This window comes from Streptomyces sp. NPDC053750 (genome assembly GCF_044544295.1).
Taxonomy (GTDB): Bacteria; Actinomycetota; Actinomycetes; order Streptomycetales; family Streptomycetaceae; genus Streptomyces.
Map to the genome: position 1 here is coordinate 1 of NZ_JBITXB010000014.1, position 57,671 is coordinate 57,671.

Genomic DNA, 57,671 nt, shown 5'->3' on the forward strand with positions numbered 1-57,671 from the left:
AAGGTGGTGTTGGGGAGGTATTGCGGGGTTGAGGATGTGGTGGTGGGTTCGCCGGTGGCGAATCGGCCGCGTCGTGAGTTGGAGGGTTTGGTTGGGTTCTTTGTGAATACGTTGGTGTTGCGGACGGATGTGTCGGGGGATCCGTCGTTCCGTGAGTTGGTGGGGCGGGTGCGGGAGACCGCGTTGGGGGCGTACGCGCATCAGGATCTGCCCTTCGAGTACCTGGTCGAGCGGCTCCAGCCCGAACGCGACCTCTCACGCCACCCCCTCGTCCAGGTCATGTTCCAGATCGTCAACACGCCGTTCGAACGCGTGCCGTGGCCGGACGCCCAGGTGGAGCTGTTCGAGGGGGCCGACGTCACCACACGCGTCGACCTCGAAGTCCACCTCGTCGAGAACGAGGACGGCAGCGTCGCCGGCCCGGTCGTCTACAGCCGTGCGCTGTTCGACCAGAGCACCATCGAGCGGTTCGTCCGCCACCTCGACACCGCCTTGCGCCAGCTGCTGGCAGACCCCGACCGGCCCATCTCCCACGTGTCCCTCCTCGACGACGACGAGAGCGAACTCCTGCGCGCCGCACGGGACGCCGGCGAGGTCCCCGTCGACGTCCGTCCGCTGCCGCGGCTGCTGACCGAGCAGGCGGCCCGGACACCGGACCTCGTCGCCGTCGAGTACGAGGGCGAGACCATCACCTACGCCGAACTCATCGGCAGGGCGAACCAGTTGGCCCACCACCTGCGGTCCCTCGGGGTCGGGCCGGACAGCATGGTCGGCCTGTGCCTGCGACGCGGCATCGACATGTTCGTCGGTCTGGTCGGCATCCTCCAGGCAGGTGCGGCGTACGTACCCGTCAACCCGGACCACCCGGCCGACCGCATCCGCCGCATGGTCGACAACGCCCGGATGGCGACGGCCGTGACGGACCGGTCCGCCCGCCACCTGTTCCCGCACACGGTCGGCACCGTGCTCCTGCCCGACTCGGCGGAGGTCCTGTCCGCGCTGCCCACCACCACACCGGACACCGGCGTCACTCCCGACCACCTCGCCTACGTGGTCTATACCTCCGGTTCGACCGGTGAGCCGAAGGGCATCGCCATGTCCGGCCGCTGCGTCGTCAACATGCTCGCCTGGCAGAAGGTGGCCGTCCCCGGCGGCCCGGGCACCCGCACAGCCCAGTTCACCGAGCTCACCTTCGACGTCTCCGTGCAGGAGGTGCTCTCCGCCCTGCTCTACGGGGAGACGCTGGTCGTACCGCGAGCGGACACCCGCCGCGACCCGGCGGAGTTCGTCCGCTGGCTCGCGCACAAGGCGATCAACCAGGTGTTCGTGCCCAATGTGATGGTCCGGGCGATGTGCGCCCATGCCCGGCAGCAGGGTGCCGACCTCAGCGCCCTGCGCCACATCAGCCAGGCCGGAGAGCCCCTCGCCCTCGACGCGGATCTGCGCGCGCTGTTCGAGCGCTGTCCGGACCTGCGGATGCACAATCACTACGGGTCCACCGAAGTGCAGGTCGTCACCGCCTACACCCTGCCGGAGGACGTCACCGTCTGGCCCCGCAAGGCCCCTGTGGGCACGGCCACCTGGAACCACCGCATCTATGTGATGGACCAGCAGCGCCGCCTGGTCCCGGTCGGCGTCGCCGGCGAGATCTGCGTCGCAGGCCCCGGCCTGGCGCGTGGGTATGTGGGACGGCCGGGGCTGACGGCGGATCGTTTCGTCGCCGATCCGTTCGGTGAGCCGGGCTCGCGTATGTACCGCACCGGCGACGTGGGGCGCTGGATGCCGGACGGGAACCTGGAGTACCTGGGCCGTGTCGACGACCAGGTGAAGATCCGGGGCTTCCGCGTCGAGCCGGGCGAGGTCGAGACCGTACTCCGACAGCACCCGTCCGTCGCCCAGGCGGCCGTCGTGGCCAGGGAGGACCGGCCGGGCCACCGGCGACTCGTCGCCTACGTCATCCCCCACGACGACACACGACCCGACACCGGCGCCCTGCGCGCCCACCTGGCGAACGCCCTGCCCGACTACCTCGTGCCGTCCGCGTTCGTCACCCTGGCCGCGTTTCCGCTGACCTCCACCGGCAAGATCGACCGCCGCGCACTCCCGGCGCCCGAAAGCGAGACCACCACCGACGCGGACCACGCCGCCCCGGAAACGCCCGCGCAGCAGGCCGTGTGCGACGCCTTCGCCGAGGTCTTCGGCGTGGAGCGGATCGGCGTCGACGACGACTTCTTCGCACTCGGCGGGCACTCCCTGCTCGCCACCCAGGTGGCCGCCCGTATCGAAGCCGCGACCGGCGTCCCCGTACCGCTCGTGGACCTGTTCCGGCTGCGCACCCCGCGGAGCCTGGCGGCCGTACTGCACACGACCGGCGACAAGGCCGCCACGGCCCGGCCCCCGCTCGTGCCCGCCCAGCGGGACGTCGACCCCCCGTTGTCCTTCGCACAGGAGGGGTACCTGGCACTCGCGCGCGCCCACCCCGACAGCCACCTGTGGAACGTGCCGTTCGTCATGCGGGCCCGCGGACCGCTCGACCTCGACGCCCTGAGCAGGTCGGTCTCCTCGCTGATCAGCAGGCACGAAACACTGCGGACCACGGTCTCCCCGGACGGCGCCGAACCGGCCCAGCACGTCCGGCCCGCGGAGCCGGTGGTGCTCACCGCGGAGCCCGTGCCCGGCGCGACGCCCGCCGAACGGGAAGCGGCGGCGCGAGAGCTCGTCGCCGACGAGGCGCGCCGGCCCATCGACCTGGTCAACGGCCCCGTTCTGCGCGTCAGGGTCCTGCGCCTCGACCCGCTCGACCATGTCATCGCCGTGACCACGCACCACATGGCCACCGACGCCTGGTCGCAGGACGCCCTCTGGCACGAGGTCTCCAGCGTCTACGCGGCCGAGGTCACTGGCAGCGGCCAACCGCAGCTGCCCGAACTGCCGGTGCAGTATGCCGACTTCGCCGTATGGCAGCGCACATGGTTGACCGGGGAGGCCCTGCGCGACCAGTGGGACTACTGGAGCCGGCGACTGGAGGGCTGCCCGACGCCTCTCGCCCTGCCCACCGACCGGCCCCGCACCGATGTCCCCGACCCCGACGGCGGCTCGGTGAGCCTGGATCTCGGGCCGGACCTGGTCCGCGCGGCCCGGGAACGGGGCGCCGAGGCCGACGCCACGCTGTTCATCACCCTGCTCGCCGCCTTCACCGTCGTCCTGGCCGACGAGACGGGCCGGCACGATGTCGCGGTGGGCTCCCCGGTCGCCGGCCGGACCCGTGCCGAACTGGAGCACCTGATCGGCGGCTTCGCGAACATGCTCGTCCTGCGCACCGACGTATCCGGAGACCCCACGTTCCGCGAGGTGCTGGCACGGACACGGGAGACGGCGACCGGCGCGTTCGCCCGGCAGGACATGCCCTTCCACCTGCTCGCCGAGCGCTTCGGCGACGACCCGCACGGCCTGGTCCAGGTCATGTTCCAACTGGTCAACACCCCGCACGGCCCGCCGTCGCTGGCCGGTACCCGACTGGAGAGCTTCGACCACGGGCGGGTGTCGGTGCGGATGGACCTGGAAGTGACGCTCATGGAGGACGGCGACGACGTGACGGCCCATGCGCTGTTCCGGCGGTCGCTGTTCGACCGGCCCACGATCGAACGTCTGCTGCGCCGCCTGGTCACCGCGCTGGAAGTCCTGCTGGCCGACCCCGACCAGCGCGTCTCCACCGCAGTGCGGGAATCCGCGAGCGGCACACGATGAGGACGCCGAGGACGCCGAGGACGCGTACGCAGAGGACGCAGAGGACAGGGGGGACACACCCGACCATGCCGAGCCACGACCCCGCACAGGATGCCGTCGCCGTCATCGGTATCTCCTGCAGGCTGCCAGGAGCACGGGACCCCGAGGCCCTCTGGACGCTGCTGCGGGAGGGACGCAGCGGCATCGGTTCGTCGGACCGCTGGGGCACGCCCCGGCGGGGCGGTTTCCTCGACGCCGTCGACGAGTTCGACGCGTCGTACTTCGGCATCTCGCCCCGCGAGGCTGCCGCGATGGACCCCCGACAGCGGCTGATTCTGGAACTGAGCGTCGAGGCGGTGGAGGACGCGAACATCCTGCCCGCACGGCTGCGGGGCACCGACACCGGCGTCTTCGTGGGCGCGATCTGGGACGACTACACGACCCTCACCCACACGTCCGGCGACGACGCGATCACCCAGCACACCATGGCCGGGCTGCACCGCGGCATCATCGCCAACCGCGTCTCCTACGCCCTGGGCCTGCACGGCCCCAGTCTCACCGTCGACACCGGGCAGTCCTCGTCCCTGGTGGCGGTGCACCTTGCCTGCGAGAGCCTGCGCAAGGGCGAGTCGACCGTCGCACTGGCGGCCGGCGTCAACCTGATGCTCGTGCCGGACAGCACCCGCACGGCGGCCGCCTTCGGCGGGCTGTCACCGGACGGGGAGTGCTACGTCTTCGACGCGCGCGCCAACGGGTTCGTCCGTGGCGAGGGCGGCTGCGTCGTGCTGCTCAAGCCGCTGGCCGCGGCGATCGCCGACGACGACCCGGTCTACTGCGTGATTCGTGGCAGTGCCGTGAACAACGACGGAGCCACCGACGGTCTCACCGTACCGAGCGCGTCGGCCCAGGCCGACGTCGTGCGGGCCGCCCATCGCCGGGCCGGGGTGACCGCCGCGGAGGTCCAGTACGTCGAACTGCACGGCACCGGCACCGCCGTCGGCGACCCGATCGAGGCGTCCGGTCTCGGTGCGGCGATCGGCTCCGCACGCGACTCCGCACGACCGCTGGCCGTCGGCTCCGTGAAGACGAACATAGGCCACCTGGAGGGCGCTGCCGGCATCGCCGGGCTGGTGAAGACGGCCCTGGCGTTACGCCACCGGGAGATCCCGGCGAGCCTCAACTTCCACACGCCCAACCCCGCCATCCCGTTCGACGATCTCCGCCTCGACGTACGGCGGGACCTCGGCCCTTGGCCGGATCCCACGCGTCCCCTGTGCGCGGGAGTGAACTCCTTCGGCATGGGCGGGACCAACTGCCATGTGGTGGTGTCAGAGCCGCCCGCCCGGCCCATGTCGCCTCCGAGGGAGTCGGCCGACCACACCGCCGTACCGATCCTGATATCAGGGCGGACGGCGACGGCGCGAAGGGCCCAGGCCGAACGACTGCTGTCGTACCTGTCCGACCGACCCGACCTCCGTCCCCTCGACGTCGGCTTCTCCCTCGCCACCACCCGCACCTCGCACGAGCACCGCTGCTTCCTGCTCGCCGCCGGCCGGGACGAACTCCTCGACAGGCTCGAAGGCGTCGCGCACGACCGCATCGATCCTGCACTGATCGCAGGCACGGCGGGAGAACGCCGACCGCTCGCCTTCCTGTTCGCGGGGCAGGGTGCGCAGCGGGTGGGTATGGGGCGTGCGTTGTATGAGCGGTTCCCGGTGTTTGCGGGAGTGTTGGACGAGGTGCTGGAGCGTCTCGGTGTGCGGGACGAGTTCTTCGGTGCGGACGCGGCGGTGTTGGAGGCGACGGGTGTCGCGCAGCCGGTGCTGTTCGCGTTCGAGGTGGCGCTGTTCCGGTTGTGGGAGTCGTGGGGCGTCGTGCCCGACGCTGTTGCGGGGCATTCGGTCGGGGAGATAGCTGCCGCTCATGTGGCGGGTGTCTTCTCGCTGGAGGACGCGTGTGCCCTCGTGAGGGCTCGTGGCCGGCTGATGCAGGAGCTGCCGGCCGGTGGGGTGATGGTGGCGGTGGAGGCGTCCGAGGACGAGGTCACCCCGCTGCTGGACGGCGTCGAGGGTGTGTCGTTGGCGGCGGTGAACGGGCCGACGTCTGTTGTGGTCTCGGGTGCGGCGGACGCGGTGGAGCGGGTGGTTGCTGCTTTGTCGGGGCGGCGCTCGCGGCGGCTGAAGGTCAGCCATGCGTTCCATTCCCCCTTGATGGAGCCGATGCTGGACGACTTCCGTGAGGCGGTGGCCGGGTTGTCGTTCCGGGCTCCGGAGCGGCTGCGGTTTGTGTCGACGGTGACCGGTGGCCCGGTGGTGGAGGAGATCGCCACGGCGGAGTACTGGGTGGAGCATGCGCGCCGGACGGTGCGTTTCCATGATGCGGTGTCGTGTCTGCATGCCGATGGTGTGGAGACGTTCGTCGAAATCGGACCGGACGGGACGCTCGCCGGTCTGAGCCGCGAGGGGATTCCCTCGCGGGCGTTCCCGTCGCTGCGTCGAGGCTGGGACGAAACGGAGTCGCTCCTCAGCACGCTCGGCGAGTTGCACGTGCGTGGTGTGCCGGTCGACTGGGCGGCGCTGTACGAACCCTGGGAGCCGCGTCGACTGAGGCTGCCGACCTACGCCTTTCAGCGGGACCGGTACTGGATCACGAGCGTCAAGGGGACCATCGCCTCGGAGAAGACCGAGCCTGCCGACGAGCGCGTGCAGCTGCTGCGGCGGCCGGCCGGTACGGCCGGGCCGGCGCGCGGGCGCCAGGTGCTCGATCTCGTACGTGCCCAGGCCGCTCACGTCATGGGCGCCCGGGGCGCCCAGGCCGTCGACCCGGAGCTCACCTTCCACGCTCTCGGGCTCAACTCCCTGGCCGGCGTCGAGCTGCTCGATCGAGTCAACTCCCTCACCGGTCTCACCCTGTCCCCGGGCATCCTCTTCGAGCACCCGACCCCGGCGCGCCTGGCCGCGCACGTGCTCGGTCGGATGGACGCGGACCAGGACGCTGACGCGAACACCGCGTCAGGCGCCGTCGCTTCGGCGGTTCCGGCAGGCCCGGCCGACGATCCGATCGCCATCGTGGCCATGAGCTGCAGACTGCCCGGCGGTGTGGCCTCCCCCGAGGAGCTGTGGAACCTGGTCGCCGCCGGCACCGATGCCGCAGGGCCGTTCCCCGCCGACCGTGGCTGGAACCTCGACGAGCTGTATCACCCTGACCCCGACCACGAGGGCACGACCTATGTGCGCTCGGGCGGATTTCTGTACGACGCGGGGGCGTTCGACCCCGCGGCCTTCGGGATCACCCCGCGTGAGGCGCTGGCGATGGACCCGCAGCAGCGGCTGCTGTTGGAGACGTCCTGGGAGGTCTTCGAACGCGCGGGGATCGACGCGTCCACGCTGCGCGGCAAGCCGGTCGGCGTCTTCGTCGGGGCGACGCCGCAGGAGTACGGCCCGCGGCTGCACCAGGCGCGGAACGGGCTCGAAGGTCACGTCCTGACCGGTACCACGGGCAGCGTCGCGTCCGGCCGGATCGCCTACACCTTCGGTTTCGAGGGCCCGGCGATCACGGTCGACACCGCGTGCTCGTCGTCCCTGGTCGCGCTGCACCTGGCCTGCCAGGCGCTGCGGCAGGGCGAGTGTACGGCCGCGCTGGCCGGCGGGGTCAGTGTCATGGCCGGACCCGGCATGTTCGTCGAGTTCAGCCGACAGCGCGGACTCGCGCCCGACGGACGCTGCAAGCCGTTCGCGGCGGCTGCGGACGGCACGGCCTGGGCCGAGGGTGCCGGGGTGCTCCTTCTGGAGCGGCTGTCCGACGCCCGGCGGCACGGACACCCGGTGCTGGCCGTGGTGCGCGGTTCCGGCGTCAACTCCGACGGCGCCTCCAACGGCCTCACCGCGCCGAACGGCGCGTCGCAGCGCCGGGTGATCGAGCAGGCGCTGGCGAGCGCGAGGCTGGAGCCGTCCGAGGTGGACGTGGTGGAGGCCCACGGGACCGGCACCCGGCTGGGCGATCCGATCGAGGCCGAGGCCCTCCTTGCCACGTACGGCCGAGGCCGGGACGAGGACCGCCCGCTCTGGCTCGGATCGTTGAAGTCCAACATCGGACACACCCAGGCGGCCGCCGGTGTGGCGGGCGTCATCAAGATGGTGCTGGCGATGCGGCACGGCGCCCTGCCCCGCACGCTGCACGTGGACGAGCCGTCGCCGCACGTGGACTGGTCCGCCGGTGCGGTACGGCTGCTCACCGAGCCGCTGGTCTGGCCGGGACACGACCGTCCGCGGCGGGCCGCGGTGTCCTCGTTCGGGATCAGCGGAACGAACGCCCACGTGATCCTGGAGGACGCCACCGCCGCACCGGAACCGGTTGCCGAGCCGGCGGCCCCCCTCCCCGTGGTGCCGTGGGTGCTGTCGGCCAGGACGGCCACCGCCGTGCGCGCGCAGGCCGAACGGCTGGCCTCGGCCGTGACCGCCGCAGACGCCGACCCCGCCGACGTCGGCTACTCCCTTGCCACCGGACGCCAAGCGCTCGAACACCGCGCGGTGGTGATCGGCGCCGACCGCGCAGAACTGCTCGCGGGACTCTCCGACGGCGTCGTCGTGAGCCGTGCCGTGCCCGACGCGGCGGCTGCCTTCGTCTTCCCCGGCCAGGGCGCGCAATGGGTGGGCATGGCGACCGACCTGCTCGCGACCTCCCCGGTGTTCGCCGCCCGGATGGCCGAGTGCGCCGAGGCGCTGCGGCCCTACGTGGACTGGTCGCTGCCGGAGGCACTGTCGGACGCCGCCCTGCTGAAGCGGGTCGACGTCGTCCAACCGGTGCTGTGGGCCGTCATGGTGTCGCTGGCCGAGGTCTGGCGTTCGTACGGTGTCGAGCCCGCTGCCGTCGCGGGACACAGCCAGGGCGAGATCGCCGCCGCCTGTGTCGCGGGGGCGTTGTCCCTCGACGACGGCGCCCGCGTCGTCGCCCTGCGAAGCCGGGCGCTGCTGGCGCTGTCGGGACTAGGCGGCATGGTGGCCGTGCCGCGGCCCGTGCACGAGATCGACCTCGACGGGCTGTCGGTGGCGGCGCTCAACGGCCCGCGCTCGACGGTCGTCTCGGGCACCCCCGAGGCACTCGACGCCCTGCTGGAACGCGACGAGCGAGCCCGCCGTATCCCGGTGGACTACGCCTCGCACTCGCCGCAGGTCGAGGAGATCCGCGACCGGCTGCTGGCCGACCTCGCGCCGGTCGCCCCGAGGGCCGCCCAGGTGCCGTTCCACTCCACCACCACCGGCGGCCCCCTGGACACCACACTGCTCGACGCCGACTACTGGTACCGCAACCTGCGGGATCAGGTGCTCTTCGAACCGGTGGTGCGCGGGCTGCTCGACGCCGGGACGAGCTGCTTCGTCGAGGTCAGCCCGCATCCGGTGCTCTCACCGGCCATCCAGGAGACCGTCGACACGGCGGAGGCCGAGGCGGTCGCGGTCGGCACACTGCGCCGCGACCTCTCCGGCCCCCACCAGCTGCTGACCTCGATGGCCGAGGCGTTCGTCCACGGCCTGCCCGTGCGCTGGGACGCCGTGTTCGCCGCATCCGGCGCGCGCCGGGTCGACCTGCCGACCTATCCGTTCGAGCGTGACCGTTACTGGGTGGCGTCGACCGGTGGTGCCGAGGACGCGGCCCGCTTCGGCCTCGACACCGTGGACCACCCGCTGCTGGACGCCGCCGTGGACCTGGCGGACGACGACGCTGCGGTGTTCACCGGGCGGCTGTCCCTGCACTCCCAGCCCTGGCTGGCCGACCACGAGGTGGGAGGCGGGCCGCTGCTCGCGGGCACCGCTTACCTCGGCCTCGCCCTGTGGGCCGCGGCCCGCACCGGCAACGGCCAGGTCGCCGACCTCGCCATCGAGGCGCCGCTGCCGCTGCCCACCGACGGCGGGGTGACCGTGCGGATCGTCGTACGCCCGTCGGAGGACGCCACCGGCAGCTCCTTCCTCATGTCGGCGCGGCAGGACGGCGAACGGTCCTGGACCCGCCATGCCTCCGCGACCCTGACGCCCGCCGAGGAGACCGGGGCCGAACTCCCGGGTCCCGCGGACCCGCAGGTCCTCGCCGGCCTCGAGGACATCGACCTGACCGGGGCCTACGAGCGACTGGCCGACGGCGGGTTCGCGTACGGTCCCGCCTTCCAGGGGCTGCGCCGGCTGCGCAGGCGCGGCGAGGAGCTGTTCGCCGAGGTGAGCGTGAGCGACACGGCGGGGTTCGACCTGCACCCGGCGCTGCTGGACGCCGCGCTGCACGCCCTCGAACTGCGCGCCCTCGCCGACGGCGGGCCCGGCCTGCTGCCGTTCTCGTGGAGCGGCGTGCGGTTGCACCGTACCGGTGCCACCTCCCTGCACGTGCGGCTGTCCCCGGCGGGACCGTCCACGACGGCACTGACCGCCTACGACGACACCGGCGCCCTGGTGCTGACCGTTGACTCGCTGGTGATGCGGCCCGCCACCGCGGCGCGGGGGGATGCCCTGCTCCGGGTGGAGTGGGCGCCGCTGGCCGGGGCGGGCGCCCCGCGCGGCCGGTGGGCAGTCCTGGGCGCCGAGCACGCTGACCTCCCGGCCTACCCCGACCTGGCCGCCCTGACCGCGGAGCCCGTACTGCCCGACGTGGTGTTCGCACCGTGCCTCGCCGCGGCGACGGACGCCGCCGGGGCGGGCACCGCCGACATCGCGGACCAGGCCCATGCCGTCACCGGCCGGGTGCTCACCCTGCTCCGTGACTGGCTGGCCGACGACCGCCTGGCCGCGGTGCGGCTGGTCGTGCTGACCCACGACGCCGTCTCCACCGGCCCGGGCGACGCCGTCTCCCATGTCGCGGCGGCCCCCGTCTGGGGACTCGTACGAGCGGCACAGACCGAGAACCCCGACCGGGTCGTCCTCCTGGACACCGACGCCCCCGCCTCGTCCGCGCTGGGCACCTCCGCCGTCGCGGCCGCGGTCGCCTCCGGCGAGCCGCAGCTCGCGATCCGCGCGGACACCGTGCTCGTACCGCGGCTCGCCCGGGTCCGCAGCCACGCCGACCCGGCCGCCCAGGCCGATGCGGCCGACGCCGCCACCCGGACCCCGGCCCTCAGGACCCGGGGCACCGTCCTGGTCACGGGCGCGCCCGGAGCGCTCGGCAGCACGATCGCGCGGCATCTCGTCGCCCGGCACGGCGTACGCCGTCTGCTCCTGGCCTGCCGCAGCGGCGAACGCGCCGAAGGAGCCGCCGCCCTCGCCGCCGAACTGACCGGTCTGGGCGCCGACGTGACCATCGCCGCGTGCGACGTCGCCGACCGTGACGCGCTGGCGGCCCTGCTGGCCACCGTCCCGGAGGACCGCCCGCTCACCGCCGTCGTGCACGCGGCGGGTGTGCTCGACGACGGGACCATCCCCTCCCTGACCACTGACCGGCTCGACACCGTCCTCCGGCCGAAGGTCGACGCCGCCTGGCACCTGCACGAACTCACCGAAGACCTCGACGCGTTCGTTCTGTTCTCGTCGGTGATGGGCGTGCTCGGCAACGGGGGCCAGGGCAACTACGCGGGCGCCAACACGTTCCTCGACGCGCTCGCCGCGCACCGCACCCACCGGGGCCTGCCCGCCGTGTCGCTCGCCTGGGGGCTGTGGGCCGCGCCCAGCGGACTGACCGGCCACCTCGACGACCTCCGGCGGACCGCGCCGGGCGTCGTCGCGCTGGACACCGACGAGGCGCTGGCGCTGTTCGACGTGGCCTGGCGGGCCCACGAGCCGACGCTGGTACCCGCCCGGCTCGACACCTCCGCCTGGCGGACGTCCGCCGCCCCGGAAGCCGATCCCGGAGCCGTACCCGCGATGCTGCGCAACCTCGTCCGCGCGCCGCGCCGGCACGACCCGGCCCGCGCTGCCGAGCCGACCGCCGATCGCCTCGCCGCGCTGTCCGAGGCGGAACGGACCGACGCGCTGACGACACTCGTACGGCGCCACGCCGCGGCCGTGGTCGGGCACGACTCGCCCGACGCGATCGACCTCGACCGGACGTTCGCCGAGATCGGTTTCGACTCGCTCACCTCACTGGGCCTGCGCAACCGTCTCGCCCGGGCGACCGGACTGCGCCTGCCCGCCGCGCTGCTCTTCGACCACCCCACCCCGGCGGCCCTCGTCACCCACCTGCACACCGCGCTGTACGGCACGACGCACGCCACCGACCAACCACCGACCGCCACCGCACCGGCAGACGAACCCATCGCCATCATCGGCATGGCCTGCCGGTTCCCGGGCGGAGTACGGTCCCCCGAAGACCTCTGGCAACTGCTGCTCCACGGCGGCGACGCGATCTCCGAACTCCCCGCCGACCGCGGCTGGAACCTCGACGCGCTGTACGACCCCGACCCGGACCGCGCCGGTCACAGCTACACCAGAGCGGGCGGATTCCTCTACGACGCCGCCGACTTCGATGCGGAGTTCTTCGGCATCAGTCCCCGCGAGGCGCTCTCCATCGATCCGCAGCAACGGCTGCTTCTGGAGACCGCCTGGGAGGCGGTCGAACGGGCCGGAATCGACCCGCTGGCGCTGCGACACAGCCGCACGGGCGTCTTCACCGGCCTGATGTACAACGACTACGCGTCCCGCTTCCAGCAGTCACCGGAGGAGTTCGAGGCACACCTCGGCAACGGCAGCGCGGCGAGTGTCGCCTCCGGCCGGATCTCCTACACCCTCGGTCTGGAAGGCCCCGCGGTCAGCGTCGACACGGCGTGTTCGTCGTCGCTGGTGGCGCTGCACCTGGCCTGCCAGGCGCTGCGGCAGGGCGAGTGCTCGCTGGCGCTGGCGGGCGGCGTGACCGTCATGTCGACCCCGAAGCTCTTCATCGAGTTCAGCCGCCAGCGCGGCCTGGCTCCCGACGGCCGCAGCAAGGCGTTCGCCGCCACGGCGGACGGGATGGGTGCCGCCGAGGGCGCCGGAGTGCTCCTGGTCGAGCGGCTGTCCGACGCACGGCGCAACGGTCACCCGGTGCTCGCCGTGGTACGGGGTTCCGCCACCAACCAGGACGGCGCCTCCAACGGACTCACCGCGCCCAACGGCCCGGCGCAACAACGGGTGATCCGCGCCGCACTGACCGCCGCCGGGCTCAACCCGGTCGACGTCGACGCGATCGAGGCACACGGCACGGGCACGGCCCTGGGCGACCCGATCGAGGCGGAGGCGTTGCTCGCCACCTACGGCCGGGAGCGTGAACGGCCGCTGTGGCTGGGCTCGGTCAAATCCAACATCGGCCACACCCAGGCCGCAGCGGGCGTCGCCGGCGTCATCAAGATGGTGCTCGCCCTGCGCGCAGGAACGCTCCCGAAGACCCTGCACGCGGAGGAGCCGACCCCGCACGTGGACTGGTCGGCCGGGACGGTGCGGCTGCTGACCGAGACGACCCCGTGGCAGCCGGACGACGGTCCCCGGCGGGCCGGTATCTCCTCCTTCGGCATCAGCGGCACGAACGCGCACGTCGTGATCGAACAGGCCCCGGCAGACCCGGACGCCACCACGGTCGCCCACGAACCCGCCCACGAGCCGGGCCGCGCATCCGACGACGAGCCCGGCCAGGGACCGGACCACCAGCACGGCCAGGGACCGGACCACCAGCCCGGCCAGGAACCGGCCGTTCACCCCCCGCTGCCCTGGACCCTGTCCGCCCGCACCGACCGTGCCCTGCGCGAACAGGCGGCCGCGTTGAGCGGAACACACGGCGCGCGCCCCGCCGACACCGGCTACTCGCTCGCCACCACCCGGTCCCTGTTCGAGCACCGAGCCGTCGTCGTGGCGTCCACCGGCGACGCCCGTGACCGTGCCCTGACCGCGCTCGCGCACGGCGACACCGCACCCGGACTGGTCCGGGGCGTCGCCGGCACCGACGGCAGAACCGTGTTCGTCTTCCCCGGCCAGGGCGCCCAGTGGACCGGCATGGGCGCGGCGCTGCTCGACACCTCCGACGTGTTCCGGGCCGAGATCGAGGCGTGCGCGGACGCCCTGGCCCCGTACGTCGACTGGTCGCTGACCGACGTCCTGCGGGGCCTCCCCTCGGCGCCGTCCCTGGACCGGGTCGACGTCGTACAGCCGGCGCTCTTCGCCATGATGGCCGGCCTGGTACGCCTGTGGCGTGCGCATGGAGTCCGGCCCGCGGCGGTGGTGGGCCACTCGCAGGGCGAGATAGCCGCCGCCTACGCGGCGGGCGCGCTGTCGCTCGACGACGCGGCCCGCGTGGTCGCCCTGCGCAGTCGGGCGCTGGTCGCGCTGTCCGGCTCGGGGGGCATGGCCTCCGTTCCGCTGCCCGTGGACGACGTACGGGCCCGCGCCGCCGAGCTCGGCGGCGAGATCAGCATCGCGGCGGTCAACGGACCCGCCTCCGTGGTGATCTCCGGCACGCCCACGGAACTCGACGCGTTCGTGGCCCAATGTGTCGCCGAGGGCGTACGGGCCCGCCGCATCCCCGTCGACTACGCGTCGCACTCGCCTCAAGTGGACGCGATCAGGGAGGAGTTGCTGGAGGCGCTGGGCCCCATCGCCCCCAGGACGGCGCAGATCCCGTTCCACTCCACCGTCGACGGGCGCCCGGTCGACACCGCCACGCTGGACGCCGACTACTGGGTCCGCAACCTGCGCCAGACGGTCCGGTTCGCGGACACCGTCGCCGACCTGGCCGCCGCCGGCTCCACCACGTTCGTCGAGATCAGTCCGCACCCCGTGACGACCGTCCCCGTGCAGGACATCCTCGACGGCCGCGGCGTGGCGATCGGATCGCTGCGCCGGGACGACGGCGGTCTCCAGCGATTCCTCACGTCCCTCGCCGAGGTGCACGTCCGCGGTGTTCCCGTCGACTGGCCAGCTGCCTTCACCGGGCTGGACTGCCGCACCGTACCGCTGCCCACGTACCCCTTCCAGCGACAGCGCTACTGGCTCGACGCGCCGCCGCACCCGGTGGCGCCCACCGGCGAAGACGCGGCGCTCTGGGCGGCCGTCGAGGACAACGACCCGGACGCCCTGGCCGGCCTCCTCACCGAGGGCACCCGCTACGACCGCACCACGCTGGACGCTGCGATGGCCCTGCTGTCCGCCTGGCGCGGCACGCGCAGGGCCCAGGCGGAGACCGACGGCTGGCGGTACCGCATCGTCTGGCGGCCCGCCGGTGCCCGGCCCGGCAGGCTGACCGGCGACTGGCTGGTCGTCCACTCCGACCGGCAGACCGAGGACCCGTGGGTCGCCGGCGTCGGCGATGCCCTGAACCGCGCCGGAGCGCACGTCGACACGGTGGCCGTACCACCCGGTGACCTGGACCGGCAGACCCTGGCCGCCCGGGCGGAGCACGCGACCGGCGTGCTGTCCCTGCTCCCCCTGGACGAACAGCCGCATGCCGGCCACCCGGCCGTACCCAACGGGTACGCCCAGACGATCGCCCTCATCCAGACCCTCGGCGGGAGTGAGACCGCGGTACCGCTGTGGTGCCTCACCCGGGGCGCCGTGAGCACCGGCGTGTCCGACCCGCTCACCAGTACTTCGCAGGCCCTCGTGTGGGGTCTGGGACGGATCGCCGGACTCGAGCAGCCCGATCGGTGGGGCGGCCTGATCGACCTGCCCACGACCGTGGACGACCGGGCACGGGAACGACTCGTCGCCGCCCTCACCGGCGTCAACGCCGCAACCGTCGGAACCGGTGGGACCGGTGGAACCGGTAGGACCGGTGGGACCGGTGGAACGGGTGAGGACCAACTGGCCGTCCGCAGCTCCGGGCTCTACGTCCGCCGACTGGTCAGGTCGGAACCCGCGCCTGCGACCCGGTACGACACCACCTGGCGGCCCAGCGGCACCGCGCTCGTCACCGGCGGTACCGGCGCCCTCGGCGCACAGCTCGCCACCTGGCTGGCCGGACAAGGCGCCGAGCACCTGCTGCTCGTCAGCCGCAGCGGCCCGGCGGCACCCGAAGCCGCCGCCCTGCAAGCCCGTCTCCACGCTCTGGGCGCCGAGGTCACGGTGGCCGCGTGCGACATCACGGACCGCGACGCGCTGGCGGACCTGATCGGCACGATCCCGGCCGACCGGCCCCTGCGCGCCGTCTTCCACACCGCGGCGCTGCTCGACGACGCGACACTCGACTCGCTGACCGTCGACCAGGTCGACCGCGTACTGCGGGTCAAGGCCGACGGCGCCCGCCATCTCCACGAACTCACCGGCCCCGACCTGGATGCCTTCGTGCTGTTCTCCTCCCTCGGCGGCACCCTCGGACTCCCGGGCCAGAGCAACTACGCACCCGGCAACGCCTACCTCGACGCCCTCGCACAGGAGCGCCGCGCCGCGGGCCTGCCGGCCACCTCCGTCGCCTGGGGCGCCTGGGCAGGGGGCGGCATGGCGCAGGGCACCGTCTCCAGCGTGCTGCGACGGCACGGCCTGCCCGAGATGGACCCGGACCGCGCCCTCGCCGCACTGCACCGGGCCCTGAGCACCCAGGAGCCGACACCCGTGCTCGCCGACATCGACTGGGACCGTTTCCACACGGCGTTCACGGCCCTCAGGCCGAGTCCGCTGCTGCGGGAGATCCCCGACGTCCAACGGTTCCTCGCACCCGTCGACGGCGACGCCCGCACGGAGGAGGACCCGCTGCTCACCCGGCTCGCCACGACGAGCGGTGCCCCGCGCGACCGTCTCCTCGTCGACCTGGTCCGTACACACGTCGCAGCGGTCCTCGGGTACGACGACCCGGGAGCCGTCGCACCCGACCGGACGTTCCAGCTGGCCGGATTCGACTCGGTGCTCGCTGTGGAACTGCGCAACCGGCTCGGCTCGGCCACCGGCCTGACCCTGCCCGCGACCGCCGTATTCGATCACCCGACCCCGGCCGCGCTCGCCGCCCACCTGGGCGAACGGCTGCCGACCGCCGAGGTCGCGGCACCCTCGGGGCCCACGGCCACGGGGTCCATGGTGATGCACCTCGAACGGCTGGCGGAGCTGCCGGTCGACGCAGGGGAACGCGACCACGTCCGGAAGCGGCTGCGCCTGCTCCTGGACAAGTGGACGGACTCCGACCGCGTCGCCCGAAGCGAACTCGGCGACTCCAGCGACGAGGAGCTGTTCGACCTGATCGACAACGACCTGGGGGTGTCCTGACCATGGCAACCGAGGAACAGCTCCGCGACTACCTGCGGCGGGTCACACGCGAGTTGCAGGAGACGCGCCTCCGCGTCACCGAGCTGGAGAACCCCGAGGCCGAGCCCATCGCGATCGTGGGGATGAGCTGCCGCTACCCGGGCGGCGTCCAATCCCCCGAGGACCTGTGGCGACTGGTCGAAGAGGGGCGCGACGCGATCTCCGACTTCCCCACGGACCGCGGCTGGGACATCGCGGGCCGCCACGACCCGGACCCCGCCAAGCCGGGCACCTTCTATCCCCGGGGTGGCGGATTCCTCCACGACGCCGCCGACTTCGACCCCACGCTCTTCGACATTTCCCCGCGCGAGGCGCTGGCGATGGACCCGCAGCAGCGGCTGCTGCTGGAGACCACCTGGGAGGTGTTCGAGCGGGCCGGGATCCCCCCGACCTCGCTGCGCGGCAGCGACACCGGAGTCTTCTTCGGCGCGACCTACCAGGACTACGCGTCGCGCCTCGCCCGTCCGCCCGCCGAGCTGGAGGGCTACATCGTCACGGGCAACACCGCGAGTGTGGTGTCCGGCCGGGTGGCGTACACGTTCGGTCTCGAAGGCCCCGCGGTGACGCTGGACACGGCGTGTTCGTCGTCGTTGGTGGCCCTGCACCTGGCGGTGCAGTCGCTTCGGCAGGGCGAGTGCTCGCTCGCTCTCGCCGGCGGCGTGGTGGTGATGTCGACGCCGGACATGTTCGTGGAGTTCAGCCGCCAGCGGGGCCTGGCGCCGGACGGCCGCTGCAAGGCCTTCTCGGCCGCGGCGGACGGCTTCGGCTCCTCCGAGGGTGTGGGTGTGCTGTTGGTGGAGCGTCTGTCGGATGCCCGGCGGAAGGGGCATCGGGTGTTGGCGGTGGTGCGGGGTTCGGCGGTGAATCAGGACGGTGCGTCGAACGGGCTGACCGCGCCGAATGGTCCTTCGCAGCAGCGGGTGATCCGGCAGGCGTTGGCGAGTGCGCGGCTGGAGCCGTCCGAGGTGGATGCGGTGGAGGCACATGGCACCGGCACGAGGTTGGGTGATCCGATCGAGGCGCAGGCGTTGCTGGCCACGTACGGCCAGGACCGTGACGCGGGGCGGCCGCTGTGGCTGGGGTCGGTGAAGTCGAATCTGGGGCATACGCAGGCGGCTGCGGGTGTGGCGGGTGTCATCAAGATGGTGATGGCGCTGCGGCATGGTGTGCTGCCCGCGACGCTTCATGTGGAGGAGCCGTCGCCGCATGTGGACTGGTCTGCGGGTGAGGTGCGTCTGCTGACGGAGCAGGTGGCGTGGCCCGAGGTGGGTCGTGCGCGGCGGGCGGGTGTGTCGTCGTTCGGGATCAGTGGGACCAATGCGCACGTGATCCTGGAGGAGGGTCCTGAGGCTGCGGTTGTGGCGGGGGATGCGGCGGAGTTGTCGGGTCCGGTGCCGGTGGTGGTGTCTGCTGGTAGCGAGGTGGCGTTGCGGGCTCAGGCGGGCCGGTTGGTGCCGTTGGCGGGGGATGTTCCGGTGGCGGTGCTGGGTCATGCGCTGGCGACGACGCGTGCGGTGTTGGAGCACCGTGCCGTGGTGGTGGCCGGTGATGAGGCTGAACTGCGGCAGGGTCTGGTGGCGTTGGCGGCGGGTGAGCCCGCTGGCGGGGTGGTGACCGGGCGTGCGGGGACGGCGGACCGGATCGGCTTCCTGTTCGCGGGGCAGGGTGCGCAGCGGGTGGGTATGGGCCGTGTGTTGTATGAGCGGTTCCCGGTGTTCGCGGGAGTGCTGGACGACGTCCTGGAGCGTCTCGGTGTGCGGGACGAGTTCTTCGGTGCGGACGCGGAGGTGTTGGAGGCGACGGGTGTTGCGCAGCCGGTGCTGTTCGCGTTCGAGGTGGCGCTGTTCCGGTTGTGGGAGTCCTGGGGCGTCGTGCCCGACGCTGTTGCGGGGCATTCGGTCGGGGAGATAGCTGCTGCCCATGTGGCGGGTGTGTTCTCGCTGGAGGACGCGTGTGCTCTGGTGAGGGCGCGTGGCCGGCTGATGCAGGAGCTCCCGGCGGGCGGCGTCATGGTGGCGGTGGAGGCGTCCGAGGACGAGGTCACCCCGCTGCTGGACGGTGTCGAGGGTGTGTCGCTGGCGGCGGTGAACGGGCCGGCGTCCGTGGTCGTCTCCGGCGCGCAGGATGCGGTGGAGCAGGTCGTGGCGACCCTCCCCGGGCGGCGCTCGCGGCGGCTGAAGGTCAGCCACGCGTTCCATTCCCCCTTGATGGAGCCGATGCTGGACGACTTCCGTGAGGCGGTGGCCGGGTTGTCGTTCCGGGCTCCGGAGCGGCTGCGGTTTGTGTCGACGGTGACCGGTGGCCCGGTGGCGGAGGAGATCGCCACGGCGGAGTACTGGGTGGAGCATGCGCGCCGGACGGTGCGTTTCCATGATGCGGTGTCGTGTCTGCACGCCGATGGCGTGGAGACGTTCGTCGAAATCGGGCCCGATGGTGTGCTGAGTGCCATGGGGCAGGGTGTTGTGCCGTCGGGGGCGTTCATCGCGTCGGTGCGGCGTGACCGCGATGAGTGTGTGTCCGTGATGACCGCGCTCGCCCACGTCCATGTCCGTGGGGCTCAGGTTGACTGGCCGGCAGTGTTCGGTCGTTCGGGGCCGTCGGGGCTGGATCTGCCGACGTATGCCTTCCAGCACCAGCGCTACTGGATGACCGAAGGCGCCTCGCGTGTCGGTGACGTGAGCGCTGTGGGTTTGGAGCCCACCGGCCATCCGTTGTTGGGGGTGGTGGTGGAGTTGCCGGGTTCGGGTGGTGTGGTGTTGTCGGGGCGGTTGTCGGTGTCGGAGCAGGGGTGGCTTGCTGATCATGTGGTCGGTGGGCGTGTGGTGGTGGCGGGGACTGCGTTGCTGGAGATGGTGGGGCATGCGGGTGCGCAGGTCGGCTGCGGTGTGGTGCGGGAGTTGGTGCTTCATGAGCCGTTGGTGGTGTCTGAGGGTGGTGGTGTGGCGGTTCGGGTGAGTGTGGGTGAGTGGGAGGACGGGGTTCGTGCGGTGGGGGTGTATGGGCGTGTGGAGGGTTCGGAGCGGTGGGTGTGTCATGCGGTGGGGTCTGTGGTGGCTGAGGGTGCCTGGGGTGTGTGGGGGGAGGCGGTGTGGCCTCCGGAGGGCGCGGTGTTGGTGGACAGCGAGGATGTGTATGGGGCGTTGGCGGGGGCGGGGTTTGAGTACGGGCCGGTGTTTCGGGGGTTGGGGCGGGTGTGGCGGCGTGGGGATGAGGTCTTCGCGGAGGCGGCGCTGCCGGTGGATGGGGGAGGGTTCGGGTTGCATCCGGCGCTTGCGGATGCGTGTCTGCATGCCTGGGCGGTCGCGGGTGAGGGGCGTGGTCTGGTGCCGTTCACGTGGTCGGGGGTGCGGGTGGGTTCTGCGGGTGGTGGGGTGGTGCGGGTGCGGTTGGCGCCTGTGGGGCGGGACGCGGTGTCGGTGACGGTGGTGTCGGGCGAGGGTGAGGTGGTGTGGTCGGTTGGGTCGTTGTCGCTTCGGCCTGTTGCGGCGCTCGCGGCTGCCGGGGGCGGGGGTTTGTATCGGGTGGGCTGGCGTGAGGTGGTTCTGCCCGGGGGGACGGGGGAGGAGTTGCGTGTTCTGGATCTGAGGGATGTGGCCCGGGGGATGGCTCCGGGTGAGGTGCGGGGTGCGGTTGTTGAGGCGGTTGAGGTGTTGCGTGGCTGGCTTACGGGTGGGGGTGAGCTGCCGGTGGTGGTGTGGACTGAGGGTGCTGTGACCGGGCGTGGTGACGGTGATGGTGGCAGTAGCGGTGGTGGTGCCGGTGTGGCGGTGTGGGGGTTGGTGCGGTCGGTGCAGCGTGAGTTTCCGGGGCGGGTTGTGTTGGTGGATGGGGGGCGTCGTGAGGAGCTGGCCGGAGCGGTGGCGGTGGGTGAGCCGGAGGTGGTGCTGGAGGACGGTGCTGGATGGGTGTCGCGGCTGATGCCGGCGGTTGTTGATGGGCTGGATGTGGCGGGTCCTGTGGGTTGGGATGGCGAGGGTGTGGTGCTGATCACGGGTGGTCTGGGGGTTTTGGGTGGTGCTGTGGCCCGGCACGCGGTCACTGCGTGGGGTGCTCGGGACGTGGTGCTGCTGGGTCGTGGTCGGGGGGACGCGGCTGATGGGGTGGTGGCGGAGTTGGAGGGGTTGGGGGCGCGGGTGCGGGTGGTGCTGTGCGATGTTGCGGATCGTGTGGGGTTGGCGGGGGCGTTGGGGGATGTGGGTGATGTGCGTGTGGTGGTGCATGCGGCGGGTGTGGTGGATGACGGGTTGTTGGGGTCGTTGACGGCGGAGCGTGTGGGGGGTGTGCTGGCGGCGAAGGTGGACGGGGCGTGGAATCTGCATGAGCTGGCCGGGGAGTTGGGCTGGCGGTTGGACGCGTTCGTGTTGTTCTCGTCGTTGGCGGGTGTGGCGGGTTCGGTGGGTCAGGCCGCTTACGGTGCGGGGAATGCGTATCTGGATGCGCTGGCGTGTTATCGGCGGGGGCTTGGGCTGCCGGCGGTGTCGGTGGCGTGGGGGTTGTGGGAGGAGCGGTCGCGGATCACGGCCGGGCTGACCGCTGCCGACCGGGCCCGGATGGAACGTCGGGGTGTGCTGCCACTGGCCACACAGGACGCGCTACGACTCCTCGACACCGCACTCACCACCAAGGAACCCGCCGTCGTCGCCGCGCACTTGAGCGCCCGTGGCACCGACGAGGTACCCATGGTTCTCCGCGAGGTCGTCCGCGTGTCCGTCGCGCCCACGAGCGGCGAGCGTGACACGGTATCCGAGCTGCGGCACCAGATCGACGGGGCGACGCCGCAGGCGAGGGAACGGATCATCGGCAAGCTGGTCCGCTCGCATGTCGCCGCGGTCCTCGGGCATGCGGGCGCGGACCACATCGACATGGACACCGGCTTCATGGCCATGGGCCTTGACTCGCTGGCCGCCGTGGAGCTGCGGAACCGGCTGGGCAAGGCCACCGGCCTCGACCTGCCCGCCACGCTGCTGTTCGAGCACCCGACCCCGCGTGCTCTGACCCAGCACCTGGACGCCGAAGTGCCTCGCGCCGAGGACGAGACGACGCCATCGCAGGAAGCGGCCTCGGACACCGAGACGAGTGTCGTGGACACGCTTGAGTCGGCATCGGCCGACGAAGTTCTTGATTTCATTCGACGGGAGTTCGGGCGCTGACCATGACCGACAACACGTTGCTCGACAACCTCAAGTGGGTTACCGCCGAACTGCACCAGACGCGTCAGAAGCTGCGCGACGTCGAGGCTGCGGCCGGTGAGCCCATCGCCATCATCGGCATGGGCTGCCGCTACCCCGGCGGCGTACAGGCTCCCGAAGAGCTGTGGCGGCTGGCCGAACGCGGTGAGGACGCGATCACGGACTTCCCCTCCGACCGCGGCTGGGACGTGGACGGCCTCTACGACGCCGATCCGGAGCACATGGGCACCTCCTATGTGCGGCGCGGCGGCTTCCTGCACGACGCGGCGGAGTTCGACGCGGAGTTCTTCGGCATCTCCCCGCGCGAAGCGGTGACGATGGACCCGCAGCAGCGGCTGATGCTGGAGGTCGCCTGGGAGGCGTTGGAGCGGGCGGGGATCGATCCCGAATCCGTACGGGGCAGCCGTACCGGCGTGTTCGCCGGAATGATGTACCACGACTACAGCGGCCTGCTGGAGCGCGCGTCCGAGGAGTACGAGGGATTCTTCGGGAACAGCACCTCCGGCAGCGTGGTGTCCGGCCGGATCGCCTATGAACTGGGTCTGGAAGGCCCTGCGGTCACCATCGACACCGCCTGTTCGTCGTCCCTCGTCGCGCTGCACCTGGCATGCCAGGCGCTGCGGAAGGGCGAGTGCTCCATGGCGCTCGCCGGTGGTGTGACGGTGATGGCCACGCCACGGCCCTTCATCGACTTCAGCCGGCAGCGCGGGCTGGCCCCCGACGGGCGGTGCAAGTCGTTCGCGGACAGTGCGGACGGCACCGGCTGGTCCGAGGGCGCCGGAGTGCTCGTGGTCGAGCGACTGTCCGACGCCCTTCGCAACGGCCACCCCGTCCTCGCCGTCGTACGCGGCTCCGCGGTCAACCAGGACGGAGCGAGCAGCGGCTTCTCCGCGCCGAACGGTGCCGCGCAGCAGCGGGTCATCCGCCAGGCCCTCGCCGACGCCGGCCTCACCGTCGCGGACGTCGACGCCGTCGAGGCGCACGGCACGGGCACGCCGCTCGGCGACCCGATCGAGGCGCGTGCGCTGCTGGCCACCTACGGCGCCGAACGCGGCCCGGACGGGCACCCGCTGCTGCTGGGCTCCGTCAAGTCCAACATCGGGCACACCCAGGCCGCCGCCGGTGTGGCCGGTGTGATCAAGATGGTCATGGCGATGCGCCACGGCACGCTCCCGGCCACCCTCCACGTGGACGAGCCCTCCTCCCACGTCGACTGGGAGGCAGGAGGGGTACGACTGCTCACCGCGGCCGCTCCCTGGCCGGGAACGGGGCGCGTCCGGCGCGCGGCGGTCTCCGCGTTCGGTGTCAGCGGCACCAACAGCCACGTCATCCTCGAACAGGCACCCGCCGCCGACTCCGCAGAGCCCGGCGACCTCCGTGGCCCCCTGCCCTGGCTCCTCTCCGCGAAGACCGAGGACGCGCTGCGCGCGCAGGCCCGGTCGCTGCGGTCCCACCTCGACGACCACCCGGATCTGCGACTCGACGACGTGGCCCGGTCCCTCACCCACGGCCGTACGGCCTTCCGGCACCGGGCGGTGCTGCTCGGCTCCGACCTCGACGAGATGCGCGACCACCTCCGCGCCCTCGCCGCGGGCACCGGCTCACCGGCACTGGTCGAAGGCGTCGCCGAACAGCGCCGCGACCAGGCCGTGTTCGTCTTCCCCGGCCAGGGCGCGCAATGGGTCGGCATGGCCCTGGAACTGCTCGACTCGTCACCGGTCTTCGCGGCCCGCATGACCGAATGCGCCGAGGCGCTGCGCCCCCATGTGGACTGGTCCCTGCTGGACGTTCTGGACGACGCCGATGCGCTGGAGCGCGTCGACGTCGTCCAGCCCGCCCTGTTCGCCGTGATGGTCTCGCTGGCCGCGATGTGGCGCTCGGCAGGCGTCGAACCCGCCGCCGTGGTGGGCCACTCCCAGGGTGAGATCGCGGCGGCGTGCGTCGCCGGCGCCCTCTCCCTGAACGACGCCGCACGCGTGGTGGCACTGCGCAGCCGGGCCCTGGTGCGACTGGCCGGACAGGGCGGGATGGTGTCCGTGCCGCGACCGGCCGACGACATCGACCTTGCCGGGGGACTGTCGATCGCCGCCGTGAACGGCCCCCGCTCCACCGTGGTGTCGGGCGGCACGGAAGCCCTGGAAGCGCTGCTGAGTTCGGACGAGCAGGCACGCCGTATCCCGGTCGACTACGCGTCGCACTCGCCGAGTGTGGAAGTCCTCGCGGACGAGTTGATCACGGCGCTGCGCGACATCCGCCCCCGGGCGTCACAGATCCCGCTGTACTCGACGGTGACCGGCGGCCTGCTGAACACCACGCGCATGGACGCCGAGTACTGGTATCTGAACCTGCGAGCCACGGTCCGCTTCGAGCAGGCGGTCCGCGCCCTCGTCGAGCAGGACTGCACCGACTTCGTCGAGGTGAGCCCCCACCCCGTGCTCACCTTCGGAGTCCGCGAGATCCTGGACGACGCGGACCGGACCGGCCTGGCCGCCGGAACCCTCCGCCGCGGGGACGGCGGCCGGAACAGGTTCCTCACCTCGCTGGCGGAGCTGTTCACGCACGGCGTCACCGTCGACTGGGGCGCGATCGTCGGCGGCACCCACCGACACGTCGACCTGCCGACGTACGCCTTCCGGCGCGCCCGGTACTGGCCGGTCGGTCTGCGGGACCGGGTGAGCGCCACGGGCGACTTCGCGGTGTCCGACCACGCCTTCCTGCACATGGCGCTCGGCCTCGCCGACGGCGACGGATTCGTCCTCACGGGACGAGTCTCGCTGGAGACCCACCCCTGGCTCGCCGATCACATCGTTCTGGACCAGACCCTGCTACCGGGCACCGCGCTGCTCGATCTGGCGATCAGAGCCGCAGACCAGGCCGGATGCGGACGCGTCGACGAGCTTACGTTCGAGGCACCCGTGGTCCTCCCCGACGACGGCGCGCTGCAGATCCAGGTGATCGTCGCGGCAGCCGACGGCACGGGCCGCCGTTCCGTCGACATGTACACACGACTCGCCGACATCGCCGACCAGGAATGGGTGAGGTGCGCCGGCGGCGCCCTGGCGGCGGACCCGGGGGCAGTCCCCGGGGTGGTGCAGGGAGCGGACCCGGCGATGGCTCCGGGGGCGGTGGTGCCCGGCCCGACCTCCTGGCCGCCGGCCGAGGCGGAGCCCATCGACCTCGTCGACCACTACACCCACCTGTACGACGAGGGACTCGTCTACGGCCCGGCGTTCCAGGGCCTGCGCGCCGCGTGGCGCACGCGCGACGCGGTGTACGCCGAGGTCGTCCTGCCCGAGGAGAGCGGAGACGGCCGGTTCGCCGTCCACCCGGCCCTGCTCGACGCCGGCCTGCACCTCGCCGGGCTCGCCGCGCCGACCGACACGACGGCACCCCGGCTGCCGTTCGCCTGGACCGGCGTGACCCTGCACGCGGCAGGCGGAACCGCCCTGCGCATACGTCTCGCGGGCTCAGGGCCCGACGCCCTGTCCCTGGTGGTCACGGACGCGACGACCGGTGAACCGGTGCTGTCGGCCGAATCCCTGGTCGTACGCCCCGTGTCGGCGGCGCAGCTCACCGCCCGGGACGCCACGCTGTTCCACGTCACCTGGCGCCCCGCCTCGGCCGACGAGCAGACAGCGCCCCACCCGGTGACGGAGGACGTCGTCTTCGACGTCGACCAGGAGAACCCGCGGGAGGCCGTGCACACCGTCCTGGAGCGCCTCCAGTCCTGGCTTGCCGACGACAGGTCCGCATCGGGCCGGCTCGTGATCGTGACACGAGGCGCCGTCGCCGTCCGGTCGGGCGAGGCACCGAGCCGCCCGGCGGGAGCCGCCGTGTGGGGCCTGGTCCGGGCGGCCGAAGCCGAGAACCCCGGATGCTTCGCCCTCGTCGACCTGGACGAGACCGACCCCGAAGGCCACGGCCTGGCGATGGCACTGGCCTCCGGCGAACCGCAGACAGCCGTCCGCGACGGCGCTCTCCACGTCCCGCGCCTCGCCCGCCTCCCGCTGCCCACCGGACCCGACGCGACGCCGTTCGACCCCCGGGGAACCGTGCTCATCACCGGCGGCACAGGAGTCCTGGGCGGCCTGGTGGCACGGCACCTGGTGACCGAACACGGCGTGCGGCACCTGCTGCTGCTGAGCCGCAGCGGCGACCTGGCCGAGGAAACCCTGAACGACCTCTCCGCGCTGGGCGCCACCGTACGCGTCGTCGCCTGCGACGCCGCCGACCGCCAGGCCGTCGCCTCCGTCCTCGACTCGATTTCGGCGGCACACCCCCTCCGCGCGGTCGTGCACGCCGCCGGCGTGCTGGACGACGGACTGGTCACCGCTCTCAGCCCGGAGCGCGTCGACACCGTACTCCGGCCGAAGATCGACGCCGCACTGGTCCTCGACGAGCTCACCCGCGACCTCGACCTCGACGCCTTCGTCCTCTTCTCGTCGGCAGCCGGCACGCTGGGTGCCGCGGGGCAGGCCAACTACGCCGCCGCCAACGCCTTCCTCGACGCACTTGCCGCCCACCGACGCGCCCGCGGCCAGGCCGCCACCGCGCTGGCCTGGGGATTCTGGGAACCACGCAGCGGCATGACCGGCCATGTCGACGAAAGCGACCTGCACCGGATCAACCGGTCCGGCATCGCCGCGCTGACGGCCGCCGAGGGGCTGGCCCTGTTCGACCGTGCGCTGACCTCCGGCGAACCGGCGCTCCTGCCCGCGCGCCTGGACATCCCGGCCCTCCGCGCGGCCGACACCGCCATCGCACCTGTGCTGCGCGACCTGGTGCGGGTGCCCGTACGACGCGGCGGCGGCGACGAGGCCCTCAGCGCACGTCTGGCCCGGCTGCCTGCCGCCCAGCGCACTGAGGTACTGCTGGAGCTGGTCAGGACACGTGCTGCGGCGGTGTTGGGGCATGGGTCGGCGGCTGCGGTGGGTGGGGAGCGGCCGTTCCGGGAGGTGGGTTTCGACTCGCTGACGGCGGTGGAGTTGCGGAACGGGTTGTCGGTGGCGACGGGGCTGCGGTTGCCTGCGACGTTGGTGTTCGATTATCCGACGCCGGTGGCGTTGGCGGAGTTCCTGGTGTCGTCGTTGGTTTCGTCGGCGTCGTCGGCTGCGGTTGGGGTGGCTGGGCGTGGTGGAGTGGCGTCGGCGGTGGTGGGGTCGGACGAGCCGATCGCGATTGTGGGGATGGCGTGTCGATTCCCGGGTGGGGTGCGTTCGCCGGAGGATCTGTGGCGGCTGATGAGTTCGGGCTCCGACGCCATCACCCCGTTCCCGACGGACCGGGGCTGGGACCTCGACGCGCTCTACGACCCTGAGCGGAGCCGCCCGGGAACCACCTACGCCCACGAGGGCGGGTTCCTCGAAGGAGCCGGTGACTTCGACGCGGAGTTCTTCGGGATCTCGCCGCGCGAGGCGCTGGCGATGGACCCGCAGCAGCGGCTGCTGCTGGAGACGTCCTGGGAGGTCTTCGAGCGGGCCGGGATCGACCCGGCGACGCTGCGCGGCAGCGACACCGGCGTCTTCGCCGGCGTGATGTACCACGACTACGGATCCCGACTGGCGTACGTCTCCGACGACATCGAGGGCTACCTGGCCAACGGCACGGCCGGCAGTGTCGCCTCGGGCCGGCTGTCGTACACCTTCGGACTCGAGGGCCCCGCGGTGACGGTGGACACGGCGTGTTCGTCGTCGTTGGTGGCGCTGCACCTGGCGGTGCAGTCGCTGCGGCAGGGCGAGTGTTCGCTGGCCCTCGCGGGCGGTGTGACGGTGATGTCGACACCGAACATGTTCGTGGAGTTCAGTCGCCAACAGGGGCTCGCACCGAACGGTCGCTGCATGTCCTTCGCCGCCGGCGCCGAGGGTACGGGGCTTGCTGAAGGTGTGGGTGTGCTGTTGGTGGAGCGTCTGTCGGATGCCCGGCGTAACGGGCATCGGGTGCTGGCGGTGGTGCGGGGTTCGGCGGTGAATCAGGACGGTGCGTCGAACGGGCTGACCGCGCCGAATGGTCCTTCGCAGCAGCGGGTGATCCGGCAGGCGTTGGCGAGTGCGCGGCTGGAGCCGTCCGAGGTGGATGCGGTGGAGGCGCATGGCACCGGCACGAGGCTGGGTGACCCGATCGAGGCGCAGGCGTTGCTGGCCACGTACGGCCAGGACCGGGACACGGGGCGGCCGCTGTGGCTGGGTTCGGTGAAGTCGAATCTGGGTCATACGCAGGCGGCTGCGGGTGTGGCGGGTGTCATCAAGATGGTGATGGCGCTGCGGCATGGTGTGCTGCCCGCGACGCTTCATGTGGAGGAGCCGTCGCCGCATGTGGACTGGTCTGCGGGTGAGGTGCGTCTGCTGACGGAGCAGGTGGCGTGGCCCGAGGTGGATCGTGCGCGTCGGGCGGGTGTGTCGTCGTTCGGGATCAGTGGGACCAATGCGCACGTGATCCTGGAGGAGGGTCCTGAGGCTGCGGTTGTGGCGGGGGATGCGGCGGAGTGGTCGGGTCCGGTGCCGGTGGTGCTGTCAGGTCGGACGGGTTCGGCGTTGGTGGAGCAGGCGTCGCGGTTGAGGTCGTTTGTTGCTGAGCGGCCCGATGTGTCGGTGGTGGATGTCGCGGCGGCGGCTGCGGGGCGCAGTGTGTTCGAGCACGGCATGGCGCTGGTGGTCGAGGACCGGGCCGAGCTGCTGCGGGAGCTGGACGCGGTGACCGCCGGTGCGGGCGGGGTGACGGGGCGTGCGGGGACGGTGGGTCGGGTTGCGTTCTTGTTCGCGGGGCAGGGTGCGCAGCGGGTGGGTATGGGCCGTGTGTTGTATGAGCGGTTCCCGGTGTTCGCGGGAGTGTTGGACGAGGTGCTGGAGCGTCTCGGTGTGCGGGACGAGTTCTTCGGTGCGGATGCGGAGGTGTTGGAGGCGACGGGTGTTGCGCAGCCGGTGCTGTTCGCGTTCGAGGTGGCGCTGTTCCGGTTGTGGGAGTCGTGGGGTGTCGTGCCGGATGCGGTGGCTGGGCATTCGGTGGGGGAGATAGCGGCCGCTCATGTGGCGGGTGTGTTCTCGCTGGAGGACGCGTGTGCTCTGGTGAGGGCGCGTGGCCGGCTGATGCAGGGGCTTGCGGCCGGTGGGGTGATGGTGGCGGTGGAGGCGTCCGAGGAGGAGGTCACGCCGCTGCTGGATGGTGTCGAGGGTGTGTCGTTGGCGGCGGTGAACGGGCCGGCGTCCGTGGTCGTCTCCGGCGCGCAGGATGCGGTGGAGCAGGTCGTGGCAGCCCTGTCCGAGCGGCGTTCGCGGCGGCTGAAGGTCAGCCATGCGTTCCATTCGCCGTTGATGGAGCCGATGCTGGACGACTTCCGTGAGGCGGTGGCGGGGTTGTCGTTCCGGGCTCCGGAGCGGCTGCGGTTTGTGTCGACGGTGACCGGTGGCCCGGTGGTGGAGGAGATCGCGTCGGGGGAGTACTGGGTCGGGCAGGTGCGTCGGGAGGTGCGGTTCGCCGACGCGGTGCGGTCTCTGGCCGAGGGCGGCGTGGAGACGTTCGTCGAGATCGGGCCCGATGGTGTGCTGAGTGCCATGGGGCAGGAGGTCGTGGACGACGGCCGTACGCTGTTCGTGCCCGCCGTGCGCCGTGACCGGGACGAGAGCGTGTCCGTCATGACCGCGCTCGCCCACGTTCATGTCCGCGGGGCCCGGGTCGACTGGCCGGCAGTGTTCGGTCGTTCGGGGCCGGCGGGGCTGGATCTGCCGACGTATGCCTTCCAGCACCAGCGCTACTGGCTCACGAGCGACGGCTCCCGTGCCGGTGACGTCAGTGCCGCTGGGCTCGACGCTGCCGACCACCCGCTATTGGGCGCCGCTGTCGAGCTGCCACAGTCCGGCGGACACCTCTTGACCGGACAGCTGACCACGAGCGTCGAGGGATGGCTGGCGGATCACGAGATACGGGGCATCCGCCTCGTACCAGCCACGGTGTTCGTCGAGCTCGCGCAGCGGGCCGCAGACGCGGTGGGCTGCGGGCATATCGCGGAACTGACGGTGGAAGCGCCGCTCGCACTGCCCGAGCAGGGCCGCGTGGCGGTGCAGGTGACCGTCGCCGACGAGGAGGCGGGGACGGGCGACCGCGCGTTCACCGTCCATGCCAAGCACGACGGTGAGGAATGGATCCGGCATGCCACTGGCCTGCTCGGCGCTCAGCTCCCCGAAGCGCCCGCCGACTTCGGAACGGAGTGGCCGCCGCGTGACGCCCAGCCGGTGGATCTGGACGGTCACTACCGCCAGCTGGCCGACGACGGGTTCGGCTACGGTCCCGCCTTCCAGGGCCTGCGAGCGGTATGGCGCCGCGGTTCGGAGATCTTCGCCCACGTAGAGCTGTCCGAGGAGCTGGGTGCCGGACGGTTCGGACTGCACCCCGCGCTGCTCGATGCCGCATTCCACGCATGGCGCGCCGACGGAGCGGAAGAGCCCGGCAGGCTGCCCTTCAACTGGCGTGCTATCGGGCTCTTCAAGGAGGGCGCCCGGGAACTGCGGGTGCGGCTGTCGCCGGTGGGTGAGGACGCGGTCGCGCTCGCCGCTACCGATACCGAGGGCGTACCGGTTGTCGCGGTGGAGTCGCTGTCCTTCCGCCCCGTGTCGGACGATCAGCTGCGCGACGCCCGTCAGGGCGGCATGGACTCGCTTTTCCGTATCGACTGGCAGCCGGTCGCCACCCCCGTACGACGGAACGACGACCACCAGGTGATCCGATGCGTGAGCGACGAGTCGTCCGCGCGTTCCGCGGATTCGGTGCGCTCCGTCCTGAACGAGGCGTTGGCGTCCGTAAGGGAGTGGCTGGCCCAGGACGACCGCGCCGCGTCCGAGCGCCTCGTCGTCGTGACCCGGGGCGCGGTGCCGGGCGGCGACACCGACGGCGGCGACGTGGATCTCGCCGGTGCCGCGGTGTGGGGGCTGATCCGTTCCGCGCAGTCGGAGCATCCCGGCCGGATCGTGCTGGTCGACACCGACACCGACAGCGATGCCGAAGGCGACGACGTGGTCGCGCTGGCGGTGGCGACCGGCGAGCCGCAGGTCGCGGTACGCGGCGGGTCTCTCTACGTACCCCGTCTGGCCCGTGCCGCGACCGTCGCCGACGCGGCCGACTGGGACCCCTCGGGCACCGTGCTCATCACCGGAGGCACCGGCATGCTGGGAGCTGCGACAGCCCGGCACCTGGTCGTCAACCACGGCGTACGACACCTGCTGTTGGCCAGCCGCAGCGGTGACGCCGGGGACCTCGTCGAGGAATTGGCCGCGCACGGGGCGGAAGTGACGATCGCGGCCTGCGACGTCGCCGACCGCGAGTCCGTCGTACGCCTGCTGGCCGGGATTCCGGCCGATCACCGACTGACCGCCGTGGTGCACACGGCCGGCGTGGTCGATGACGGCGTACTGGACGCGCTGACCGACGAGCGCCTCGACACCGTCCTGCGCCCGAAGGCCGACGCCGCATGGCTGCTGCACGAACTCACCCAGGACCTGGATCTCGACACGTTCGTGCTGTTCTCGTCCGTCGCGGGCACCCTGGGTGCTGCGGGGCAGGCCAACTACTCCGCCGCCAACGCCTTCCTGGACGGCCTGGCCCACCATCGCCGTGGAATGGGGCTCCCGGCCACGTCCATCGGATGGGGAATGTGGAATCCCACCGGTGGCATGGCGGGGCGCCTGGACGAGGCCGATCTGACACGGATGCGCCGGGCCGGCGTCAGCGCCCTCGGCATCGACGAGGGCCTGGCGCTGTTCGACGCCGCTCTCGCATCGGCCGATCCGACGCCCGTCGCCGCGAAACTGGACACCGCCGCCCTGGGCCGTCACACCGGGACGGACCTCGGCGGATCGGTACCGGCGCTGCTGCGCGCTCTGGTACGACCGGCCGGACCGCGCGATCGTGGAGCTGCCGCAGCCCAAGGGTCCGATCTCAAGCACCGGCTGGTCGCGCTGTCGGCGGCAGAGCGGCAGGATCTGGTCCTCGATCTCGTACGTCGCCGTGCTGCGGCGGTGTTGGGGCATGGGTCGGCGGCTGCGGTGGGTGGGGAGCGGCCGTTCCGGGAGGTGGGTTTCGACTCGCTGACGGCGGTGGAGTTGCGGAACGGGTTGTCGGTGGCGACGGGGCTGCGGTTGCCTGCGACGTTGGTGTTCGATTATCCGACGCCGGTGGCGTTGGCGGAGTTCCTGGTGTCGTCGTTGGTTTCGTCGGCGTCGTCGGCTGCGGTTGGGGTGGCTGGGCGTGGTGGAGTGGCGTCGGCGGTGGTGGGGTCGGATGAGCCGATCGCGATTGTGGGGATGGCGTGTCGATTCCCGGGTGGGGTGCGTTCGCCGGAGGATCTGTGGCGGCTGATGAGTTCGGGCTCCGACGCCATCACCCCGTTCCCGACGGACCGGGGCTGGGACGTCGACGCGCTCGGCAATCCGGATCTCGAGCGGTCGGGTACCTCGAATACCCGCGAGGGTGGATTCCTGCACGACGCGGGTGACTTCGACGCGGAGTTCTTCGGGATCTCGCCGCGGGAGGCGCTGGCGATGGACCCGCAGCAGCGGCTGCTGCTGGAGACGAGCTGGGAGGTCTTCGAACGGGCCGGGATCCCTCCGACCTCCCTGCGGGGCAGCGACACGGGCGTCTTCGCCGGCGTGATGTACCACGACTACGCGTCGGGGCTGTCCACTGTGCCCGAGGAACTGGAAGGCTACCTGGCCAGCGGTAGTGCCGGCAGTGTCGTCTCGGGCCGTCTGTCGTACACGTTCGGTCTTGAGGGGCCCGCGGTGACGGTGGACACGGCGTGTTCGTCGTCGCTGGTGGCGCTGCACCTCGCGGCGCAGTCGCTGCGGCAGGGCGAGTGTTCGCTGGCCCTGGTCGGGGGAGTGACGGTGATGTCGTCCCCTGCGGCCTTCATCGAGTTCAGCCGTCAGGGCGGGCTCTCGCCGGACGGGCGGTGCAAGGCTTTCGCGGCCGGTGCCGACGGTACGGGGTGGTCCGAGGGCGTCGGTGTGCTGCTGGTGGAGCGTCTGTCGGATGCCCGGCGTAACGGGCATCGGGTGCTGGCGGTGGTGCGGGGTTCGGCGGTGAATCAGGACGGTGCGTCGAACGGGTTGACCGCGCCGAATGGTCCTTCGCAGCAGCGGGTGATCCGGCAGGCGTTGGCGAGTGCGCGGCTGGAGCCGTCCGAGGTGGATGCGGTGGAGGCGCATGGCACCGGCACGAGGTTGGGCGATCCGATCGAGGCGCAGGCGTTGCTGGCCACGTACGGCCAGGACCGGGACGCGGGGCGGCCGCTGTGGCTGGGGTCGGTGAAGTCGAATCTGGGGCATACGCAGGCGGCTGCGGGTGTGGCGGGTGTCATCAAGATGGTGATGGCGCTGCGTCATGGTGTGCTGCCGGCCACGCTTCATGTGGAGGAGCCGTCGCCGCATGTGGACTGGTCTGCGGGTGAGGTGCGTCTGCTGACGGAGCAGGTGGCGTGGCCCGAGGTGGACCGCCCGTGGCGGGCGGGTGTGTCGTCGTTCGGGATCAGTGGGACCAATGCGCACGTGATCCTGGAGGAGGGTCCTGAGGCTGCGGTTGTGGCGGGGGATGCGGCGGAGTTGTCGGGTCCGGTGCCGGTGGTGGTGTCTGCTGGTAGCGAGGTGGCGTTGCGGGCTCAGGCGGGCCGGTTGGTGCCGTTGGCGGGGGATGTTCCGGTGGCGGTGCTGGGTCATGCGCTGGCGACGACGCGTGCGGTGTTGGAGCACCGTGCCGTGGTGGTGGCCGGTGATGAGGCTGAACTGCGGCAGGGTCTGGTGGCGTTGGCGGCGGGTGAGCCCGCTGGCGGGGTGGTGACGGGGCGTGCGGGGACGGCGGACCGGATCGGCTTCCTGTTCGCGGGGCAGGGTGCGCAGCGGGTGGGTATGGGCCGTGTGTTGTATGAGCGGTTCCCGGTGTTCGCGGGAGTGCTGGACGACGTCCTGGAGCGTCTCGGTGTGCGGGACGAGTTCTTCGGTGCGGACGCGGAGGTGTTGGAGGCGACGGGTGTTGCGCAGCCGGTGCTGTTCGCGTTCGAGGTGGCGCTGTTCCGGTTGTGGGAGTCCTGGGGCGTCGTGCCCGACGCTGTTGCGGGGCATTCGGTGGGGGAGATAGCTGCTGCCCATGTGGCGGGTGTGTTGTCGCTGGAGGACGCGTGTGCTCTGGTGAGGGCGCGTGGCCGGCTGATGCAGGAGCTCCCGGCGGGCGGCGTCATGGTGGCGGTGGAGGCGTCCGAGGAGGAGGTCGCGCCGCTGCTGGACGGTGTCGAGGGTGTGTCGTTGGCGGCGGTGAACGGGCCGGCGTCCGTGGTCGTCTCCGGCGCGCAGGATGCGGTGGAGCAGGTCGTGGCGGCCCTCCCCGGGCGGCGCTCGCGGCGGCTGAAGGTCAGTCATGCGTTCCATTCGCCGTTGATGGAGCCGATGCTGGACGACTTCCGTGAGGCGGTGGCCGGGTTGTCGTTCCGGGCTCCGGAGCGGCTGCGGTTTGTGTCGACGGTGACCGGTGGCCCGGTGATGGAGGAGATAGCGTCGGGCGAGTACTGGGTCGGGCAGGTGCGTCGGGAGGTGCGGTTCGCCGACGCGGTGCGGTCCCTGCACGCCGATGGTGTGGAGACGTTCGTGGAGATCGGGCCCGATGGTGTGCTGAGTGCCATGGGGCAGGAGGTCGTGGACGACGGTCGCACGCTGTTCGTGCCCGCCGTGCGCCATGACCGGGACGAGAGTGTGTCCGTGATGACCGCGCTCGCTCACGTCCATATCCGTGGGGCTCAGGTCGACTGGCAGGCAGTGTTCGGTCGTTCGGGGCCGGCAGGGCTGGATCTGCCGACGTATGCCTTCCAGCACCAGCGCTACTGGTTGGAGAGCCCGGCCACGGCCCCGTCGGCGGACGCGATCGACAGCGAGTTCTGGGCGACGATCGAACGCGCCGACGTGGACGACTTCGCCGCCACGCTCCAGCTTGAGCAGGATGCCTCGCTGGACTCGGTGCTCCCTGCCCTCTCCGCCTGGCGTCGACGCCGGCACGAGGCCGCCGAGACGGACGATCTCCTCCACCAGGTCGCCTGGCGCCCGGTGTCCGACCAGGGCACCGGCGTGCTGACGGGTACCTGGCTCCTGGTGACGGCGCCGGAAGACGAAGAGCAGTGGCACTGGGTCGACCGTGCGCTGACCGATTACGGAGCCGAAGTTGTTCGGATTCCCTTGAGCACCGCCGCAACACTGGAGGCCGCTCTCGCCGACATCGGCCACGTCCAGGGCGTACTGTCGCTTCTTCCGCTCACCGCCGCGCTTGAGCCCGGGCTGCCGGCCGGTCTGGTCCGTACCCTGACGCTGTTCCGTGCGCTCGGCGAACGGGGCGTCGAGGCTCCCTTGTGGAGCGTCACCTCGGGGGCGGTGTCCACGCGCTCCGACGAGTCGTTGACACGGCCGGACCAGACAGCGGTATGGGGATTCGGGCGCGTTGCGGCAGTGGAGCACCCCTCGCGATGGGGCGGTGTGATCGATCTGCCGTCGACTCCCGACGCCTACACCGCCGAACGACTGATCGCGGTACTGGCCGGGACGGTCGACGAGGACGAGGTGGCCATCCGCCCCGCAGGGCTCTACGGGCGTCGCCTCATGCCCGTACGTGCCCAGGGCGGCACGGCCCTCGTGGGCCTGCGCCCGCACGGAACGGTGCTGATCACCGGCGGCACCGGCGTGCTCGGTGCGGCCGTGGCACGTCAGCTCGCCGAGCAGGGGGCGGAGCATCTGCTGCTGACGAGCCGTAGCGGCAAGGCGGCACGGGGCGTGGCCGAGCTTGAGGCCGAACTGGTCGCGCTGGGCGCCCGGGTGACCGTGGCCGCCTGCGATGTCGCGGACCCCGAGGAGCTCGGTCTGCTGCTGAGCGACGTCCCGGTGGAGCTCCCGCTGACGGCCGTCGTCCATGCGGCCGGGATCCTGGACGACGGCGTGATCGACGCGATGACGGCCGAGCGCTTCGACGCGGTGTTCCGGCCCAAGGTCAACGCCGTGTGGAATCTTCATGAGTTGACGCATGACCGTCAGCTGGACGCGTTCATCGTCTTCTCGTCGCTGGCTGCCACGGTCGGCTCGGCGGGCCAGAGCAACTATGCGGCGGCGAACGCCCTGCTCGACGGTTTCGCCGAGTACCGCCGCGGACGAGGATTGCCCGCGACCAGTCTGGCCTGGGGGCCCTGGGCGGACGGAGGCATGGTGGACCGGGCCGTACGGGACCGCCTCTCCAGGAGCGGTGTCTCACCCTTGTCCGCGCGGCAGTCCGGTGACGCTCTTCGGCGGGTGCTGGACCTCGGTCTGACCACCGCCACGGTCACCAGGACGGACTGGGACCGGTTCGCCGAGGCCCTGGCGGCGTCCCGACCAGCCCGACTGCTCACCGAGCTGACGGACGCCGCGGTGACAAGGAGTGAACGCGGCCCGGCAACGCAGGACTTGTCGCGCAGGCTTGCCGGCCTCTCCGACACCGAAGCGCGGCGAGTCCTCCTGGAGACGGTACGAGCTGAAGCGGCCGTCGTGCTCGGGCACGCCACACCGGACAGGCTCGACTCGGAGCGGTCGTTCCGTGAACTCGGCTTCGACTCCCTCAGCGCGCTGCAACTGCGCAACGCCCTGGGCAAGGTCACCGGGATCCGCCTGGCCGCGACCGTGGTCTTCGACTACCCGAACCTCAGCGCTCTCGTCGATCATCTGCTGTCCCAGCTCGCGGACACCCCTGAGACCGGCGTTCCGGCGGTGGGCGCGGGGTCGGTTTCCGTTCACGCCGACGAGCCGATCGCGATCGTGGGGATGGCGTGTCGATTCCCGGGTGGGGTGCGGTCGCCGGAGGATCTGTGGAGGCTGCTGAGTTCGGGCTCCGACGCCATCACCCCCTTCCCGACGGACCGGGGCTGGGACCTCGACACGTTGATGGCCGCCGCTCAGGCCGGTGCGTCTTCCGTGCACGAAGGCGGCTTCATCGACGATGTCGCCGGTTTCGACGCGGAGTTCTTCGGGGTCTCGCCGCGTGAGGCGCTGGCGATGGATCCGCAGCAGCGGCTGCTGTTGGAGACGAGCTGGGAGGTCTTCGAACGGGCCGGGATCGATCCGGCGACGCTGCGGGGCAGCGACACGGGCGTCTTCGCCGGTACGAACGGACAGGACTACACGGCCTTGCTGCGCGAGACGACGCGGGAGCTGGAAGGCCATGCGGCCACCGGCGCCGCCGCATCGGTGGTCTCCGGCCGTCTGTCCTACGCGTTCGGTCTTGAGGGTCCTGCGGTGACGGTGGATACGGCGTGTTCGTCGTCGTTGGTGGCGTTGCATCTGGCGGCGCAGTCGTTGCGGCAGGGTGAGTGTTCGCTGGCTCTGGTCGGTGGTGTGACGGTGATGTCGACGCCGGCGGCGTTCGTGGAGTTCAGTCGTCAGGGTGGGCTCTCGCACGACGGTCGGTGCAAGGCGTTCGCGGCCGGTGCCGACGGTACGGGGTGGTCCGAGGGCGTCGGTGTGCTGTTGGTGGAGCGTTTGTCGGATGCCCGGCGTAACGGGCATCGGGTGCTGGCGGTGGTGCGGGGTTCGGCGGTGAATCAGGACGGTGCGTCGAACGGGCTGACCGCGCCGAACGGTCCTTCGCAGCAGCGGGTGATCCGGCAGGCGTTGGCGAGTGCGCGGCTGGAGCCGTCCGAGGTGGATGCGGTGGAGGCGCATGGCACCGGCACGAGGTTGGGTGATCCGATCGAGGCGCAGGCGTTGCTGGCCACGTACGGGCAGGAGAGGGAAGAGCCGCTCTTGCTGGGGTCGGTGAAGTCGAACCTGGGTCATACGCAGGCGGCTGCGGGTGTGGCGGGTGTCATCAAGATGGTGATGGCGCTGCGTCACGGCGTGCTGCCCGCGACGCTCCATGTGGACGAGCCCTCGCCTCACATCGACTGGTCTGCGGGTGAGGTGCGTCTGCTGACGGAGCAGACGGCGTGGCCCGAGGTGGACCGCCCGTGGCGGGCGGGTGTGTCGTCCTTCGGGATCAGCGGGACCAACGCACACGTGATCCTTGAGCAGGGGCCTGATCAGGACGCAAAGGTGTCCAAGGGCGGCGAGCAGTCGCCGGTCCTCGACGGGGCGGTCCCTGTCCCTGTCGTGTTGTCCGGTAAGAGCGCAGGGGCAGTAAGGGCCCAGGCCGCTCGGCTGCTGGCGTTCGTCGACGGGCGTGAGGTGGCTCTGACCGACCTCGCGTATGCACTGGCTACGAGCAGAGCAGTGCTGAACCACCGCGCGGTTGTCCTGGCAGACGGTACGTCGTCGCTCCGCGTCGGTCTGACTGAGCTGGCGAACGGTGATGCCGCCGAACATCTCGTCGCGGGCGTGTCCGGGACGGTGGGTCGGGTTGCGTTCTTGTTCGCGGGGCAGGGTGCGCAGCGGGTGGGCATGGGCCGTGTGTTGTATGAGCGGTTCCCGGTGTTCGCGGGAGTGTTGGACGAGGTGCTGGAGCGTCTCGGTGTGCGGGACGAGTTCTTCGGTGCGGATGCGGAGGTGTTGGAGGCGACGGGTGTTGCGCAGCCGGTGCTGTTCGCGTTCGAGGTGGCGCTGTTCCGGTTGTGGGAGTCGTGGGGTGTCGTGCCGGATGCGGTGGCTGGGCATTCGGTGGGGGAGATAGCTGCCGCTCATGTGGCGGGTGTGTTCTCGCTGGAGGACGCGTGTGCTCTGGTGAGGGCGCGTGGCCGGCTGATGCAGGGGCTTGCGGCCGGTGGGGTGATGGTGGCGGTGGAGGCGTCCGAGGACGAGGTCACCCCGCTGCTGGATGGTGTCGAGGGCGTGTCGTTGGCGGCGGTGAACGGGCCGGCGTCCGTGGTCGTCTCGGGTGCGGCGGACGCGGTGGAGCGGGTGGTTGCTGCTTTGTCCGAGCGGCGTTCGCGGCGGCTGAAGGTCAGCCACGCGTTCCATTCGCCCTTGATGGAGCCGATGCTCGACGACTTCCGTGCAGCAGTGGCGGGGCTGTCGTTCCGGGCTCCGGATCAGTTGCGGTTTGTCTCGACGGTGACCGGTGGTCCGGTGGTGGAGGAGATCGCGTCGGGGGAGTACTGGGTCGGGCAGGTGCGTCGGGAGGTGCGGTTCGCCGACGCGGTGCGGTCCCTGCACGCCGATGGTGTGGAGACGTTCGTCGAGATCGGGCCCGATGGTGTGCTGAGTGCCATGGGGCAGGAGGTCGTGGACGACGGTCGCACGCTGTTCGTGCCCGCCGTGCGCCGTGACCGGGACGAGAGCGTGTCCGTGATGACCGCGCTCGCTCACGCCCATGTCCGCGGGGCCCGGGTCGACTGGTCGGCAGTGTTCGGTCGTTCGGGGCCGGCGGGGCTGGATCTGCCGACGTATGCCTTCCAGCACCAGCGCTACTGGTTGGAGAGCCCGGCCGCGGCCCCGTCGGCGGACGCGATCGACAGCGAGTTCTGGGCGACGATCGAACGCGCCGACGTGGATGCGCTGGCCGACGCTTTGAACATGGCGCCGGCGCAGCAGGCCGCCCTGGCCGAGGTCATGCCGGCTCTGTCAGAGTGGCAGCGCGCTCACCGGGAGCAGAACGCGACCGCGTCATGGCGCTACAAGGATGTCTGGCACCGTGTCACCCGGACGGAGTTGCCCGCCCGGCTGACCGGCCTCTGGGTGGTGGTGGCCGGGGAAGCGGACGCCGCCCACGACGCCGTCGTCCGTGCCTTGCAAGACCGGGGCGCGAAGGTGCGCCGCGTCGATGCGGCGGACCGCACCGGACTCGCCGAGCGACTTCGTACGGTGCACGACGAGACGGCCGTCAGTGGTGTCGTGTCCGTCCTGTCCTGGGACCAGCGTCCCGACCCTGCTTCGCCCGAGGAGCTCACGATCGGTCTGACCGGCACGCTGAGCCTCGTACAGGCACTCGGTGACGCCGGTGTCACGGCACCGCTGTGGTGCGTGACGCGCGGTGCGGTCGGGGCGCACCCGGACGACGAGCCGGTGCGGGCGGCGCAGGCGGCCGTATGGGGTCTTGGCCAGGTGGCTGCGGTGGAGCACCCGGACCGGTGGGGCGGTCTGATCGATCTTCCCGCGGGCGCGGACACGAGCGTCGACGACGCCGAGGCGGTACGCCTGGCCGATGCGCTCGCCGACGTGACGAACGGCGTCACGTACGAGAACCAGCTGGCCATCCGTCCGTCCGGCGTGTTCGGTCGTCGGCTCGTGCCCGCCCCGTCGGCGCGGCGCCGCCGTGACCGGCGACGGCTCAGCGGTACGGCGTTGATCACCGGCGGTACGGGGACGCTCGGTGCCCATGTCGCGCGATGGGCGATCGGAGCGGGAGCGGAGCACGTCGTGCTCGTCAGCAGGCGTGGGCCGGCCGCTCCCGACGCGGCGCGCGTCGAGGCGGAACTGACGGCCATGGGGGCCGAGGTCAGCCTCGTCGCCTGCGACGTCGCGGACCGCGACGCACTGGAGCGGCTCCTGGCAGGAATTCGGGAGACCCGTCGGCTGACGGCCGTGATGCACGCCGCAGGCACGCTCGACGACGGGGTCATCGACGCCATGACGACGGAGCGTTTTGCCACGGTCATGCGTGCGAAGGCGCTCGGCGCCCGCAACCTGCACGAGCTCACCGCCGAACTGGACCTGGACGCGTTCGTACTGTTCTCCTCCGCGGCCGCCGCCATCGGAGCAGCGGGCCAGGCCAACTACGCGGCGGCCAACGCCGCCCTGGAGGCCGTCGCCGCACAGCGCCGGGCCGAGGGCCGCACGGTGACCCTGGTCTCCTGGGGCCCCTGGGCGGACGGTGGCATGGCCGACAGCGCGGTCGTGGCACGCCAGCTGCGTCGCAACGGCATCACCCCGCTGCCGGCGGAAGGCGCGCTGGCCGCCCTGCGTCAGGCATGGGAGGGCGACGAGCCGACCCTTACCGTGATCGACGTCGACTGGGAGCGGTTCGCGGCTGCGGCGTCGCCGACGGCGCGGCCCGCGCCCCTGTTCAACGAACTCTCCGCCGTACGGTCGGCGTGGGCCGGGAACGACAGCGAAACGCTCTCCGGTGTGGCGGCGCAGTTGGCCGGCGCCTCGGAAGCCGACCAGACACGCATCCTGCTGACCCTGGTCCAGGAGCAGGCTGCGGCCGTACTAGGACACCAGGACCCGGACACCGTGCGGCACGACCGCGCGTTCGGTGAGCTCGGCTTCGACTCGCTGACCGCGGTGGAGTTCCGCAACCGGCTCGTCACGGCCACGGGGCTCGCCCTGCCGACGTCCCTGGTGTTCGACCACCCGACACCCACGGCACTGGCACGTCAGCTGCGCGTCCAGTTCAGCGCGAGCATGACGGCCGCCGACGCGGACGCCGCCCGAGCCACTGCGGACTCGGCTGCCGGTCAGCCGGTCGCGACCGGCGCGTCCTCCGACGAACCGATCGTCATCGTGGGGATGGCGTGCCGTTTTCCGGGCGGGGTGCGTTCGCCGGAAGACCTGTGGGAGCTGGTACGGACCGGCGCGGACGTCGTCTCCGACTTCCCGACGGACCGAGGCTGGGACATCGACGCGCTCTACGACCCCGAGCGGAGCCGCCCGGGTACGACGTACTCCCAGCAGGGAGGATTCCTGTACGACGTCGCCGACTTCGACGCGGAGTTCTTCGGGATATCCCCGCGTGAGGCGCTGGCCATGGATCCACAGCAGCGGCTGCTGCTGGAGACGTCCTGGGAGGCGATCGAACGCGCGGGCATCGACCCCCACGCGCTGCGCGAGAGCCAGACCGGCGTGTTCATGGGGACCAACGGCCAGGACTACGCCACCCTGCTGCGTCAGCCTCCGGAGGAACTGGAGGGATACGCGGGCACCGGCTCCGCGGCCGCCGTCTTCTCGGGCCGTCTGTCGTACACGTTCGGTCTTGAGGGTCCTGCGGTGACGGTGGATACGGCGTGTTCGTCGTCGTTGGTGGCGTTGCATCTGGCGGCGCAGTCGTTGCGGCAGGGTGAGTGTTCGCTGGCGCTGGTCGGTGGTGTGACGGTGATGTCGACGCCGGGGGCGTTTGTGGAGTTCAGCCGTCAGCGGGGGCTGGCGGTGGACGGCCGCTGCAAGTCGTACGCGGAGGCCGCCGACGGTACGGGGTGGTCCGAGGGCGTCGGTGTGCTGTTGGTGGAGCGTTTGTCGGATGCCCGGCGCAAGGGGCATCGGGTGCTGGCGGTGGTGCGGGGTTCGGCGGTGAATCAGGACGGTGCGTCGAACGGGCTGACGGCGCCGAATGGTCCTTCGCAGCAGCGGGTGATCCGGCAGGCGTTGGCCGGCGCCCGGCTGAGCGCGGCCGAGGTGGATGTGGTCGAGGGGCACGGGACCGGCACGAGGCTGGGTGATCCGATCGAGGTCCAGGCGTTGCTGGCCACGTACGGTCAGGAGAGGGAAGAGCCGCTCTTGCTGGGGTCGGTGAAGTCGAATCTGGGGCATACGCAGGCGGCTGCGGGTGTGGCGGGTGTCATCAAGATGGTGATGGCGCTGCGGCATGGTGTGCTGCCCGCCACGCTTCATGTCGACGAGCCCTCGTCTCATGTGGACTGGTCTGCCGGTGGGGTGCGTCTGCTGACGGAGCAGACGCCGTGGCCGCGGGCGGATCGTCCTCGTCGGGCGGGTGTGTCGTCGTTCGGAATCAGCGGGACCAACGCACACGTCATCCTGGAGGAGGGTCCTGAGGCTGCGGTTGTGGCGGAGGGTGCGGCTGAGTCGTCGGGTCCGGTGCCGGTGGTGTTGTCGGGTCGGACGGGTTCGGCGTTGGTGGAGCAGGCGGCGCGGTTGCGGTCGTTTGTTGCTGAGCGGCCCGATGTGTCGGTGGTGGATGTCGCGGCGGCGGCTGCGGGGCGGAGTGTGTTCGAGCACGGCATGGCGCTGGTGGTCGAGGACCGGGCCGAGCTGCTGCGGGAGCTGGACGCGGTGGCCGCCGGCGAGGCGGATGGCCGTCAGGTCGAGGCAAGCCTTGTTGCGGGGAACCGGATCGGCTTCCTGTTCGCGGGGCAGGGTGCGCAGCGGGTGGGCATGGGCCGTGTGTTGTATGAGCGGTTCCCGGTCTTCGCGGGGGTGCTGGACGACGTCCTGGACCGTCTCGGCGTGAGGGACGAGTTCTTCGGTGCGGACGCGGAGGTGTTGGAGGCGACGGGTGTTGCGCAGCCGGTGCTGTTCGCGTTCGAGGTGGCGCTGTTCCGGTTGTGGGAGTCGTGGGGTGTGGTGCCGGATGCGGTGGCTGGGCATTCGGTGGGGGAGATAGCTGCCGCTCATGTGGCGGGTGTGTTGTCGCTGGAGGACGCGTGTGCTCTGGTGAGGGCGCGTGGCCGGCTGATGCAGGGGCTTGCGGCGGGCGGCGTCATGGTGGCGGTGGAGGCGTCCGAGGACGAGGTCACTCCGCTGCTGGATGGTGTCGAGGGTGTGTCGCTGGCGGCGGTGAACGGGCCGACGTCCGTGGTCGTCTCCGGCGCGCAGGGGGCGGTGGAGCAGGTCGTGACGGCCCTGTCGGGTCGGCGTTCGCGGCGGCTGAAGGTCAGCCACGCGTTCCATTCGCCGTTGATGGAGCCGATGCTGGACGACTTCCGTGAGGCGGTGGCCGGGTTGTCGTTCCGGGCTCCGGAGCGGCTGCGGTTTGTGTCGACGGTGACCGGTGGCCCGGTGGCGGAGGAGATCGCGTCGGCGGAGTACTGGGTCGGGCAGGTGCGTCGGGAGGTGCGGTTCGCCGACGCGGTGCGGTCCCTGCACGCCGATGGTGTGGAGACGTTCGTCGAGATCGGGCCCGATGGCGTGCTGAGTGCCATGGGGCAGGGTGTTGTGCCGTCGGGGGTGTTCATCGCGTCGGTGCGGCGTGACCGCGATGAGTGCGTGTCCGTCATAACTGCGCTCGCCCACACACATCTCCGCCGCAGCTCCCCAGTCAACTGGGCGGAATTCTTCGCCGGTTCGGCGGCACAACACGTCGACTTGCCCGCCTACCCGTTCCAGCGGCGGCGGTTCTGGATCGAGGCGTCGGGAGCGACGTCAGGCGAGCCGGCGGCACTCGGACTGGGGGCGTCGAACCATCCGTTGTTGGGGGTGGTGGTGGAGTTGCCGGGTTCGGGTGGTGTGGTGTTGTCGGGGCGGTTGTCGGTGTCGGAGCAGGGGTGGCTTGCTGATCACGTGATCGGTGGGCGTGTGGTGGTGGCGGGGACTGCGTTGCTGGAGATGGTGGGGCATGCGGGTGCGCAGGTCGGCTGCGGTGTGGTGCGGGAGTTGGTGCTTCATGAGCCGTTGGTGGTGTCTGAGGGTGGTGGTGTGGCGGTTCGGGTGAGTGTGGGTGAGTGGGAGGACGGGGTTCGTGCGGTGGGGGTGTATGGGCGTGTGGAGGGTTCGGGGCAGTGGGTGTGTCACGCCGCCGGGTCCGTGACCGTCGATGGTGCGGCCTGGGGTGCGTGGGCGGAGGCGGTGTGGCCTCCGGAGAGTGCGGTGTTGGTGGACAGCGAGGACGTGTATGGGGCGTTGGCGGGGGCGGGGTTTGAGTACGGGCCGGTGTTTCGGGGGTTGGGGCGGGTGTGGCGGCGTGGGGATGAGGTCTTCGCGGAGGCGGCGCTGCCGGTGGATGGGGGAGGGTTCGGGTTGCATCCGGCGCTTGCGGATGCGTGTCTGCATGCCTGGGCGGTCGCGGGTGAGGGGCGTGGTCTGGTGCCGTTCACGTGGTCGGGGGTGCGGGCGGGTTCTCCCGGCTCTCGGGCGGTGCGGGCGCGACTGGCGCCGGTCGGTCGGGACGCGGTGTCGGTGACCGTGGTGTCGGGCGAGGGCGATGTGGTGTGGTCGGTTCAGTCGTTGTCGCTTCGGCCCGTTGCGGCGCTCGCGGCCACCGGGGGCGGGGAGTTGTATCGGGTGGGCTGGCGTGAGGTGAACCTGCCCGAGGGGACGCAGCAGGAGCTGCGCGTTCTGGATCTTCGGGGCGCGGTACGTGGGATGGATGCGGGTGAGGTGCGCGCCGCCGTGGTCAAGGCGGTCGAGGTGCTGCGCGGCTGGCTCACGGGGGACGGTGAACCGGTGGTGGTGTGGACTGAACGTGCGGTGCTTGGGCGTGGCGTGGGCGCCGGTGGTGGCGGTGTGGCGGTGTGGGGGTTGGTGCGGTCGGTGCAGCGTGAGTTTCCGGGGCGGGTTGTGTTGGTGGATGGCGGGCGTCGTGAGGAGCTGGCCGGAGCGGTGGCGGTGGGTGAGCCGGAGGTGGTGCTGGAGAACGGTGCTGCGTGGGTGCCGCGGCTGACCGGTGTCGAGGCACCGGACACGGCCGGTCCTGTGGGTTGGGATGGCGAGGGTGTGGTGCTGATCACGGGTGGTCTGGGGGTTTTGGGTGGTGCTGTGGCCCGGCACGCGGTCACTGGGTGGGGTGCTCGGGACGTGGTGCTGCTGGGTCGTGGTCGGGGGGACGCGGCTGATGGGGGGGTGGCGGAGTTGGAGGGGTTGGGGGCGCGGGTGCGGGTGGTGCTGTGCGATGTTGCGGATCGTGTGGGGTTGGCGGGGGCGTTGGGGGATGTGGGTGATGTGCGTGTGGTGGTGCATGCGGCGGGTGTGGTGGATGACGGGTTGTTGGGGTCGTTGACGGCGGAGCGTGTGGGGGGTGTGCTGGCGGCGAAGGTGGACGGGGCGTGGAATCTGCATGAGCTGGCCGGGGAGTTGGGCTGGCGGTTGGATGCGTTCGTGTTGTTCTCGTCGTTGGCGGGTGTGGCGGGTTCGGTGGGTCAGGCTGCTTATGGTGCGGGGAATGCGTATCTGGATGCGTTGGCGTGTTATCGGCGGGGGCTTGGGCTGCCGGCGGTGTCGGTGGCGTGGGGGTTGTGGGAGGAGCGGTCGCGGATCACGGCCGGGCTGACCGCTGCCGACCGGGCCCGGATGGAACGTCGGGGTGTGCTGCCACTGGCCACACAGGACGCGCTACGACTCCTCGACACCGCACTCACCACCACCGAGCCGAACCTGGTGGCGATCCGCCTGGACAACGCCGCCCTGCGTACCGAAGCGGACAACGACACCCTCGCGCCCTTGATGAGGGAACTCGTACCGGCTCGGGCACGACGGGAGGTCACCGGCAGCCGACAGGAATCCGGTCTTCGCCAGCGGCTGGCGGCACTGCCCGGGGCCGAGCGCTCGGCGGCGCTGCTGTCGCTGGTGCGTACGGAGGTCGCGGCGGTGCTGGGTCATGAGACAGCAGGCGAGATCCCGGCCGGGCGGGCCTTCACGGAACTGGGCTTCGACTCGTTGACCGCCGTGGACCTGCGTAACAGGCTCAACAAGGCCACCGGCCTGACATTGCCCACGACCCTGGTCTTCGACTACCCCAATCCGGCCGAGCTTTCCGGTTTCCTGCTCCCGCAACTCGTGGACGCGCAGCCGGACGCCGAGGCGGAACAGACGCAGCCGGCGATCGATTCGACGTCCCTCACCGCGAATCCGGCGGCGGACGAGCCGATCGCCATCGTCGGGATGGCATGCCGCTACCCGGGCGGCGTCTCCTCACCCGAGGACCTCTGGGACATGGTCGCGACCGGCGGCGACGGCATCTCGATGTTCCCGGAGAACCGCGACTGGGATCTCGACGCGCTCTACAACCCGGACGCCGACCGACTCGGCACCTTCTACACCAAGGAAGGCGGTTTCCTGCACGACGCGGGTGACTTCGACGCGGAGTTCTTCGGGATCTCGCCGCGTGAGGCGCTGGCGATGGACCCGCAGCAGCGGCTGCTGCTGGAGACGAGCTGGGAGGTCTTCGAACGGGCCGGGATCCCTCCGACCTCCCTGCGGGGCAGCGACACGGGCGTCTTCGCCGGCGTGATGTACCACGACTACGCGTCGCGGTTGTCGACTGTGCCCGAGGAACTGGAGGGGTATCTCGGCAATGGCAGCGCGGGCAGTATCGCGTCCGGCCGCGTGGCATACACGTTCGGGCTCGAGGGTCCTGCGGTGACGGTGGATACGGCGTGTTCGTCGTCGTTGGTGGCGTTGCATCTGGCGGCGCAGTCGTTGCGGCAGGGTGAGTGTTCGCTGGCGCTGGTCGGTGGTGTGACGGTGATGTCGACGCCGGGGGCGTTTGTGGAGTTCAGCCGTCAGCGGGGGCTGGCGGTGGATGGCCGCTGCAAGTCGTACGCGGAGGCCGCCGACGGTACGGGGTGGTCCGAGGGCGTCGGTGTGCTGTTGGTGGAGCGTTTGTCGGATGCCCGGCGCAAGGGGCATCGGGTGCTGGCGGTGGTGCGGGGTTCGGCGGTGAATCAGGACGGTGCGTCGAACGGGCTGACGGCGCCGAACGGTCCTTCGCAGCAGCGGGTGATCCGCCAGGCGTTGGCCGGCGCCCGGCTGACCGCGGCCGAGGTGGATGTGGTCGAGGGGCACGGGACCGGCACGAGGCTGGGTGATCCGATCGAGGTCCAGGCGTTGCTGGCCACGTACGGTCAGGAGAGGGAAGAGCCGCTCTTGCTGGGGTCGGTGAAGTCGAATCTGGGGCATACGCAGGCGGCTGCGGGTGTGGCGGGTGTCATCAAGATGGTGATGGCGCTGCGGCATGGTGTGCTGCCCGCCACGCTTCATGTCGACGAGCCCTCGTCTCATGTGGACTGGTCTGCCGGTGGGGTGCGTCTGCTGACGGAGCAGACGCCGTGGCCGCGGGCGGATCGTCCTCGTCGGGCGGGTGTGTCGTCGTTCGGAATCAGCGGGACCAACGCACACGTCATCCTCGAAGAGGGCCCCGAGGCTGCGGTGGTGCCGGAGGATGCGCCGGAGCCGCCGGGACCGGTGCCGATGGTGCTGTCCGCCGGTAGCGAGGTGGCGTTGCGGGCTCAGGCCGACCGGCTGGTGCGGCTGGCCGGAGACGTTCCGGTGGCGGTGCTGGGCCATGCACTGGCGACGACGCGTGCGGCCTTGGAGCACCGTGCCGTGGTGGTCGCCGGTGACGAAGCCGAACTGCGGCAGGGCCTGGTGACCCTGGCGGCGGGCGAGTCCAGCGCCGAAGTCGTCACCGGGCGTGCGACGGCGGATGGCTGGGCGTTCCTGTTCGCGGGGCAGGGTGCGCAGCGGGTGGGTATGGGTCGTGTGTTGTATGAGCGGTTCCCGGTGTTCGCGCGCGTTCTGGATGACGTGCTGGAGCGTCTCGGTGTGCGGGACGAGTTCTTCGGCGCGGACGCGGAGGTGTTGGAGGCGACGGGTGTCGCGCAGCCGGTGCTGTTCGCGTTCGAGGTGGCGCTGTTCCGGTTGTGGGAGTCCTGGGGCGTCGTGCCCGACGCTGTTGCGGGGCATTCGGTCGGGGAGATAGCGGCCGCTCATGTGGCGGGTGTGTTCTCGCTGGAGGACGCGTGTGCTCTGGTGAGGGCGCGTGGCCGGCTGATGCAGGGGCTTGCGGCGGGCGGCGTCATGGTGGCGGTGGAGGCGTCCGAGGACGAGGTCACCCCGCTGCTGGACGGCGTCGAGGGTGTGTCGTTGGCGGCGGTGAACGGGCCGGCGTCCGTGGTCGTCTCCGGCGCGCAGGGGGCGGTGGAGCAGGTCGTGGCGGCCCTCCCTGGGCGGCGTTCACGGCGGCTGAAGGTCAGCCATGCGTTCCATTCGCCGTTGATGGAGCCGATGCTGGACGACTTCCGTGAAGCAGTGGCGGGGTTGTCGTTCCGGGCTCCGGAGCGGCTGCGGTTTGTGTCGACGGTGACCGGTGGTCCGGTGGTGGAGGAGATCGCGTCGGGGGAGTACTGGGTCGGGCAGGTGCGTCGGGAGGTGCGGTTCGCCGACGCGGTGCGGTCTCTGGCCGAGGGCGGTGTGGAGACGTTCGTCGAGATCGGGCCCGATGGTGTGTTGAGTGCCATGGGGCAGGAGGTCGTGGACGACGGTCGCACGCTGTTCGTGCCCGCCGTGCGCCGTGACCGGGACGAGAGCGTGTCCGTCATGACCGCCCTGGCCCACTCCCATGTCCGCGGAGCCCACGTCGACTGGGACCAGGTCTTCGAGGCGCGGTCCCGGATCCCCGCCGTTGACCTCCCGACCTACGCGTTCCAGAGGCGCCACTACTGGCTGAAGGATGCTGCGCGGACGACCGGCCAGGTGGCCGGGGCGGCCGGGTTCGGTAGCTCCGGTCATCCGCTGCTCGGGGCCGTGGTGGAACTGCCGGACTCCGGTGGGCGCCTGCTCATCGGCACGCTGGCGCTGGACGCGCAGGAATGGCTCGCCGACCATGTGATCGCGGGCACGGCCGTGCTGCCGGGCACTGCGTTCCTCGAGTGTGCTCTGCGCGCGGGCCGTGAGGTGGGCTGTACCCAGGTCGCCGAACTGACCCTGGAGATACCGCTGGTCCTGCCGCAGCGGGGAGACGTGGCGGTCCAGGTGACGGTGGCCGCCGAGGACGAGGACGGCGGCCGTCGGTTCGACGTGTACGCACGTCAGGGCGACGAGGCATGGGTGCGGCACGCCACCGGCGTACTGACCGGCTCCGCGGCTCAGGCCGAGCCCTCCGAGAGCAGCTCCGCCCAGACGGCCGCGTGGCCCCCCGTCGGCGCCGTGCCCGTCGACCTCGCGGACTTCTACCCGCGCCTGGCGGATGCCGGCTTCGGGTACGGACTCGCGTTCCAAGGACTGCGGTCGGTGTGGCGGCACGATGACGATCTCTACGCGGAGGTGAGCCTGCCCGAGGAGATCGCCGTGCAGGCCGGGGACTTCGCCGTACACCCGGCGCTGCTCGACGCCGCCCTCCACGCCACCGCGCTGACGCGGCCGGAGGCCGGGCTGCCGTTCTCCTGGAGCGGGGTGCGGTTGGCCAGGGCGGGTGCGACGGCGCTGCGGGTGCGGCTCACGCCGGGCTCCGACGGCGCGCTGGCCCTGACGGCCCAGGACACGTCGGGTGCGCTCGTCCTCTCCGCCGAGTCGCTGACCTTCCGACAAGTACCGGAGCGGCAGTTGCGCGCCGCCCGCGTGGGACAGCAGGCGTTGTTCCGGGTCGACTGGGAGCCCGCCGCCCACGCCGCCCCCGCCGACCGGCCCGCGCCCGCGTACGCCGTGCTGAGCGCGGACCCTCTGGGCCCGGGCGCTCCGGGGCCGGGCGCCGGCCGTCTCGCCGCGGGCGCCGGCCGTCTCGCCGCCGACCTGACGTCGCTGCCCGCCGAGGTGCCCGAGCTGGTGATACTGCCGTGCTTCGAGAACCACGCCGAGGCCACCGAGGACACCGACGCCACCGAGATCACCGAGATCCGTCCCGCCCTCGAGCGTGTACTGGCGCTGCTCCAGGAGTGGGTGGCGGACCCGAGGCTGGAGCGTTCCAGGCTCGTGGTCGTGACGCGTGGCGCCGTAGCCGTGGGCCACGGTGAGGGCGTGCCGGATCTCGCCGGTGCCGCGGTATGGGGCCTCGTACGGGCCGCCCAGGCGGAGTACCCCGACCGGTTCGTCCTCGTCGACGTCGACGAGCCGGACGCGCTGCCCTCGGCACTGGCGGTACGGGACTGGGAGCAGGAACCTCAACTCGCCCTGCGCTCAGGCACCGTGCGCGTGCCCAGGCTGGTGTCCACCACAGGGCGGGCGGAGCCGGTCGCCTGGAACCCGGACGGCACCGTCCTGATCACCGGCGGCACCGGAGCGCTCGGCACCGAGATCGCCCGCCACCTGGTGACCGCGCACGGCGTACGCCACCTGCTGCTGCTGAGCCGCAGCGGCGGCGCGGCGGACACGGGGGCCATGACGGCGGAACTCGCCGGGCACGGAGCCGAGGTCCGGGTCGTCGCCTGCGACGTCTCCGACGAGGACGGCCTGGCCCGTGTGCTGGCGTCGATCCCCGAGAACCACCCGCTCACCGCGGTGATCCACGCGGCGGGCGTCGTCGACGACGGCGTTCTGCCCACTCTGACCGCCGAGCGGCTCGACACGGTGCTGGCGCCGAAGGCGGACGCCGCGCTGAACCTGCACCGGCTGACACGGCACCTTCCCCTGGACGCGTTCGTCCTGTTCTCGTCCACCACCAGCCTCTTCGGCGGGCCGGGGCAGGCGAACTACGCTGCGGCCAACGCGCTCCTCAACGGACTGGCCCACCACCGGCGGGCCCATGGCCTCACGGCCTCCGCGCTGGCGTGGGGGCGATGGGAGCGTGACAGCGGGATCGTCGGCGGCCTCGCCGAGGCGGATGTGCGCAGGATGGCCCGGGCGGGCATCGGCGCGCTCTCCTCGGCCGAGGGGCTGGAGCTGTTCGACGCCGGAGTCGCAGCCGACGAGGCCGAGTTCGCGGCCGTCCTCCTGGACCGTGCCGCGCTGCGCGCCCAGGCTCGGGCGGGCACACTGCTGCCGCTGCTGCACGGCCTCGTACCGGCGCCGCAGCGGGAGGAAAGGACGGCGGGCGCGGACCGGGCGGCGGACCTGCGGAGCAGGCTCGCGCAAGCGGCGGCGGACGGAGAGCGGACCGAGCTGGTACACCGCGTGGTGGTCCGTGAACTGGCCGGGGTGCTCGGGCACCAAGAGGCCGCGCAGATCGACGCCGATCGCGGCTTCTTCGAGATGGGTCTGGATTCGCTGACGGCGATCGACCTGCGGAATCGGCTGGACGCGGCCACGGGGCTGCGGCTCCCGACGGCGGTGCTCTTCGACCACCCCAACGTACGTGCCCTGACACGGCACTTGACGGCGGCTCTCGCGCCCGAGGACGCGGCGGCCGACGGTGATGCCGAGCTGCGGCGGGTGATCGCCGCCATTCCCGTCGACCGGCTGCGGGACGCCGGGGTGCTGGATCTGCTGCTGCGTCTCGCGAACGCCGACGAGGAGCAGCGGACGGTACAACCCGCAGGTCAGACACCACAGTTGACGGAGCGTCAGGCAATCGACCCGGACGGTATCGACGAAATGGGGCTCGACGAATTGATCCACATGGCGCAGGATGATCAGCGAGAGCGGGACTGACGGGGGCATCGATGAGTCAGAGCAAAGAGCAGATCATTGAGGCGCTACGGGGCTCGCTGAAGGAGACCGAGCGTCTGCGTCGGCGCAACCGGCAGCTCGTCGACGAGGCGCACGAGCCCATCGCCATCATCGGCATGGCCTGCCGCTACCCGGGCGACGTGCGCAGCCCCGAGGACCTGTGGCGCCTGGTGGACGAGGGCCGGGACGCGATCGCCGGGTTCCCGGCCGACCGGGGCTGGGACCTGGAGGCTCTGTACGACCCGGACCCCGACCGGACCGGTACCAGCTACGCGAGGGAGGGCGGCTTCCTCTACCCGGCCGCCGAGTTCGACGCCGAGTTCTTCGGCATCAGCCCCAAGGACGCGCTGGCGATCGACCCGCAGCAGCGGCTGCTCCTGGAGACCTCCTGGGAGGCCGTCGAGCGGGCCGGTATCGACCCGACCACCCTGCGCGGCCGACAGGTCGGCACGTACGTCGGCGTGATGTACAACGACTACGCCACCCGCATGCACCGCGCCCCCGAGGGCTTCGAAGGCTATGTCGGAAACGGCAGTTCGGGCAGCGTGGCCTCCGGCCGCATCGCGTACACCCTCGGGCTCGAGGGGCCGACGATCACGATCGACACCGCCTGCTCCTCCTCGCTGGTCGGCCTGCACCTGGCGGCCAGAGCACTGCGGCAGGGCGAGTGCACGCTCGCCCTGGCGGGCGGTGTCACGGTGATGTCGTCGCCGGCGGCGTTCATCGAGTTCAGCCGCCAGCGCGGCCTCGCCCCCGACGGCCGGTGCAAGTCGTTCTCCGACCGGGCGGACGGCACCGGCTGGGGCGAGGGCGTCGGCATGCTGCTGCTCGCACGGCTGTCGGACGCTGTGCGCGACGGGCACCGAGTGCTCGCCGTCGTCCGCGGCTCCGCCGTGAACCAGGACGGCGCCTCCAGCGGTCTGACCGCCCCCAGCGGCCCCGCCCAGCAGCGCGTCATCCGTGCCGCGCTCGCCGACGCCCGGCTGCTCGCGACCGACGTGGACGCCGTGGAGGCGCACGGTACCGGAACACCGCTCGGCGACCCGATCGAGGCGCAGGCCCTGTTGGCCACCTACGGCCAGAACCGCCGAGCGCCGCTGGCACTGGGCTCCGTGAAATCGAACATCGGCCACACCCAGGCCGCCGCGGGTGTCACCGGCGTCATCAAGATGGTGATGGCGATGCGCCACGGCACACTGCCGCGCACCCTGCACGTGGACCGGCCGTCCCCGCAGGTCGACTGGTCGGCGGGCGCCGTCGAGCTGCTGACCGCCGCCCGGCCGTGGCCCGAACTGGACCGGCCCAGGCGTGCCGCGGTGTCCGCGTTCGGCGTGAGCGGCACCAACGCGCATGTGATCCTGGAGCAGGCCCCCGCCGTGGACCGACCGGCGCCGACCGGCACCGTGCCGGTCGTGCCGTGGGTGCTGTCCGGCCGGACGGAGGCCGCGCTGCGCGACCAGGCGCGCCGGCTGCACGCGCTGGCGGAGGAGCGCCCCGACCTCGACCCGGTCGATGTCGCGCACACGCTGGCGACGTCGCGCACCCGGTTCGACCACCGCGCGGTGGTGCTCGCCGGTGACCGCGCCGGCCTGCGCGCCGGCCTCGACGGCCTCGCCGGCGGACGGAGCCTGCCGGGCGTCGTACGGGGGCGGGCCGGGGGCGCTTCCCGCGTGGCGTTGGTCTTCCCCGGCCAGGGCGCCCAGTGGACCGGCATGGCGCTGTCGCTGCTCGACTCCTCGCCGGTGTTCGCCGAGCGGATGGCGCAGTGCGCGCAGGCCCTCGCCCCGTACGTGGACCGGGACCCGCGCACCGTCCTGCGCGAGGGCGACCCCCTGGAGCGGGTGGACGTCGTACAGCCCGTGCTGTGGGCGGTGATGGTGTCCCTGGCCGAGGTATGGCGTTCGCTGGGCGTGCGGGCCGCCGCCGTCGTCGGACACTCCCAGGGCGAGATCGCCGCGGCCTGCGTGGCCGGCGCGCTGTCCCTCGACGACGGTGCGCGGATCGTGGCGCTGCGCAGCCGGGCGCTGCTGGAACTCGCCGGGCGCGGCGGCATGATGTCGGTGGCCCTCCCGGTCGACCAGGTGCGGACCCGGCTCGGGGAATGGGGCGGGGCGCTGTCGGTGGCCGCGGTGAACGGCCCGTCGTCCGTGGTGGTCTCCGGCGACGACGCGGCGCTCGACGCACTCCTGACCGCCCTCACCGACGAAGGCGTACGGGCCCGCCGTATCGAGGTGGACTACGCGTCCCACTCGCACCACGTCGACTCCGTCCGCACCACGATCGCCGAGGCGCTCGGGGTCGTCGAGCCGCGCACGTCGGAGATCCCGTTCCACTCCACGGTCACCGGCGGACTGCTGGACACGACCGCGCTGGACACCGACTACTGGTACCGGAACCTGCGCGAACCGGTCGGCTTCGAACCGGTGATCAGGCAGCTCCTCGACGACGGAGTGACCTGCTTCATCGAGGTGAGCACGCATCCCGTGCTGTCGCTCGGACTGCAGGAGACCATCGACGCCGCGGGTCGTGACGCCGCCGTCGTCGGCACGCTGAGGCGCGAAGCCGGCGGGCTGGAGCGGATGCTCACCTCGGCCGCCGAGGCGTACGTCCGCGGTGTGCCCGTTGCGTGGGAAACGGTCCTCGAAGAGGCCGGCCCCTCAGCCGTCGACCTGCCCACGTACGCGTTCCAGCACCAGCGGTACTGGCTCGACGCACCCCTGCCCGCCTCGGCCGACACCCACCAGGACGACTGGGAGCGGACGTTCTGGCAGGCCGTCGACGCCGCCGACGGCCGGGCCCTGACCGAGCTGCTCGCGCTGCCCCCGGACGCCTCGCTGGAGGCGGCCGCGTCGACCCTGGCGAGCCGGCGCCGCGGCCGCACGCAGCGGGCCGCCCTGAACGAGCTGCGGTACAGGATCGTGTGGCGCCCGCTCGGGCTTGGCTCGGCGCCCGGCGCGTCCGGGACCTGGCTGGTCGTGGTGCCCCCGGACCACGCCACCGACCGGCGCGCCGTCGACCTCGTCGCGGGCTTACGCACCAGGCGCCTCGACGTGCTGGTCACCGAGCCGGCGGACCTCGCCGACGTCGACCCCGCCACGGTGACGGGGGTGCTGTCGCTGCTGGCCCTGGACGAGGACACCGCGCTGCACGGCACGGCGGACCTGGTGCGCGCGCTGGGCACGACGGGTATCGAGGCACCGCTGTGGTGCGTGACCGGCGGAGCGGTCTCCACCGACGAGGACGACGAGCTGACCAGCGCCGTACAGGCCCAGCTGTGGGGCCTCGGCCGGGTCGTGGCGCTGGAGCACCCACACCGCTGGGGCGGTCTCGTGGACCTGCCGCCCCGCCTCGACGAAACGGCCTTCGACCGGCTCGTCGCCGTACTCGGCGGCATCGACGACGAGTGCGAGGTCGCGATACGCGACGCGGCTGTCCTCGTCCGGCGCATCGTCCGGGCACCGCTGCCCGACACGGCCGCCACCGAGCCGTGGCGCCCCCGCGGCACCGTGCTGATCAGCGGCGGAACCGGAATGATCGGTGCGCACGTGGCCCGCAGACTCGCCGCGGACGGAGCCGAACACCTCGTCCTGGCCGGACTGCGCGGACCGGACGCCCCGGGAGCGGCCGAGTTGGCACGGGAGCTGACCGGGCTCGGCGCCCGGGTGACCGTCGTCGCCTGCGACATGTCCGTACGGTCCGAGGTCGCGGCGCTCCTCGACTCGCTGCCCACCGACGCGCCCCTGACGGCGGTGATGCACGCGGCCGGTGTGCTGTCCGACGGCCTGGTCGACACCCTCACACCGGAACAGTTCGCCGCGGTCATGGCACCGAAGGTGGACGGCGCTCTGCACCTCCACGAACTGACGAGCCATCTGGACCTCGACGCGTTCGTCCTGTTCTCCTCCGTCGCCGGCAGCTTCGGCGCCGCGGGCCAGGGCAACTACGCGGCCGCCAACGCCCACCTGGACGCCCTTGCACGGCAGCGCCGCCGCGCCGGACTGCCCGCCACCTCCGTCGCCTGGGGGTCCTGGGGCGCCGGCATGGCCGAGGACGTCGCCGACCGGCTGAAGCGGCGCGGGTTCCCGGCGCTGGACCCGGACCTCGCGGTGGCGGCCCTCCTCCAGGCGATCAACCACGACGAGACGCACCTCGTGGTCACCCACGTCGAGTGGGAACGGGCCGCACCCGTCTTCACCATGGCCCGCCCCAGCCCGCTGATCCGCGAAATACCGGAGGCCGGGCGGGCACTGGACGGCGCACGGACCGCGGCGGACGGCCCCCGCCCCGACGCGTCGGCGCTGGCGGCGAAGCTCGCGACCGTACCGGTCGACGCCCGGCGGCACCTCCTGCTCGACCTCGTGCGCACCGAGGCGGCGGTCGTGCTCGGACACGCCACGCCCGACGCCGTGGAAGCGGCCCGCGCCTTCCGTGAGCTGGGCTTCGACTCGCTGTCGGCCGTGGAACTGCGCAACCGCCTGTCCGCGGCCACCGGCGTCACCCTGCCCGCCGGCGTGGTCTTCGACCACCCCTCGGCCCGGGCGCTCGCCGACTTCCTCCTCGCCAGGGCGACCGGAGACGCGCCCGCGGCCCTGCCACTCGCCGAGACCGCGGGCGGCGCCGACGACGACCCCATCGCGATCGTGGGCATGGCGTGCCGGTTCCCCGGCGGCGTCACCACACCGGAGGAGTTCTGGGACCTGCTGGCCGCGGGCGGCGACGCGATCTCGCCGTTCCCCACCAACCGCGGCTGGGACCTGGCCGAGCTGTACGACCTCGACCCCCACCGGCCCGGGAAGGCGTACGTCCGGGAGGGCGGGTTCCTGCACGACGCGGGCGACTTCGACGCGGCGTTCTTCGGTATCTCCCCGCGCGAGGCGCTGGCCATGGACCCGCAGCAGCGGCTGCTCCTGGAAACCTCCTGGGAGGCCGTCGAACGGGCGGGCATCGACCCGACCACCCTCCACGGCACCAGCACGGGCGTCTACGCGGGCGGCATGCACTCCTTCTACGGAGCAGCCACGCCGCCCGAGGAGGGCCTCGAAGCCCACCTGATGACTGGCGTGTTCACCAGCGTCCTGTCCGGGCGGGTGTCCTACGCACTCGGGCTGGAGGGACCGTCCCTCACCGTCGACACCGCCTGCTCGTCCTCCCTGGTGGCCCTGCACCTGGCCTGCCAGGCCCTGCGGCGGGGAGAGTGCACGATGGCCCTGGCCGGCGGAGTGGCCGTGATGCCCTCCACAGGAGGCTTCGCCGGGATGAGCCGGCAGCAGGTGCTCGCGCCCGACGGCCGGTGCAAGCCGTTCGCGGCCGCGGCCGACGGCATGAGCATGTCCGAGGGCGCCGGGGTCCTGCTCGTCGAGCGGCTGTCCGACGCCCGACGCAACGGCCACCCCGTCCTGGCCGTCATCCGGGGCAGTGCGATCAACCACGACGGCGCGTCCAACGGACTGACGGCACCGAACGGACCGTCGCAGGAGCGGGTGATCCGGCGAGCCCTGCACGCCGCCGGCCTCGCCGGGCGCGACGTCGACGTGGTGGAGGCCCACGGTACCGGCACCAGACTGGGCGACCCGATCGAGGCGAACGCCCTGCTCGCGACCTACGGCCAGGACCGGGACCGGCCGCTGTGGCTCGGTTCGGTCAAGTCCAACATCGGCCACACCGCAGCCGCGGCCGCCGTGGCCGGC

General features: G+C 71.8%; 3 protein-coding genes and 3 pseudogenes (1 of these 6 running past the window's edge). All 6 read left to right on the plus strand.

All coding sequences use genetic code 11. The annotated features are described in order from the left end of the window. Positions 1–6: 6 nt before the first annotated feature. The gene (locus ACIGO6_RS31165; protein ID WP_399882398.1) at positions 7–3,747 is read left to right on the plus strand and encodes an amino acid adenylation domain-containing protein; all 3,741 of its coding nucleotides are present in this window, start codon (positions 7–9) and stop codon (positions 3,745–3,747) included. Positions 3,748–3,812: 65 nt separating this feature from the next. Beyond that, positions 3,813–6,632, plus strand: a pseudogene (locus ACIGO6_RS31170) (type I polyketide synthase); the annotation flags it as partial. A 147-nt stretch (positions 6,633–6,779) separates the two neighbouring features. Beyond that, positions 6,780–20,422: pseudogene (locus ACIGO6_RS31175) on the plus strand (beta-ketoacyl synthase N-terminal-like domain-containing protein); the annotation flags it as partial. A gap of 456 nt (positions 20,423–20,878) precedes the next feature. After that, positions 20,879–22,042: pseudogene (locus tag ACIGO6_RS31180) on the plus strand (beta-ketoacyl reductase); the annotation flags it as partial. Positions 22,043–22,044: 2 nt separating this feature from the next. Then, positions 22,045–51,966 carry a type I polyketide synthase gene (locus tag ACIGO6_RS31185; RefSeq protein WP_399882215.1) on the plus strand — a complete coding sequence of 9,974 codons (29,922 nt, stop codon included), beginning with the start codon at positions 22,045–22,047 and terminating at the stop codon, positions 51,964–51,966. Between the two features lie 11 nt (positions 51,967–51,977). Beyond that, positions 51,978–57,671: the 5' portion of a type I polyketide synthase gene (locus ACIGO6_RS31190; protein ID WP_399882217.1), read on the plus strand. Its footprint extends 3,708 nt past the window's final position; the window shows 5,694 of its 9,402 coding nt (coding positions 1–5,694); the start codon lies at positions 51,978–51,980; the stop codon falls past the right edge of the window.

What these genes read in the sequence shown, in the direction of transcription:
- ACIGO6_RS31185 (WP_399882215.1), top strand. Translation starts at nt 22,045, where the DNA reads ATGACCGACAACACGTTGCTCGACAACCTCAAGTGGGTTACCGCCGAA.